The 55,818-nt window shown below is 69.1% G+C and carries 57 protein-coding genes, 1 tRNA gene and 1 riboswitch (2 of these 59 running past the window's edge); of the genes, 29 read left to right on the top strand and 29 right to left on the bottom strand.

Annotated elements, in window-relative coordinates; genetic code table 11:
- The 11 genes from murE to ROY82_03430 all read left to right on the top strand — a co-directional run.
- Positions 1–1,023, top strand: the 3' portion of a protein-coding gene (gene murE / locus ROY82_03480) for a UDP-N-acetylmuramyl-tripeptide synthetase (GenBank protein ID MDT3681529.1). Its footprint begins 546 nt before the window's first position; only the last 1,023 of its 1,569 coding nucleotides appear in the window; its start codon lies beyond the left edge, outside the window; its stop codon occupies positions 1,021–1,023.
- Positions 1,024–1,111: 88 nt separating this feature from the next.
- Positions 1,112–2,413 (top strand): thymidine phosphorylase, encoded by a 1,302-nt coding sequence (locus ROY82_03475; GenBank protein MDT3681528.1) that lies wholly within the window; start codon positions 1,112–1,114, stop codon positions 2,411–2,413.
- A gap of 668 nt (positions 2,414–3,081) precedes the next feature.
- Positions 3,082–3,327, top strand: coding sequence for a hypothetical protein (locus ROY82_03470; protein ID MDT3681527.1), 246 nt, complete (start codon positions 3,082–3,084; stop codon positions 3,325–3,327).
- Positions 3,328–3,480: 153 nt separating this feature from the next.
- Positions 3,481–4,035, top strand: a complete 555-nt coding sequence (locus ROY82_03465) for a pentapeptide repeat-containing protein (protein MDT3681526.1) — start codon at positions 3,481–3,483, stop codon at positions 4,033–4,035.
- Positions 4,032–4,604: a methylated-DNA--[protein]-cysteine S-methyltransferase gene (locus ROY82_03460; GenBank protein MDT3681525.1), complete on the top strand. Its 573-nt coding sequence runs from the start codon at positions 4,032–4,034 to the stop codon at positions 4,602–4,604. Before ROY82_03465 ends, ROY82_03460 begins: the two co-directional genes overlap by 4 nt.
- Before the next feature lie 166 nt (positions 4,605–4,770).
- A complete protein-coding gene (locus ROY82_03455) occupies positions 4,771–5,865 on the top strand; it encodes a DUF2156 domain-containing protein (GenBank protein ID MDT3681524.1) in 1,095 nt (364 codons plus the stop codon).
- Positions 5,866–5,967: 102 nt separating this feature from the next.
- A tRNA-Met gene (locus ROY82_03450) sits at positions 5,968–6,044 on the top strand.
- A gap of 95 nt (positions 6,045–6,139) precedes the next feature.
- Positions 6,140–7,399, top strand: a complete 1,260-nt coding sequence (locus ROY82_03445) for a multidrug effflux MFS transporter (protein ID MDT3681523.1) — start codon at positions 6,140–6,142, stop codon at positions 7,397–7,399.
- 52 nt (positions 7,400–7,451) lie between these two features.
- Positions 7,452–8,399 (top strand): GTPase Era, encoded by a 948-nt coding sequence (gene era, locus ROY82_03440; GenBank protein MDT3681522.1) that lies wholly within the window; start codon positions 7,452–7,454, stop codon positions 8,397–8,399.
- Between the two features lie 14 nt (positions 8,400–8,413).
- Entirely contained in the window at positions 8,414–8,779 is a 366-nt protein-coding gene (locus ROY82_03435) for a GIY-YIG nuclease family protein (GenBank protein MDT3681521.1), read from the top strand.
- A 147-nt stretch (positions 8,780–8,926) separates the two neighbouring features.
- Positions 8,927–9,385, top strand: coding sequence for a hypothetical protein (locus ROY82_03430; GenBank protein MDT3681520.1), 459 nt, complete (start codon positions 8,927–8,929; stop codon positions 9,383–9,385).
- Between the two features lie 129 nt (positions 9,386–9,514).
- On the opposite strand, the gene mfd is transcribed toward ROY82_03430, so the two are convergent.
- Genes mfd through ROY82_03415 form a run of 3 tightly spaced genes read right to left on the bottom strand, consistent with a single transcriptional unit; the run spans position 9,515 to position 13,704 of the window.
- Positions 9,515–12,616 carry a transcription-repair coupling factor gene (gene mfd, locus ROY82_03425; GenBank protein ID MDT3681519.1) on the bottom strand — a complete coding sequence of 1,034 codons (3,102 nt, stop codon included), beginning with the start codon at positions 12,614–12,616 and terminating at the stop codon, positions 9,515–9,517.
- A 45-nt stretch (positions 12,617–12,661) separates the two neighbouring features.
- Positions 12,662–13,507 (bottom strand): 16S rRNA (cytidine(1402)-2'-O)-methyltransferase, encoded by an 846-nt coding sequence (gene rsmI, locus ROY82_03420; protein ID MDT3681518.1) that lies wholly within the window; start codon positions 13,505–13,507, stop codon positions 12,662–12,664.
- Positions 13,504–13,704 (bottom strand): hypothetical protein, encoded by a 201-nt coding sequence (locus tag ROY82_03415; protein ID MDT3681517.1) that lies wholly within the window; start codon positions 13,702–13,704, stop codon positions 13,504–13,506. The genes rsmI and ROY82_03415 overlap by 4 nt, the downstream gene beginning before the upstream one ends.
- 109 nt (positions 13,705–13,813) lie before the next feature.
- On the opposite strand from ROY82_03415, the gene ROY82_03410 reads away from it, so the two are divergent.
- A complete protein-coding gene (locus ROY82_03410) occupies positions 13,814–14,092 on the top strand; it encodes a metal-sensitive transcriptional regulator (GenBank protein MDT3681516.1) in 279 nt (92 codons plus the stop codon).
- Positions 14,093–14,122: 30 nt separating this feature from the next.
- Here the strand turns inward: ROY82_03410 and ROY82_03405 are convergent, their stop codons facing one another.
- A complete protein-coding gene (locus ROY82_03405) occupies positions 14,123–15,262 on the bottom strand; it encodes a SpoIID/LytB domain-containing protein (GenBank protein ID MDT3681515.1) in 1,140 nt (379 codons plus the stop codon).
- 80 nt (positions 15,263–15,342) lie between these two features.
- Between ROY82_03405 and ROY82_03400 the strand changes: the two genes are divergently transcribed.
- Positions 15,343–16,191, top strand: coding sequence for an SDR family oxidoreductase (locus ROY82_03400; GenBank protein MDT3681514.1), 849 nt, complete (start codon positions 15,343–15,345; stop codon positions 16,189–16,191).
- On the opposite strand, the gene ROY82_03395 is transcribed toward ROY82_03400, so the two are convergent.
- Both ROY82_03395 and acnA read right to left on the bottom strand, forming a co-directional pair.
- Positions 16,188–16,607: a hypothetical protein gene (locus ROY82_03395; GenBank protein MDT3681513.1), complete on the bottom strand. Its 420-nt coding sequence runs from the start codon at positions 16,605–16,607 to the stop codon at positions 16,188–16,190. The two genes, ROY82_03400 and ROY82_03395, sit on opposite strands and share 4 nt — an antisense overlap.
- Positions 16,608–16,667: 60 nt before the next feature.
- Positions 16,668–19,397 carry an aconitate hydratase AcnA gene (gene acnA, locus ROY82_03390; GenBank protein MDT3681512.1) on the bottom strand — a complete coding sequence of 910 codons (2,730 nt, stop codon included), beginning with the start codon at positions 19,395–19,397 and terminating at the stop codon, positions 16,668–16,670.
- A gap of 106 nt (positions 19,398–19,503) precedes the next feature.
- Between acnA and ROY82_03385 the strand changes: the two genes are divergently transcribed.
- A complete protein-coding gene (locus ROY82_03385) occupies positions 19,504–20,214 on the top strand; it encodes a hypothetical protein (GenBank protein ID MDT3681511.1) in 711 nt (236 codons plus the stop codon).
- 71 nt (positions 20,215–20,285) lie between these two features.
- Positions 20,286–20,684, top strand: coding sequence for a hypothetical protein (locus tag ROY82_03380; GenBank protein MDT3681510.1), 399 nt, complete (start codon positions 20,286–20,288; stop codon positions 20,682–20,684).
- Between the two features lie 56 nt (positions 20,685–20,740).
- On the opposite strand, the gene trxA is transcribed toward ROY82_03380, so the two are convergent.
- The 3 genes from trxA to ROY82_03365 form a co-directional block, all read right to left on the bottom strand.
- Positions 20,741–21,070, bottom strand: coding sequence for a thioredoxin (gene trxA, locus ROY82_03375; protein ID MDT3681509.1), 330 nt, complete (start codon positions 21,068–21,070; stop codon positions 20,741–20,743).
- A 108-nt stretch (positions 21,071–21,178) separates the two neighbouring features.
- Complete coding sequence (locus ROY82_03370) at positions 21,179–22,414, bottom strand: amidohydrolase family protein (GenBank protein MDT3681508.1); 1,236 nt, start codon at positions 22,412–22,414, stop codon at positions 21,179–21,181.
- Between the two features lie 11 nt (positions 22,415–22,425).
- Positions 22,426–23,607, bottom strand: coding sequence for a CofH family radical SAM protein (locus ROY82_03365; protein MDT3681507.1), 1,182 nt, complete (start codon positions 23,605–23,607; stop codon positions 22,426–22,428).
- A gap of 95 nt (positions 23,608–23,702) precedes the next feature.
- Between ROY82_03365 and ROY82_03360 the strand changes: the two genes are divergently transcribed.
- Genes ROY82_03360 through ROY82_03340 form a run of 5 tightly spaced genes read left to right on the top strand, consistent with a single transcriptional unit; the run spans position 23,703 to position 30,285 of the window.
- The gene (locus tag ROY82_03360) at positions 23,703–26,861 is read left to right on the top strand and encodes a hypothetical protein (protein ID MDT3681506.1); all 3,159 of its coding nucleotides are present in this window, start codon (positions 23,703–23,705) and stop codon (positions 26,859–26,861) included.
- Between the two features lie 43 nt (positions 26,862–26,904).
- A complete protein-coding gene (locus ROY82_03355; GenBank protein MDT3681505.1) occupies positions 26,905–27,504 on the top strand; it encodes a GNAT family N-acetyltransferase in 600 nt (199 codons plus the stop codon).
- Between the two features lie 24 nt (positions 27,505–27,528).
- Positions 27,529–28,182, top strand: a complete 654-nt coding sequence (locus ROY82_03350) for a CBS and ACT domain-containing protein (protein ID MDT3681504.1) — start codon at positions 27,529–27,531, stop codon at positions 28,180–28,182.
- On the top strand, positions 28,155–29,381 hold the full coding sequence (locus ROY82_03345; protein MDT3681503.1) for an acetoin utilization protein AcuC: 1,227 nt from the start codon (positions 28,155–28,157) through the stop codon (positions 29,379–29,381). The genes ROY82_03350 and ROY82_03345 overlap by 28 nt, the downstream gene beginning before the upstream one ends.
- A 16-nt stretch (positions 29,382–29,397) precedes the next feature.
- Complete coding sequence (locus tag ROY82_03340; protein ID MDT3681502.1) at positions 29,398–30,285, top strand: NAD(P)-dependent oxidoreductase; 888 nt, start codon at positions 29,398–29,400, stop codon at positions 30,283–30,285.
- Positions 30,286–30,379: 94 nt separating this feature from the next.
- Here ROY82_03340 and ROY82_03335 read toward each other — a convergent pair whose 3' ends face one another.
- Both ROY82_03335 and ROY82_03330 read right to left on the bottom strand, forming a co-directional pair.
- Positions 30,380–31,144 (bottom strand): methyltransferase domain-containing protein, encoded by a 765-nt coding sequence (locus tag ROY82_03335; protein ID MDT3681501.1) that lies wholly within the window; start codon positions 31,142–31,144, stop codon positions 30,380–30,382.
- Between the two features lie 201 nt (positions 31,145–31,345).
- A complete protein-coding gene (locus ROY82_03330) occupies positions 31,346–32,386 on the bottom strand; it encodes an NAD(P)H-quinone oxidoreductase (protein ID MDT3681500.1) in 1,041 nt (346 codons plus the stop codon).
- Positions 32,387–32,443: 57 nt separating this feature from the next.
- Here ROY82_03330 and ROY82_03325 point away from each other — a divergent pair, with 57 nt between their 5' ends.
- The gene (locus tag ROY82_03325) at positions 32,444–33,451 is read left to right on the top strand and encodes a rod shape-determining protein (protein MDT3681499.1); all 1,008 of its coding nucleotides are present in this window, start codon (positions 32,444–32,446) and stop codon (positions 33,449–33,451) included.
- 19 nt (positions 33,452–33,470) lie between these two features.
- Here ROY82_03325 and ROY82_03320 read toward each other — a convergent pair whose 3' ends face one another.
- Genes ROY82_03320 through ROY82_03310 form a run of 3 tightly spaced genes read right to left on the bottom strand, consistent with a single transcriptional unit; the run spans position 33,471 to position 35,561 of the window.
- The gene (locus ROY82_03320) at positions 33,471–33,974 is read right to left on the bottom strand and encodes a hypothetical protein (protein MDT3681498.1); all 504 of its coding nucleotides are present in this window, start codon (positions 33,972–33,974) and stop codon (positions 33,471–33,473) included.
- A 13-nt stretch (positions 33,975–33,987) separates the two neighbouring features.
- The gene (locus tag ROY82_03315; protein ID MDT3681497.1) at positions 33,988–34,125 is read right to left on the bottom strand and encodes a hypothetical protein; all 138 of its coding nucleotides are present in this window, start codon (positions 34,123–34,125) and stop codon (positions 33,988–33,990) included.
- Between the two features lie 44 nt (positions 34,126–34,169).
- Positions 34,170–35,561, bottom strand: a complete 1,392-nt coding sequence (locus ROY82_03310) for an MATE family efflux transporter (GenBank protein ID MDT3681496.1) — start codon at positions 35,559–35,561, stop codon at positions 34,170–34,172.
- Positions 35,562–35,592: 31 nt separating this feature from the next.
- Here ROY82_03310 and ROY82_03305 point away from each other — a divergent pair, with 31 nt between their 5' ends.
- The gene (locus tag ROY82_03305) at positions 35,593–36,681 is read left to right on the top strand and encodes a peptidoglycan DD-metalloendopeptidase family protein (GenBank protein ID MDT3681495.1); all 1,089 of its coding nucleotides are present in this window, start codon (positions 35,593–35,595) and stop codon (positions 36,679–36,681) included.
- An 11-nt stretch (positions 36,682–36,692) separates the two neighbouring features.
- Here the strand turns inward: ROY82_03305 and ROY82_03300 are convergent, their stop codons facing one another.
- The 3 genes from ROY82_03300 to ROY82_03290 all read right to left on the bottom strand — a co-directional run bounded on the left by ROY82_03300 (position 36,693) and on the right by ROY82_03290 (position 40,421).
- Positions 36,693–37,379: a TIGR00730 family Rossman fold protein gene (locus ROY82_03300; GenBank protein ID MDT3681494.1), complete on the bottom strand. Its 687-nt coding sequence runs from the start codon at positions 37,377–37,379 to the stop codon at positions 36,693–36,695.
- 9 nt (positions 37,380–37,388) lie between these two features.
- Positions 37,389–38,033 carry an HAD family hydrolase gene (locus ROY82_03295; protein ID MDT3681493.1) on the bottom strand — a complete coding sequence of 215 codons (645 nt, stop codon included), beginning with the start codon at positions 38,031–38,033 and terminating at the stop codon, positions 37,389–37,391.
- 72 nt (positions 38,034–38,105) lie between these two features.
- Positions 38,106–40,421 carry an endonuclease MutS2 gene (locus ROY82_03290; protein ID MDT3681492.1) on the bottom strand — a complete coding sequence of 772 codons (2,316 nt, stop codon included), beginning with the start codon at positions 40,419–40,421 and terminating at the stop codon, positions 38,106–38,108.
- A 41-nt stretch (positions 40,422–40,462) separates the two neighbouring features.
- On the opposite strand from ROY82_03290, the gene ROY82_03285 reads away from it, so the two are divergent.
- Positions 40,463–41,425: a hypothetical protein gene (locus ROY82_03285; GenBank protein ID MDT3681491.1), complete on the top strand. Its 963-nt coding sequence runs from the start codon at positions 40,463–40,465 to the stop codon at positions 41,423–41,425.
- On the opposite strand, the gene pta is transcribed toward ROY82_03285, so the two are convergent.
- Positions 41,422–43,593, bottom strand: a complete 2,172-nt coding sequence (pta, locus tag ROY82_03280; protein MDT3681490.1) for a phosphate acetyltransferase — start codon at positions 43,591–43,593, stop codon at positions 41,422–41,424. The genes ROY82_03285 and pta overlap by 4 nt on opposite strands.
- A gap of 209 nt (positions 43,594–43,802) precedes the next feature.
- Here pta and ROY82_03275 point away from each other — a divergent pair, with 209 nt between their 5' ends.
- Positions 43,803–44,381 carry an RDD family protein gene (locus ROY82_03275; protein ID MDT3681489.1) on the top strand — a complete coding sequence of 193 codons (579 nt, stop codon included), beginning with the start codon at positions 43,803–43,805 and terminating at the stop codon, positions 44,379–44,381.
- Here the strand turns inward: ROY82_03275 and ROY82_03270 are convergent.
- From ROY82_03270 to ROY82_03250, 5 genes are all read right to left on the bottom strand, one after another.
- Positions 44,378–44,848 (bottom strand): hypothetical protein, encoded by a 471-nt coding sequence (locus ROY82_03270; protein MDT3681488.1) that lies wholly within the window; start codon positions 44,846–44,848, stop codon positions 44,378–44,380. The genes ROY82_03275 and ROY82_03270 overlap by 4 nt on opposite strands.
- Positions 44,849–44,963: 115 nt before the next feature.
- Positions 44,964–45,188, bottom strand: coding sequence for a DUF2249 domain-containing protein (locus tag ROY82_03265; protein ID MDT3681487.1), 225 nt, complete (start codon positions 45,186–45,188; stop codon positions 44,964–44,966).
- Entirely contained in the window at positions 45,151–45,348 is a 198-nt protein-coding gene (locus ROY82_03260; GenBank protein ID MDT3681486.1) for a ferredoxin, read from the bottom strand. Before ROY82_03260 ends, ROY82_03265 begins: the two co-directional genes overlap by 38 nt.
- A 10-nt stretch (positions 45,349–45,358) precedes the next feature.
- A complete protein-coding gene (locus tag ROY82_03255) occupies positions 45,359–45,685 on the bottom strand; it encodes a cupin domain-containing protein (protein MDT3681485.1) in 327 nt (108 codons plus the stop codon).
- A 1-nt stretch (position 45,686) separates the two neighbouring features.
- A complete protein-coding gene (locus ROY82_03250; GenBank protein ID MDT3681484.1) occupies positions 45,687–46,040 on the bottom strand; it encodes a hypothetical protein in 354 nt (117 codons plus the stop codon).
- Positions 46,041–46,178: 138 nt separating this feature from the next.
- Here ROY82_03250 and ROY82_03245 point away from each other — a divergent pair, with 138 nt between their 5' ends.
- The 3 genes from ROY82_03245 to ROY82_03235 are packed head-to-tail and all read left to right on the top strand — an operon-like array spanning position 46,179 to position 48,046.
- Complete coding sequence (locus tag ROY82_03245; protein ID MDT3681483.1) at positions 46,179–46,400, top strand: DUF2249 domain-containing protein; 222 nt, start codon at positions 46,179–46,181, stop codon at positions 46,398–46,400.
- A 9-nt stretch (positions 46,401–46,409) separates the two neighbouring features.
- Positions 46,410–47,717 (top strand): hypothetical protein, encoded by a 1,308-nt coding sequence (locus ROY82_03240; protein ID MDT3681482.1) that lies wholly within the window; start codon positions 46,410–46,412, stop codon positions 47,715–47,717.
- Positions 47,714–48,046, top strand: a complete 333-nt coding sequence (locus tag ROY82_03235; protein ID MDT3681481.1) for a metal-sulfur cluster assembly factor — start codon at positions 47,714–47,716, stop codon at positions 48,044–48,046. Before ROY82_03240 ends, ROY82_03235 begins: the two co-directional genes overlap by 4 nt.
- 4 nt (positions 48,047–48,050) lie before the next feature.
- Here ROY82_03235 and ROY82_03230 read toward each other — a convergent pair whose 3' ends face one another.
- On the bottom strand, positions 48,051–48,728 hold the full coding sequence (locus ROY82_03230; protein ID MDT3681480.1) for a Crp/Fnr family transcriptional regulator: 678 nt from the start codon (positions 48,726–48,728) through the stop codon (positions 48,051–48,053).
- Positions 48,729–48,871: 143 nt separating this feature from the next.
- Between ROY82_03230 and ROY82_03225 the strand changes: the two genes are divergently transcribed.
- Together ROY82_03225 and ROY82_03220 are read left to right on the top strand one after the other, a co-directional pair.
- The gene (locus tag ROY82_03225; protein MDT3681479.1) at positions 48,872–50,101 is read left to right on the top strand and encodes an MFS transporter; all 1,230 of its coding nucleotides are present in this window, start codon (positions 48,872–48,874) and stop codon (positions 50,099–50,101) included.
- Between the two features lie 71 nt (positions 50,102–50,172).
- Positions 50,173–50,274: riboswitch (TPP riboswitch) on the top strand.
- Between the two features lie 42 nt (positions 50,275–50,316).
- Positions 50,317–51,411 (top strand): thiamine ABC transporter substrate-binding protein, encoded by a 1,095-nt coding sequence (locus ROY82_03220; GenBank protein MDT3681478.1) that lies wholly within the window; start codon positions 50,317–50,319, stop codon positions 51,409–51,411.
- A gap of 20 nt (positions 51,412–51,431) precedes the next feature.
- On the opposite strand, the gene ROY82_03215 is transcribed toward ROY82_03220, so the two are convergent.
- The 5 genes from ROY82_03215 to ROY82_03195 form a co-directional block, all read right to left on the bottom strand.
- The gene (locus tag ROY82_03215; GenBank protein MDT3681477.1) at positions 51,432–52,169 is read right to left on the bottom strand and encodes an ABC transporter ATP-binding protein; all 738 of its coding nucleotides are present in this window, start codon (positions 52,167–52,169) and stop codon (positions 51,432–51,434) included.
- Complete coding sequence (locus tag ROY82_03210; GenBank protein MDT3681476.1) at positions 52,166–52,948, bottom strand: ABC transporter ATP-binding protein; 783 nt, start codon at positions 52,946–52,948, stop codon at positions 52,166–52,168. Before ROY82_03210 ends, ROY82_03215 begins: the two co-directional genes overlap by 4 nt.
- Positions 52,945–53,946 carry a branched-chain amino acid ABC transporter permease gene (locus tag ROY82_03205; GenBank protein MDT3681475.1) on the bottom strand — a complete coding sequence of 334 codons (1,002 nt, stop codon included), beginning with the start codon at positions 53,944–53,946 and terminating at the stop codon, positions 52,945–52,947. Before ROY82_03205 ends, ROY82_03210 begins: the two co-directional genes overlap by 4 nt.
- Entirely contained in the window at positions 53,946–54,806 is an 861-nt protein-coding gene (locus ROY82_03200) for a branched-chain amino acid ABC transporter permease (protein ID MDT3681474.1), read from the bottom strand. The genes ROY82_03205 and ROY82_03200 overlap by 1 nt, the downstream gene beginning before the upstream one ends.
- Before the next feature lie 72 nt (positions 54,807–54,878).
- On the bottom strand, positions 54,879–55,818 hold the 3' portion of the coding sequence (locus ROY82_03195) for an ABC transporter substrate-binding protein (protein MDT3681473.1). 290 nt of this gene lie beyond the right edge of the window; only the last 940 of its 1,230 coding nucleotides appear in the window; the start codon falls outside the window, past its right edge; the stop codon is at positions 54,879–54,881.

Genomic DNA, 55,818 nt, shown 5'->3' with positions numbered 1-55,818 from the left:
CTCGAGGGGCACTTCACGACGCCTGAGGCCACGGAGGTGCAGGCCCTGCTGGGGCGTTTCCTGCGCGGCGGCGCCAGCCACGTGGTGCTCGAGTCGAGCTCGCATGGCTTCTCCCTCAACCGCCTGGACGCCGTCGCCTACGCCACCGGCGTCCTCACCAACCTGACGCCGGAACATCTCGACCACCACGGCAGCCTGGAGGCGTACCGGGAGGCCAAGGCCACCCTCGTGCGACGAGCAGGACGCTCGGTCGTCAACCTCGACGACGAACATCATGCCTACTTCCTGGCCGCGAGCCGCGAGGCGCTCACCTACGGTTCGGCCGCCGAGGCCGACGTGCGCATAGGCGAGGTCAAGCCCCGGCAGGGCGGCCTCGAGTTCGAGCTGAGCTTCGGCAGCGAGCTGGCAACCGTTCGCCTGCCCATGGTCGGAGGCTTCAACGCCTGGAACGCCGCTGCCGCCGTAGCGGCGGCGCACCTGGAAGGCGTTCCCCTGGGGGAGGCCGCGGAGCGCCTCGAGAGCTTCCCGGGCGTGCCTGGGCGCATGCAGGTCGTGCAGGCGGAGCCGGTAACCGTCATCGCCGACTTCGCCCACACCGCGCCGGCCCTGGCGAAGGCGCTGGCGGCGGTGAGGCGCCCCGGCGGCAGGACCATCGTCGTGGTCGGCGCCGCCGGCGAACGAGACCCCGGCAAGCGCCGGCCCATCGGCCGCGAGGCCGCGCTGGGCGCCGACCTGGCCGTGTTCACCGAGGAGGACTCGCGCTCGGAGGACACCGGCCAGATCCTGAGGGCCCTCGCCTCCGGGGCCGCCACCACCGGCGCCCGGGAGGGCGACGGCTTCGCTCTCGTGCCGGACCGGCGCGAAGCGATCCGTTGGGCACTACGGCACGCCCGGCCGGGTGACGTGGTCCTGCTCGCCGGCAAGGGCCACGAGCGCACGCTCGAGAGGGCCGCCGAGACCCTCGCCTGGGACGAGGCTGCCGAGGCGCGCCTCGCCCTGGCCGAGCTCCGCGAGCGCCCCTGACGGGGCAACCTGCACGTACGCGAGGGCCCTCGATTCGCTACAGTCTTCCCATGAACGAACGTCCGCTGGACCCGAGGCGGTGGCCCGCGTGAGCGTCGCGCCCGGGCCCGTCGACATGATCCTCGCCAAACGTGCCGGCAAGGAGCACTCCGCGGCCGATCTCGAGGCGTTCTTGTCGGGCTACGTAGCCGGCAACGTGCCCGACTACCAGGTGTCTGCTTGGTTGATGGCCGTCTGCTGGCGCGGCATGACGGCGCGCGAGACCGCGGCGCTGACGCTCACCATGGCGAACTCCGGCGACGTGCTCGACCTGTCGGCGCTCCCGAACACCGTCGACAAGCACTCGACCGGCGGCGTGGGCGACAAGACCACGCTGGTCCTCGCCCCGCTGCTCGCCGCCATGGGGGGCACGGTCGCCAAGATGAGCGGGCGCGGCCTGGGGCACACGGGCGGCACCGTCGACAAGCTCGAGAGCATCCCCGGCTTCCGCGCGGAGCTCACAGACGACGAGTTCCTCGCCGTGGCGCGCGACGTGGGAGTGGTCGTGACCGGCCAGTCGAAGGACCTCGCCCCCGCCGACGGGCTCCTATACGCGCTGCGCGACGCCACGGGCACCGTCGAGTCGTTGCCCCTCATCGCCAGCAGCGTCATGAGCAAGAAACTGGCCGGCGGCGCCAAGTCGATCGTCCTCGACGTCAAGGTAGGCAGCGGCGCCTTCATGAAGACCGTGCCCGACGCGCGCGCCCTCGGCGAGGCGATGGTGAGCATCGGGCGCCACAACGGGCGCAACATGCGCGCCGTGCTCTCGAGCATGGCGCAGCCGCTCGGGCACATGGTCGGCAACGCCCTCGAGGTCGAGGAGGCCGTGGCCTGCCTCAGGGGCGAGGGCCCCGCCGACCTCGAGGAGCTCTGCCTCGTCCTCGCGCAGGAGGTGCTGGAAGCGGCGGGGCTGCCGGCAACGAGGGCCGCCCTGCACGGCGCCATCGGCAGCGGCCGCGCCATGGAGCGCTTCGAGGCGTGGATCCGCGCTCAGGGCGGTGACGTAAGCGGCCTCGGCAACCTGGAGCGGGCCCCGGACCAGTGGGTGCTCAGGGCACCGCGAACCGGTGTGGTCGCCGCCGTCCAGGCGCTGGCGGTGGGCCGCGCCGCGGGCGTGCTCGGGGGCGGCCGCAGCCGCAAGGGCGACGCCGTCGACGTTGGCGTCGGCGTCGAGCTGCACGCCAAGGTCGGTGACGAGGTGACGGCGAACGACGGGCTTGCAACGCTCTGGCACCGCGGCGGCCGGGGGCTGGAGCCGGCTCGACGCCTTCTCGAGGAAGCCTACGAGATCGCCGACGCGGCAACGCCGGAGCCGCTGATCATCGAGCGAGGCATCGGTTCCAGCGGCTGAGCGTGCGCCGTAGCCGCTGCCGCAGCTGCTGGCGGCGTGACATGCTGCTGCGGCCGGCGCCGTGTCAACTCAAGACTGGTCCGTAGAGAGGCGTGGGCCGCCTCCGCCGCGCTGCTTGCTTGCCGCCGCCGCTTGCTTGCTTGCTTGACAAGCGGGTTCCACTCTGCTAATGTCCCCGCCTGGGAGTCGAGACTCCCAGGCTCGAGGCTCAAGCCCGAGACGTGAGGAGGTGAGCGACATTGAGAACTGAACGAGCAAGCACTTCCGTTCGTTGGGCGGTTCCGGTCGCCATCGGCCTCGCCGCGCGCTGCGCCTGAGTCCGGGCCACGAGCGCCGCCCAACGACGGAACCCTAAAAACCGTAGGCCCGCGCCTCACGTCGCACCGCTATGGTGCGCCTGAGCCGCCTGGCCCCGCAAGTCCCCACCCAAGCCGAGAACCGGACCGGGAAGGAGAGTCATGGCACCGAACACCTATGCGCGTGACGTCATGGAGTTAGGGGCAGTCAACGCTCCGACCACGCACATTCGAAGCGTGGAACCCCTGAATCAACAAACCGCGCACGAGCTAGAACACCGAGAACTACACCACCGGGCGAACCGCTGACGAGGCCAAGCCGAGTCCGAGGTTGCCCACGCAAGGACCACCCCGCCCCGGGAGGGCAACCACATGTTCGATCTGAGTCACACCAAACTCCGCGCAGGCCTGGAGCGCGTAGACGACCTTAGGGCTCGAGCCGCTCACCACTCCGTACTCAAGGCCGTGAGGGCGCATCACCGCGAACGCGCTCGCGAGGCCGCGCTAGAAGCCGTCCGGGCCGAGCTCGCCGAGATGGAAGCGCGCGCGGCCACCGCCTGGAAGGCAGCCCTCGGGAGACCAAGGGTCCACCGGGGCGGGCTCGGCAGGGCGCATTGAAGCTCAGGCGCCGCACCCACGAAAGGGTGCGGCGCCTAGAATGGCAGGTGCACTGCCGTCGCCCCAGGAGGACGAGAATGCCGCACCTTCCAACTCACCGTGACCCGTAGGTCCCGGGCGCACGACTACTCGCATGCAACCCGGCATACCGCTGTGAGGTTCGAGGGCCTGACCGCTGACGACCTGAACCTGGCGGGCGCCATAGTCTCCGGCTGCACCTTCGTCCGCTGCGACCTGACCGGCGCGTCGCTGAAGGACTCCCAGCTTTCCGACTGCCGCTTCGAAGGCTGCGAGCTAGGCATGATCGACCTGACGGACGCGGCCTTCAGCGCCGTACACTTCGACACCTGCCGTCTGAGCGGCGTCCGCTTCGAGTTCCTCAACCAGTTGCCGCTCGTCCCGGACGCCTCCTTCGAGGGCTGCGACCTGAGCTTCTGTTCCTTCCGGAACATGGATCTCACCGCCTGTGCGTTCGTTGCCTGCAGGGCCTGGGAGGCCGAGTTCCTCGGTTGCCAACTCAACGGCGTCGACTTCAGCGCCACCGACTTCGCGCGCTGCACGTTCGCCCGCAACGACCTCTCCGGCGCCGACCTGCGCACGTCGCGCAACTACGTGCTGTCGCCCCTGGACAACAACCTTCGTGGCGCACGGGTCTCGCTGCCCGAGGCGGCCGGGGTTCTCCTCGCCGTCGGGTTGATAATCGAATGACACCGTCTCCGGTTCGCTTCAGCACGGGCGAGTGTTGGCTGGGCAGCTTCCTCGTTGCTACGACCGAACGGGGCATCTGCGCGCTGACCTTGAGCGATGCGCCGGGGCCACTCACCCAAGAGCTCCGCGCCCGTTACCCCGAGGCCGAGCGGGCCGACGCCGGCCAGGTGGACCCTAGCGGCGTCGCGTCCGGCATCGCGTCCGGCATCGCTGCCCGCGTGAGGGCCGTCCTGGAAGATCCCTCGACCGAGCCCGGTTTGCCCCTCGACCTGCAAGGCACTTCGTTCCAACTGCGCGTGTGGCGGGCCCTGCAGCAGGTGGCGCCGGGCGAGCGGGTGACCTACTCGGAACTCGCGCGGCGCATCGGTTCTGGCAGTGCGGTAAGGGCAGTGGCGGCCGCGTGCGGCGCGAACCCGGTGGCGGTCCTCGTGCCGTGCCACCGCGTGATCGGCAAGGACGGCGGCCTCCGGGGGTACCGCTGGGGTGTCGGCCGGAAGCGGGCGCTGCTCGAGCGCGAACGCCTTTCCACCGCCCGCGGCACGGTCCAGGACCCACTGCCGGGCTTCTAGGCACGCATAAGCCCACGCACGGTTCCACGGCTCCGCCGACGGCTCCGACGCAACGCTCGGCCGCGCCGACGACCTTGCCCAGTACGCCCGCCGCGTCACGGGCCCTTGGGCCGAACGGCGTTACCCTTCGCCGGTGCGCCCTCTTTCACGTTCACTTCCCCTCACGATGCTCGACCGACCCCACTGGCGGTCGCTACGGCGCCCCCGAAACCCCCGAACAGCCACAGCCGCCGAAGCGCGGCTGCGTCGCGCAAGGTCACTCGTCCTCGAACACGGCTGGAACTCAACCTCGCACCAGGTGCTCGACCGCGGCATGCGGCACTGGTTCAGCGCCGCCGGGGACGCCGTCGTCGGCTACGCACAGTTCGCCGGCGTGCGCCTGGTAGCGGGTGCGCCGGTCGCGGCCAGCGAGCGCCTCGCGAGCGTGGCGGCGGAGTTCGAAGAGGAGTCGCGCAAACGGCACAAGAGAGTCTGTTACTTCTTGGCCGAGGACCGGCTGAAGGGGTCGGGGAACTACGCTGCCCACGTGGTCGGCAAGCAGCCCACCTGGACCGTCCGGTCATGGAGCCAACGCTTCGACGGCAACTCGTCGTTGAGGGCGCAACGCAACCGCGCCATGAACAAGGGGGTACACGTGCTCGAGGCGCTCGCTTGTACCGAGCTCGCGGCGGGCCTTACTGCCTGCCACCGCGCGTGGCTCGCCTCGAAACGACTGCCCCTACTGGGCTTCCTGGCCCACTCCGACCCTCACGCGGCCGGGCCCGGGGCGCTGAACGACAAGCGGTTGTTCCTCGCCACCGCGGACGCGGCCTTTTCCCAAGCCGGCGGCGGTGCACCGACGAGGGGTCCCGCCCCCACCGTGTTGGGCTACCTCACGGCGGCACCGATCCCCCTTCGCAACGGCTGGCTCATCGACAAGGTGGTGCGCCACCCCCGCGCGCCCAACGGGACGACCGAGTTGCTGCTGGACGCTGCCGTAAGGGCGTTGGGCGAGGACTCCACGCGGATCACGCTGGGCCTGGCGCCTTTGGCTCGCCGCGCCGAGCCGGCCGCCGGCGCCGACGACGCGCCGGCCTGGCTACTCAGGGCCGAGCGCCTCGCCCTTAGGTGGTGCTCACGCTTTTACGACTTCGAGGGGCTGTACGCTTTCAAGGGCAAGTTCCAGCCCGACGGCTGGGAGAGCGTTTACCTCCTGGCGAGTGAAGAGGGCGTGACGGCGAGGGACTGCCTCGCCCTGGCGTCGGCGTTGCTGCTCGGGTGAGGCCCTTCGTTACGGCCCTTGTTGACACGCCCGCGCCTTCACGGGTAGACTTGCTTTTGCGTCGTCGGCGGTCCTCGGGCCGCTTCCAACGGGCAAAATCGGCGCGGGGTGGAGCAGTCTGGTAGCTCGTCGGGCTCATAACCCGAAGGTCACAGGTTCAAATCCTGTCCCCGCAACCAACCGCACGCACAGGGCCACCTAAGCAGTGGTCCTGTGCGTTTTCACGACCTCGGAAGGTGATGGCTACCGACCGAGGACGACCCGGGAAGGCCTCATGAGCAGCGACCAGACCACCGCGTTGGGCACCAGCAAGGCGGCCGGTAAACGCAAGCTGGCCCCACTCACCTTGCTGGTGGTCGTGGGGGCGCTCATGACGGTCAGCGCGCTCGCCACGGACGCCATGTTGCCCGCCTTCCCCGCGATGGCCGCTCACTTCGGCGTGACGGACGCGGCCATCCAGTTAGTAGTAAGCGTTTTCATGCTGGGCTACGCCATACCGCACCTGGTCGTCGGCTCTTTTGCCGACCGCTTCGGGCGCAGGCCGGTGCTGCTGTTCGGGCTCGGGGTCTACCTCGTCGGCGGTCTCATCTCGTGGGCCGCGCCGACGCTTCCGCTGCTCCTGGTCGGCCGCTTCGTTCAGGGCCTGGGCGCCTCCTCCGGGCCCATACTCTCGCGCGCGGTGCTGCGCGACCTGTACCAGGGCCGAGAACTCGGGCGCATGCTGTCGTTCGCGATGATCTTCTTCGCGGCAGCGCCACTACTGGCGCCCGCCGTGGGTGCCCTGCTGCTAAGCATCGGCCAGTGGCGGGCCATCTTCGTCTTCTTGGTGCTGGTGGCCGTGGTGCTCGCGCTGCTCGTGTGGCTCGTGCTCCCCGAGACCGTGCTGGAGCGCGACCGCGACGCCCTCAGGCTCGGAGGGATCTGGCGCAACGCCCGCCTCATCTTCACGGACCCGCGCTCCGGCTGGACGGTGCTCCTCATGGCCCTGGCCTACGCGGGCCTGATGAGCTACCTGCTCTCCGCACCGGCGATCTACATCGGCTACTTCGGCCTGAGCGAGGGCGGTTTCGCGCTGGTGTTCGCCGCGGTGGCGTCCACCACCTTCCTCGCCCAGCCGCTCAACGTGTGGCTCCTGCGGCGCTACGCCCCCGCCCAGATCCTACGCATGGCGGTGCCCGCTTTCATGGTCGCGAGCTTCGCCTTGTTGGCGCAGGTGGTGCTCGGCGTCGTCACGCTCCCATCCTTCGTGATCAACCTGATGGCGTTCTTCGCCGCCTTCTCGCTGACCCTCGGTAACGGGACGACAGTCGCCCTCGACCCGCACCAGGGGCGCGCGGGCATGGCGTCCGGGCTAATGGGGTTCGCACAACTGTCGCTGGGTACCGCGCTCGGCACCATCATCGCCAGCTTCGCGGACAGGGGCCCGCTCCCCCTCGCCCTGGGCCTGGCGGTGCTCGCCGTGCTCTCCTACCCCGCGCACCTGTGGGCCTTGGGGCCTTCCCGGCCCGCGCGCCACTCGCGCGCCAAGCGCTGACGCACTAGCATCTAGACCAGGGGCCGGGACCGGCCACGAGAGGACGACGAGCTTGAACAACGAACCCTTAGACGGCGCCGGCCCGCAGCCTGGCGACGCCCCGCAGACCAGGAGCGGCTTCGTGGTCATCGTCGGCAAGCCGAACGTGGGCAAGTCCACGCTGCTCAACACCATGCTGGGCGTGAAGGTGGCCCCGATAACCCCCAAACCGCAGACCACGCGGCGCGGCGTGCGCGGCATCTACACGGCGGACGACCGCCAGCTCGTGTTCGTCGACACGCCTGGCTTCCACAAGGGCGGTGGCAGCGCCCTCGACCAGGCGATGCGTCGCGAGATTCGCGACGCCCTGGTCGACGTGGACGCCGTGCTGTGGGTCGTGGACCTGCGCCACCCACCCACCGAAGAGGACAAGTCGGTGGCCAGGCTGCTGGGTAGCGCGCTGGACGAGACGCCCCTGATCGTCGTCGGCAACAAGGTCGATGCGGCCAAGTACCCGGAGGAGGCGCTGCAGCTCTACTCCGACCTCGCCCCGCAGGCCCAGCGCGTCGTGGCGCTGTCGGCACTGAACGACCCGCAAGCCGTCTACGCGCTCAGGGACGACCTCATGGAGACCCTTCAGGAGGGCCCCTTCTACTTCCCTACCGACGTCCGCTCGGACCAGTCGCGCGAGCAGTGGGCCGGCGAGCTCATCCGCGAGGCGGCCATGATCCACCTGCGCGAGGAGCTCCCTTACAGCGTTGCCGTGCAGGTCGTGTCGTGGGAGGACGCGGAGGACGGTCGTCCGCTGGTGTTAACGGCGGAGATCTGGGTCGAGAAGACAGGCCACCGCCGCATGGTGATCGGCAAGGGCGGAGCCATGATCAAGGAGATCGGCAAGATGGCCCGAAAGCAGCTGGAGATCTTCTTGCAGGAGAAGATCTACTTGGACCTCGAGGTGGTGGTGCGGCCCTCGTGGCGCGAGGACCGCGAGGCCCTACGCGAGCTCGGCTACGAGCCGTGAGCTAGGGAGACCGAGTGCCCATCGCCGCCCGCTGGCGCTCCCTCGACCGGTTACCGCCGGTCAGGGGGCGGGACGCCATGCCGGGCGTGTACGAGATCGCCGACGAACGGCGCAGTGTGATCTACATCGGCCAGTCGGCCGTCGACGTCCCGAACCGCATCCGGCAGCACCTGGCGAAGGGCGGCTGCGTGGCCACGAACGCGGGCTTCTGGCGTTACGCCTACAGCGCCGTGCCCCAGGCCGAGGAGGCGCGCCTGCTCGACGACTACCGCGCCGCACACAGTGGTGCGCTGCCGCGCTGCAACCGCGCCACGCCCCTCGTTCGGGACGCTCGGCGTAGGGCGAGCGAAAGGTTCGGGGGCGGCAACGGGCAAGAATGAACCGCGGAGGAAGACGCCGCCGAGAAACCCCGATTCCCATCGGATTAGAGTGAAACACCTGACTTGTTGCTTTTACAGAGGCATGATATAACCGGGCAGGCGAGGAGAACACTACTTTCTCTTCTCAGATCGGTTTGGAGGGTTCGCATGCGCAAGTTTCTGGTCACCCTGATCGCTGTAGCCACCCTTGGTGCGGGTGCAGCATTCGCACAGAGTGGTATGTGGGCCGGCGTCAGCGCCGGGTACCCAGGTGCCGCGCTGCACTTCGGTATCGACAACGTGGCGCCCAACCTGGCCGTCCGCCTCAACGCGGGCTACAACTACATCGGCACGGGTGGCTTCGCCATCGGCGCCGACGTCCTCTACGACCTCGCGGTCGACATGGGTGACGCGCCCATTCAGGTGTACGTCGGCGGGGGCGTTGGCCTCGGCCTCGGCTCCGGAGTGGCAGTCGGCATCAACACCTTCGTCGGTGGCGAGTTCAGCCTTGCCAGCGCCGGCCTGCCGGAAGGCGGCGTGTTCCTCGAAGTAGGTCCGTCCATCGCCGTCGTCCCGACCTTCAACTTCGGCGTCACCGGCCGCCTCGGCTTCAACTACCACTTCTAAGCGCTAGACCCTAAGAACTAGTGGCGCCCCGCAGCTTCGGCCGCGGGGCGCCACTTCGTATCCGCGGCTTCGGTCGTGAGCCCGGGGCGTCGTAGGCGGGCCCCCTCGATTCGGCCCCGGAACGCAGGCTCAGCCGACGAGGTAGAGCAGCTCCATGAGCGCTCCCGGCACCTCCACGTCCTTGAGCCCCTTCTTCTTGACGCTGAAGCCGGGCGGGTAACGCGTCGGTTCCGCCTTGAACGCCAGCGCCCGCAGGCGCTTGGCGTCGTAGTCGAGCGTCTCCAGCGCACCGTTCATCGACACCTGCACGTCCGTCATGTGCTCCTTGATGCTCGCGACGCCCTTGGCGCCGGCGAGCAAGCGTAGGCGGGTCAGCTCCACGAACGCCTTCACCTCCGGCGGGAACGGCCCGAACGCCTCGCGCATCTCGCGGGCGATGCGGTTGACCTCGGCCAAGCCGGTGGTGGAGGCGAGGCGGCCGTAATAGTTGATCCTGACTGCATCGTCTTGGACGTAGGTGGGGCTCAAGCGCGCGTCCAAGTTGAGGTCCACCGTCACCTGCGGGACCTCGGCCGCTCGCAGCTCGCCCTTGAGCTTGGCGACCTCCTCGGCCAGCATCTCCGTGTAGACCTCGAGCGAGACGGCGCTGATGTGCCCGTGCTGCTCGCCGCCCAGCAGGTTGCCCACCCCGCGGATCTCCATGTCCTTCTCGGCCAGCAGGTGGCCCGAGCCCAGGTCGTTGAGCTCCGCGATGGCGTACAGGCGCCGTTGGGCCTGCTCCGTCAGGCGGCCCGGATAGAGCATGTACGCCCACGCCTCGGTCTCGCGCCGCCCCACGCGCCCCCGCAACTGGTAGAGCTGCGCCAGGCCCAGGCGGTCGGCCCGTTCGATGACCAGCGTGTTGGCGCCCACGATGTCGAGACCCGACTCGACGATGGTGGTCGAGAGGAGCACGTCGTAGGCGCCCTCCTCGAACCCGAGCATGATCTCCTCGAGCTCCGCCTCCCCCATCTGGCCGTGCGCCACGCCGATGCGCGCCTCGGGCACGAGCCGGCCCAGGGTGCGGGCGCGCATCCCGATGGACCCGATGCGGTCGTGGATGTAGAAGACCTTGCCGCCGCGCTCCAACTCGAAGAGCACGCCCTCGCGCACGAGCATGGGGTCGTACGGCTGCAACACGGTCCGGATGGGCTTGCGGCCCTCTGGGGGCGTCATGATCTGCGACACGTCGCGCAGGCCGACGAGGCTCATGTAGAGGGTGCGCGGGATGGGCGTGGCCGAGAGCGACAGCACGTCGAGGTTGGCCTTGAGGCCCTTGAGCCGCTCCTTCTGCCCCACGCCGAAGCGGTGCTCCTCGTCGACCACGAGCAACCCGAGGTTCTTGTAGACGATGGCCTCGTTGAGCAGGCGATGGGTGCCCACCACGATGTCCACGCTGCCGTCCTCGAGGCCCTGCAGGGTGGTCCTGGCGCGCGCGTCGCTCGTGAAGCGGGAGAGCATCTCGACCGTCACGGGCAGGCCGCGGAAGCGCTCCTGCAGCGTCTCGAAGTGTTGTCGCGCCAGCACCGTGGTCGGCACCAGCACCGCCACTTGGGCCGAGTTGCCGACGGCGCGGTGCGCCGCGCGGATGGCCACCTCCGTCTTGCCGTAGCCCACGTCGCCCGAGATGAGGCGCTCCATGGGCACGTCGCGCTCCATGTCGCGCAAGACGGCCTCGACGGCGTCCTGTTGGTCGGGCGTCAGCGTGAACGGGCAGTTCTGCTCTATGAGCACGTCCCACTCGGGCACCGGTGGGAAGCTGGTGCCCCTGCTCACCTGGCGCTTGGCGTAGGTCTTGATGAGTTCGGCGGCCAGCAGTTCGGCGCTGGCTCGCGCCTTCTCGCGGGCCCGCGCCCACTCGTTCGTGCCGAGCGTGGAGAGGCGCGGGGGATCGTCGGTGGTGCCCGGATGCCGCCTGAGGAGCGGCAGCAGCTCGACGGGCAGGTAGAGCTTGCCCTCGCCGGCGTACTGGAGCTGGAGGTAGTCGCGAACCACGCCGACCACCTGCCTGGGCTCGAGCGCGACGAAGCGCCCGATACCGTGGTCTGGGTGGATGAGGTAGTCACCGACCGTCAGCTGGGCCGCGTCGTGAATCCGCTTGCCGGTGAGCCTGGTTGCCTTCCTGCCGCCCTCGTAGCCGTAGAGGAGCTCCTCGGTGAGGACGACCTCCCTGCGCTCGTCGTACTTGTAGCCGCCCTCGACTCCGGGGGCGAGCGAGAGCGTTATCTGCCCCGGGTGGTGTTCCACGGTGTTGCGCCAGTGCGACTCGTAGGCGTCTATCACGCGTTCCCTCAAGTAGCGGCCGGAGCGCTCGAACTTCAGCAGGAGCTGCACGGAGTAGCCGTCTCTCAGCCACATGTGCAGGTCGCTCGTGAAGTCGCTCAACTTGCCCCTGTAGTAGGGCAACGCCCCCACGCCCGCCTGGCGTTCCTCGAGAGTCAGCGGGTCGCGGCCGAACGACACCACGTCGCGCGTTGCCAGGTGCTCCCACAGCCAGTCGGCCGCCTCTTCGCTCAGGTCGCCCGCGTAGAGCTCGGGGGCGTCCAGGAACACGGGGCCGGGAAGGGTCGCCAGTAACCGCGCCGTGAACGCCGTCCGGGTGGCCTCGCTCACGCTGCGCGGCGCCAGCACCGCGCGCTCTACGGCCTCGCCGGCGCTCGACAGCGCGTCCAGCTCGTCGCCGAAGAACTCGAGGCGCAGGCTGCCCGGAGGAGCCTCGGGAAGCTCGGCTTCGTCGTCCTCGTCGCCACTCCCCTCGGCGAGGCTCTCGCGGTAGACGGTGACGCTGTCGCCGCGCACCGTGAATCCCGGCGCGGCGTCGCGCGCGTAGCCGTAAGCGATGAGCCGGTCGAGCAGCTCCTCGCGGGGGTAACGCCCCCCTTTGATCAGCTCCAGTGCGAAGTCCTCGGGCCGCGCGGGGAACGGGGCCAGGGCGTGGCCGAGGGTGAGGATCACCTTCTCGCGCTTCTCGTGCCAGTCGGTGAGTCCGGGGTCTACGCTGCGCAAGGCGCCGAAGACGTGTGTTTCGTCGAACAGCGCCTTGCGCCCCGGCGTCGTGATGAGGACGGCCGGGCCGACGTGGCGGGCGAAGGTCATGAGCCGCGCCGCGGCGGGGAGGCCCAAGTAGCGGCCTCCCACGGCCACCGGGGCCTCGGTGCCGGCAGCGGCGGTGAGTGGGGCTGAAGTGCTCAAGCTTCGACCTTCCGGTTGGGCGGCACGCACGAACGCCCGCGAGCGTCACTCCTCCGTGAGGGGGCGCTCCGGGTGTTCCAGGGCCAGACGGTACGCCTCGTTCCTGGGCACGTCCAGGGCGATCAGCGCATCGCGCAACAGCCTACCGCGAACTCCGGCGCCCGCCAGTGCCTCGGCCGTTCGCCTGGGTCCGGCGCCGTCACCCGCCGCGGCCTCGGGAGCGGGCGCCACCACGATCACGATCTCGCCCCTAACGTCGCGGGCACGGAAGTGGGCCTCCAACTCGGCAAGGTTGCCCCTGATGGTCTCCTCGTGAAGCTTGCTGAGCTCACGGCTCACGCTGGCCCCGCGGTCGCCCCCGCAGGCCCGGACGAGATCGGCAAGCGTGGCGCTCAGGCGCCCTGGCGCCTCGTAGAGCGCCGAAGTGGCGCTCGACGCGGCCACCCCATGGAGCCGCCGGTCGCGGTCGCCGCCCTTGCGGGGCAGGAACCCTTCGAAGGTGAACCTGGCCGTCGGCAACCCCGAGAGCACGACGGCGGGTATCACGGCGGTGGGGCCCGGGAGCGCCTCGACGCGCAGCCCCAACTGGATGGCGAGGCGCACCAGCTCCGCCCCTGGGTCGGAGATGCCGGGGCTGCCGGCGTCGGTCACGTATGCCACGTTGGCGTGACGTTCCAGCAGGCCGGGGCCGCGGGCGGCGATGGTGTGCACGTCCAGCCGCGTCAGGGGCGTGCCGATGCCGTAATGCTCCAAGAGCGCCCGGCTATGCCGCGTGTCCTCGGCGGCAACGACGTCGGCCGCCTTCAGGGCCTCCACGGCGCGGAAGGTAATGTCGCCCAGGTTGCCGATGGGCGTGGGTACGAGCGTGAGGTGCGCTGCGGCCCTGCTCACGGGTCCTGGCTGCCCGGGCGTTTGCGCGCTGCCGCCCTGGCGCGCACGAACCAGCCCAAGGCTACCGCCAAGGCGATGGCCAGGCTCACCCCCACACCGGCACTGCGGTGCAGGCCCAGCGACTCGGCCAAGCGCGCGAGGAGCGGCAGCGTGAACGTGACCGCAGCCAGAAGCCCAAGGAGGGCGGCGTAGTTCACCGGGTCCCGCCAAGCATCCTTAGAGGCTACCAGTTGTGAGGAGCTGTCCGGCGGACGGCGCCCCCGGCTCCGGGGCGGTACGATACTCCCCGGGGGTAAAGGAGGAGCGGTGCCGACGTCGATAGAACCCAACGCACTCGAGGCGCGTCGCAAGATCGTGAATCGCCTCAAGCGCCTGGAGGGCCAGGTGCGTGGCTTACAGCGCATGATCGAGGAGGAGCGACCTTGCCGCGAGGTGCTGACGCTGGTGGCGGGCACGCGCAAGGCCCTCGACGCTGCCGGGGACGAGATACTCGCGAACTACCTGACCGAGTGCCGGTCGGCGCTGGCGCAGGGCGAGCAGGACGTAGAAGAGTTGCTCACCGTCATCAAGCTGGCGCGCGGCTGAGAGCGTAGCGCCCCGGATCGAGCCCGACCCTTACGGCGCGCCGGCAACGAAGCGCGTGAGAGACGTTCTCGGGTAGTAGTAGCCTAGGATCCGACCGTAGTCGTAGCCGGCGAGCGCCAGTGCCCTGGCGCCGTACTGGCTCATGCCCACCCCGTGGCCCCAGCCGTCTCCACGCACCGTCAGACCGCCCTGCACGGAGAAGCGCATGGACTTGAGGCCCCAGCCGCGCGCGAGCGAGTTCAGTTGCCGGCCCCGCAGGACGCGCGACCCGGCGCTGCCCGAGACCTCCAGTTCGGCGACTCGCCCCGACTCGCTGATCGCGACCACGCGCAACGAGCCGACCGTGCCCACGCCGAGGCCGGCGGCGTCGAGGCTGGCCGTGAGGGTACCCGCATCGAGCCTCGTCGTCCACGCCCGGTGGGGAGTGGACGACGGCACGTCCTGCAGGGCTACCAGGTACGGGATGCTCGAGCCCCAGACCTCGCGGCTGGACGCCACGGTTCCCCCCGAGTCGGAGTGGTAGTAGGTGCGCGCGGTCAGGCCGCCGTAGGTGACGACGACGCCGGCAGTCGCCGCGATGGCGGCGTCGCTGCGCGGCTGTTCGGCCTCCACCCCGCGGTATACCTGGCAGTCCACCGTGGCGCAGAGGTCGTAACGAGCGGACGCGTCAAGCGACACCAGGGTGTACGAGCGCGCGGCCACCGCCTGCGCCTTGAGGGCCTCCATGGGCCACGACGCCGCCATCTCCGAGGGCACGACGCCCCTCAGGTACGACTCCAGGTCGAGCACGTTGACGACCTCCACCTGCTCGCCCACGGCGCTCAGGCGGATGGCGCCGCGGTAGTGCCGTCCCAGGACCCCCAGCGTGCCGGCGTCGGCCGCGATGGTCAGCGTCTCGGCCAACTCGTGACCGTCCACGTACAGCATGCCCTCACTGGCAGTAACGGGCCAGCTGAGGCCGGTCCGGGTGGAGAAGCGCTGGTTGCCGACCGCGCCGTGGTGGGCGCCCGTGGCCTCCACGTCGACGAAGGGCACCACCGCGAGCAGGACCCGCACCGGGGTGGGCGCGGCGAAGTACGTCTGAGCGGCTGCCGACTGCAGCGAGCTGACGAGGGTTATCAGTGCTACCAAGAGGGCCACGCGGTTCGCGGGTGGAAGGCGGAAACACATCGCTGGTCAAGTATGACCTTGGAGTAGCCGGGCTCGCCAGAAGTACTCCACAGCGTGCGCGGCCCATGCGACTATGGGTCATGTTCAGAACCGATCTGTTGCTAGACAAGGTCGTCTTCGTCACCGGGGGCGGGAGCGGCCTGGGGCTCTCCATGACGCGCAGGTTCCTGGAGCTGGGAGCCAACGCCGTCATCGCGAGCAGGCGCTTCGAACTCCTCCAGGAGCAGGCCGCGGCGCTCGAGGCCGAAACGGGTCGCCAGGTGTTGCCGGTCGCCCTCGACGTGCGCGACCCGGAAGCCGTGACGGCGGCCCTGGACCAGGCGTACGCGCGCTTCGGCAAGGTCGACGCGCTCGTGAACAACGCGGCGGGCAACTTCATCTCGCCCACCGAGAGGCTGTCGCATCGGGCGTTCGACGCCGTACTCAACATCGTCTTGCACGGCACCGTCTACGCCACCCTGGAGTTGGGCAAGCGCTGGATCGCCGAGGGCACCAAGGGCGTCGTGCTCTCGATCGCCGCCACCTACGCCGAACACGGCTCCGGCTACGTGGCGCCTTCGGCGGTGGCCAAGGCCGGCGTCGTTTCCCTCACGCGCTCCCTCGCCGGCGAGTGGGGCAAGTACGGCATCAGGCTCAACGCCGTAGCCCCGGGCCCCTTCCCTACGCCGGGCGCCTGGAGCCGCCTGCTACCCACCAAGGAGATCGAGCGGCTCTTCGAGAGCCGCGTGCCGCTGGGCCGCGTGGGTGATCACCTGGAGCTGGCGAACCTGGCCAGTTACCTGCTGTCGGACGAGGCGGGGTTCATCAGCGGCGACCTCATCTACATCGACGGCGGTGAGAGCGCCTTCAACGCCGGCGAGTTCAACCTGCTGGACGCGGTGACCCCCGAGCAGTGGGACGCCCTGGAAGCCGCCAGGAAGCGCGGCTAGAGGTCCGGGCCCCCCGGGAGTTTCAGGTTGAAGATGCCGGTGGCGTCTTGGTACGTGACCTTCACCGTGTAGACGCCTCCGCCGTTCTCGAAGATCCGGTCGAGGGCTACCCGCTGGCCCTTGACGTACGTGCCCTCGAAGATCCTGGAGTCCTGGCCGGCAGGGGTGTTCGTCTGGAAGCTGCTCGGCCGCTGGTAATGCACCTCGACCTTGACGGTGCCGTTGCGCACGTCGCCCGTGAAGCGTACCGGCATGTCGGTCCGTTGCATGGTCCTGCGGGTGGTGGTCGACGTGAAGTCCTTCTTGTAGACCAATATGGGTGTCTGGCCTGGGATGCCCAAGTACCAGCCGCGCGTCTCGCCCACGGCGAAGAACACGATGGCGACTATTACCAAGAACCCGATGAAACCGCGCATGCCAGGAGTATAACGGGCATGCGCGGATGGGTAGGCGAGGAGGCCAGTGGGGCCCCTGGGTCAGGCCTCGGCCCCTGCCGTGGCCTTATGCAGGTTGCGCAACACCGTGTGGAGGATGCCGCCGTTGCGGTAGTACTCCAACTCGACGGGGGTGTCGAGGCGGCAGGCCACCTCGAACTGGACCCGGCTACCGTCCCCCTTCGTGGCCGTGACTGCCAGGCGCTGGCGGGGCGTCACGTTCTCGTCGACCTGGATGTCGAAGGTCTCGGTGCCGTCGAGCCCGAGGCTGGTGGGGTCGTCCTTGGCGAGGAACTGCAGCGGCAACACGCCCATGCCCACCAGGTTCGAACGGTGGATGCGCTCGTAGCTCTTGGCGATCACTGCCTTGACGCCGAGGAGGTACGTGCCCTTGGCCGCCCAGTCGCGGCTCGATCCCATGCCGTAGTCGTTCCCGGCCATCACGATGGTGGGCACCTCCTTGGCGGCGTAGTTGAGACCCGCCTCGTAGATGCTGGTGACCTCGCCGCTAGTGAAGTCGGTGGTGTAACCGCCTTCGGTACCGGGCGCGAGCTGGTTCTTCAGCCTGATGTTGGCGAAGGTGCCGCGCGTCATGACGCGGTCGTTGCCACGGCGCGAGCCGTAGGAGTTGAAGTCGGCCTTGGCCACGCCGCTGTCGATGAGGAACTGGCCCGCGGGGCTGTTGAGCGCGATGGAACCGGCCGGTGAGATGTGATCGGTGGTGACCGAGTCGCCGACCATGACGAGCGCGCGCGCCCCCTCGATCGGGGCTATCGCGGCCGGCTCTTCCGGCATGTCGATGAAGAAGGGCGGTTCCTGGATGTAGGTGGAGGCGTCGTCCCAGTCGAAGAGCTGGCCGCCCTTCACGGGGATGGCGTTCCACGCCTCGTTGGACCGCTCGATGCCGTCGTACATGCGCTTGAACGTCTCCGGGTTCATGGCGGCCTCGAGCAGCTCCGTCACGTCTTCGTAGGTTGGCCACAGGTCGCGGAGGTAGACGGGGTTGCCGTCCTGGTCCTCACCCAACGGCTCGTTGACGATGTCGTGGTCAACGCTGCCGACCAACGAGTAGGCGACCACCAGCGGTGGGCTGGCCAGGTAGTTGGCCTTCACGTCGGGGTTGATGCGGCCCTCGAAGTTGCGGTTCCCGCTGAGCACCGACACGGCGACGATGTCGCCCTCGTTGACGGCCTTGGAGACCGCGGGGGGCAGGGGCCCGGAGTTGCCGATACAAGTGGTGCAGCCGTAGCCCACGACGTAGAAGCCGACCTGCTCGAGGTACGGCAGGAGGCCGGTGTCGCGTAGGTACTCGGTCACGACCTTGGAACCGGGTGCCAGGCTCGTCTTCACCCATGGCTTGGCGCGCATGCCGCGCTCGGCGGCCTTCTTGGCCACCAGGCCGGCGGCCAGCATCACCGACGGGTTGCTCGTGTTGGTGCACGACGTTATGGCCGCGATGACGATGTCGCCGTGGGTGAGGTCCTTCTCCACGCCCCGGAACGAGAGGTGGCCGGTCCGCGCGAGGTCCTCGTCCGAAAGCGCGAACCCCCGCTTCTCGATGGGGCGGCGCAGGTTCTCCCTGAACTCCGGCTGCATGTCCGTGAGCGCGATGCGGTCCTGCGGGCGCTTCGGCCCTGCCACGCTGGGGACGACGGTGCCGAGGTCGAGCTCCAACACCTCGCTGAACTCCGGCTCCGTCAAGCCGGCCTCGTGGAACATCCCGTTCGCCCGGCAATAGCGCTCCAGGGCCTCGACCTCGTCGGGCAGCCGCCCGGTCTGGCGCATGTAGCGCAGCGTTTCGGCGTCGACCGGGAAGAAGCCCACCGTGGCGCCGTACTCGGGCGCCATGTTGCCGAGGGTGGCGCGGTCGGGAACGGTCATGGTGGCCATGCCCGGGCCGAAGAACTCGACGAACTTGCCGACGACGCCGTGCTTTCGCAGTTGCTCGGTGACCACGAGCACGAGGTCGGTGGCCGTGGCGCCCTCGGGCAACTTGCCCTTGAGCCTGAAGCCGACGACCTGTGGGATGACCATGTAGTAGGGCTGGCCGAGCATGACCGCCTCGGCCTCGATGCCACCGACGCCCCAGCCGAGGACGCCGAGGCCGTTGATCATGGTCGTGTGGCTGTCGGTGCCGACGAGCGAGTCGGGGAACACGACTTCCTTGTCGCCGTGGGGTTTGTGCTGCACGCCCCGAGCCAGGTACTCGAGGTTCACCTGGTGGACGATGCCGGATGCGGGCGGCACGACGTTGAAGTTGTCGAAGGCCGACTGGCCCCAGCGCAGGAACTCGTAGCGTTCGCGGTTGCGTTCGAACTCGATCTTGGAGTTCTTCAGCAGCGCGAGCGGGTTGTCGTACTCGTCGACCTGCACGGAGTGATCGATCACCAGGTCGACGGGCACCTGCGGGTTGATCTTCTCCGGGTCGCCGCCCAGGCGGTGCATGGCGCTGCGCAGGGCCGCTAGGTCGACGACGGCGGGCACGCCGGTGAAGTCCTGCAGGATCACCCGTGACGGCATGAACGGGATCTCGTCTTCGTACCGCTTCTTCGGATCGTAGCCGGCCAGTCGCTCGATGTCCGCGCGCGTCACGAGGAAGCCGTCCTCGTTCCTCAGCAGCGATTCGAGCAGGACCTTGATCGAGAAAGGCATCTTGTCCACGCTGCCCAGGCCCTGCTCCTGCAGGGCGGCGAGGCGGTAGTAGTAGGCTTCGCCGGAGCCCGTGTCGAGCGTCGACTTGGCGCCGAACGAGTTGGCCTGATTGCTGGTCATGGTCACTTGCTCCTTGTCTAAGATCCGGAACGGAACGTTCGAGACGCCGTCCAACGCCGGCGTCCAGCGCCTATACCCCTTCCAGTTTGCGACTAATCTAGGTGATATGACAGGCTCACAATCACATAGGAACCCGGCGGAGCCGGTGGCGGAAGAAACCAGAACGTCACCGGCGCAGGCGCGAACCCTCATAATCACGGACCAGCGCGCCGCCGATGCGCTGACGAACAGCGCGAGCCTACGGCACCTGATGCCGTTCCTCGGGCGCACCCGAAGCGTGTCGGAAGCCGCTCGCGAGACGGGCGAGAAGCCCAACACGACCCTCAAGCGGGCCCAGCGGTTCGTTGCCCTGGGACTCCTCGAGGTGGTGGGCACCCGGCCCCGTGCCGGTCGCGGCATCAAGCTCTACCGCTCCACCGCCGACGTGTTCTTCGTACCCTTCGAGGTCACTCACTCGGAGTCGTTGGAAGTGGCATTGGCCGAGCGCGACGCGTACTGGGAACGCCTGCTGAGGCGCAACGTCGTTAGGGGCAGGCGCGAGGCCCTGGGCGAGTGGGGCACGCGCTTCTACCGTGACGCGCGGGGGCGCTTGCAGGTGCAGACGGCCGTTACGCCCGACGCCAACGCCTCCACGCTCGACGCCGACGCTCCGGCCACGCTCTCCTTGTGGCGCGACCAGCTCATGCTCGACTTCGCAGACGCCAAGGAACTGCAGCGCGAGATGTTCGCGCTCGTCCAGCGTTACCAGCGCCGCACGGGAGCCCAACGCTACGTGATCCGCATGGGCCTGGCGCCGATCCTGGAGGACGTCGGGTGAGGGCGCCGTTGCCGGCTCGCCGGCGGCGGAGCTGGTCACGCTGCTCACGCGGTCGGCGGTTAGCATTGGGCATGGTCAACCCTACTCACCTCGCGCGTCCCGGCAACGTGGCGCGGGGCCGCAAGGCCTCACTGCGCCCGACCATCCTCGCCCCGGCACTCCTGGTCCTGCTACTGGCGGCCTGCGCGCCGGGCGCTTTCGGCCCTGCGGCCTCGGCCGACCCGGTGGCCGCCGAGTTGGAACGCACCGCCCAGGTGCTCTACCACCGCATGGAGTTGGGCTACCTGGAGACGGGCGTGTACACGACGAACGCGCTCATCGACGTGAAGCTGCCCGAGGGCGCGCGCTGGACGCTACAGGAGTTCGCTTCGGACGGCTCCAGCTACTTGCTGGTGCTCACGTCCTCGCGGCTGCCCGAGAGGGCGTGGCGCGTTTCTCCCCGCGGCGTGACGTCCTTCAACCCCGGCTGATCCAGCCCGGACCGATCGGGAACCCGGGCCGCCTCGCCTGAGGAGTGCTTTACCGCTCAGGCGTCGACGGGAACGTGCTTGTTCAGCCTTGCCTGGTAAGCGGACTTGGGCTGCGCCCCGATCATGACCTCGACGGCCTGGCCGTCCTTGAACAACATGACGGTCGGGATGCTCATCACGCGGAACTCCTGCGCCACGCGCATGTTGTCGTCGACGTTAAGCTTGCCGACCTTGACCTTGCCGGCGTAGTCGGACGCGAGTTCCTCGAGCACGGGGCTCACCATGCGGCACGGGCCGCACCAAGGCGCCCAGAAGTCGACGAGCACGAGGCCCGAACCGATCTCGGAAGCGAAGTTGGCGTCGGTCAACTCTGTGGTCTTGCTCATAAGTGGGTCTCCTCATCGTGGCGCCGAAGCGCCGCTCGTCCTGCTGCCCTCAGGATACGGGGCACGCCGAACCCGGCAATGTAGTTGGTTAGACACCCGCGTAGTTGGTTAGACACCCGTCGCCTCGACACCCTCAGGCAGTTCGTCCGCGCCCGTTGGGGCCCAAGCCACCAACGACCGCGCCGGTGCGCCCCTCACGACCCGCGGGGGGACCATGGACAGCGCCTTGTAGCCACCCTTGACGGCGGCCCTTACGCCCGCGCGCGCGTTGAGCCGCGCGCCCTGCGCAGCCAGTGCGGCCGCCACTTCGTTGGTCACGTCGAGGTCGGGGCTCGACCCACGGGAGTCCGTGCCGAACGCCAGCTCCACGCCGTGGCGGGCGTAGAGCAACCACGGGAACTCGCCACAGGCAAGGGCGGCGTTCGACCGGGGGCAATGAACCACCACCGACCCCGCCCGCGCCACTAGTCGGACGTCCTCCTCATCGACCTGCACCATGTGTATGAGCGTGGGGGCCCCGTCCAGCACGCCGAGGTCGTACAGGTAACGGACGGGTGACACGCCCTTGGCCGCGAAGGGGAAGCCGGCGGCGGCCAGCGAGCGGGCCAGCTCCCCGGTGCCCTTCACGTGCAACTCGCGCTCGGCCGGGCTCTCGGCCAAGTGGATGGCGATCGGCAGGCCCTCGGCGCGGGCGTAAGCCGCGAGCCTCACCAGCAGGGGGGCGCTCACGGTGTGCGGCGCATGCGGCGAGATCCCGACCCGCATCCCGCCCGGCCGTTCCAGCGCGCGGAAGCGTTCGACGTCCCTGATCGCGGCCTCGAACGCGGGCTCGGCGTCTTCTAGCCTGGGGGCGAACACCTCCCAGTAGGCCACGCCCGCCAGCGAGTCCTGCCGCAGCAGGAGCCGCATGGTGCCTTCGCTCGCCACGATGTCGCCTACCACGCTCGTGCCGTTCGCCACCAGCTCGGCCAGGCCCCGCTCGGCCGCTTCGGGCCCCCGACCCCCGGAGCGGCCGTGCGCGATCACGGCGCCGATGAAGCCGACGTACCCGCCGGGCGTGAACGGCATGTCGGAGAGGTCCAGGTGCGTGTGGGCGTTGACCACCGGCGGCGATACCGCGAACCCGCAGTCGATCTCCTGGGCGTCCGGGTAGGCGGTGCGGGCGTCGGCCGCGCCAGCGACGCGAACCACGCTCGAGACACCCGGCGCGCGCTGAACGACGATCGCGGCGTCGGCTCGGGGCAGGCCCAGGCCGTCGTACACGACGCTCGCCGTGGCCATCACGCGGCCCAGTTCGGCGTTGCCTTCCCCGGCGACGACCCTGTCGAGGGGGCGCGTCGACACTGGCTGGTCGCCTAACCCGCGGAGGCGTCCGTGGCCGCCTGAGCGGCCTGACCCGTCAGCTGCCCGGAGGGCACGCCGGCCGACCGGGGTAGCTGGAACTCGCGGGGGTCGACCCGGCGCAAGATGCCGTAGAGCGAGTCGCGCTGCGCCGGGAGGTAGCCGGCGTCCACGATCTGGCGCACTATCTCGCTCTCGGGCGTGTTGCTGTGCTTGGCGCCCGCCTGCGACACGACGTTCTCCTCGAGCATGGTCGACCCGAAGTCGTTGCAACCGAAGTACAAGGCGGTCTGCGCCACCTTGTAGCCCATCGTCGGCCACGACGCCTGGAAGTTGACGACGTTGTCGAGCAGGACGCGGCTCACGGCCACGTTCTGGAGGTACTCGTGGGCTCCGGCACCGGGTGCCTTGCCCGCTATGCGCACCCCTTGCGTCTGCAACGTCCAGGAGATGAACGCCGAGAAACCGTTGCCGTGGGTGGCCAGTGCCCGGTCCTGTTGGTCGCGCACGCGCAGCAGGCTCTCGACGCGCTGGGCGGGCGTCTCCCCGAAGCCGATGACCATGGTGGCCGTCGTGTAGAGGCCCAACTCCTGCGCCTCGCCCATGACCCTGATCCAGTCATCCGCCGAGATCCTGCCGGGAGAGACGTGACGAGCGAGCCGCACCTCGTCGACGAGGATCTCGCCGCCGCCGCCAGGCAGGCCGTCGAGACCGGCTGCTTGCAGTTCAATCAGCACCTCGCGCGTGGTCATCCCCGTGAGCCCAGCCATGCCCTTGACCTCCTCGGGGCTGAAGGCCTCCACCCTGATGTCCGGGTGGTGCGCCTTGAGGTGGCGCATGAGGTCGAGGTACCACTCGAAGGGGAGGTAACGGTTCACGCCGCCCTGCATGAGGATGCGGCTCCCGCCGACGTTCTCCAGTTCGACGATCTTCTGCGAGATCTGCTCGTAGCTGAGGGTGTAGGAATCGTCCTGGCGCCGCGTGCGGTAGAAGCCGCAGAAGGAGCAGCCGACGGAGCAGACGTTCGAGTAGTTGATGTTCCGATCGATCAGGTACGTGACGGTGGTCGGATCCGTGCGCAGGTTGCGCACCGAGTCGGCGGCCGCGGCCACGTCGAACAGCGGCACGTCGAAGAGCTGCAGGGCTTCGTCTGGTGTGAGGCGCGTGCCGGACGCCGCCTTGCCGGTCAGGCTCATGGCGGAAGCATAGCACCGGCCCCGAGGCGCGCCGGGTAGCCACGGGGCCGAGCGGCACCTGTGTACTCGGTGGCCGATCGCAGGTAAACTAGGGCATGTCCAGCAAGGTGCCGCAAGACGCGGCTAGTCCCTGGCGCCCGCTGTTCGAGAGCGTGCGCCAGGCAATCGGCCAGCGGCGCGACGAACTGGGTGTCGTCGGCAGCATCAACTGGTTGCGTGGCACCATGGAGGCCCGCGGCGCCAACCCCAACGTCGTGCGCAACATCATCTACCGCGACAAGGGGCGTATACCCGACAAGCGCGCGCTGTTCTCCATCCTCGATACGCTGTGGCGCGAAGCCGGCAACCCACCCCTCGACATGCCCGACCTGCAGGCCATCCTCTCGCCGACGGCCAGCGCCGAACAGGAGGTCTTGCAGCTCCTGGGGCGCGACAAGCGCAAGGCGTACCGCGCCCTGGTCGGCGGGCTGCGCGACGGAGAGATGCCCAAGGTGCTGGTCACCGGCCGCCCCGGCTCCGGCAAGACGCTCCTCACCGACTACGTGCGCCAGGGCGTCGAGTTGATCGATGGCCTGGACCTCGACATCGTCAGGCTCGAGTTCGGTAGCACGGACCTCGCAACGGCGCTAACGCGACTGGCGACTCTGCTTGGGGTGCCGAGCGAGGTCATGGAATCGCGGCTCGTCCGCATCGCCACCGCGAGCGCATACGCCGTACAGGCCGATGCCCAGGCCGAGGTGGCGCGCCTGATCCTCGACGCCCTGCGAAGCCGCGAGTCGAGGGTGTTGCTCATGCTGCACGTTTCACAGTCGTTCACCAACCAAGACGCCCTGGGCCTGGTGCCGCTGCGCCTCAACACCCCCGAGGTGCCCCGCGTAAGCGCGAGTGAATGGCTGTGGGTGACGCTGTTCGAACCCTTCGCCCGGCAGCCGCATGCGGCACTCTTCGTGACCATGACCGATCTGCCGGCACGGGCCATGCAGCGGCTTGGCAGCTTCACCGCTCCCTTCAGGTTGACCCCGCCGACGGCCTCCGAGGCGCGGCGCTTCGTCAAGGCCAGGGTGCCGCACCTGGGCGCCGCCCAACAGGAGGAGATCGTTAGGCGTGCCGGCAGGTCCTTCGAGGAACTGCGCACCCTCACCCTCCTCGCCCAGGCCAGGGCCCCTCAGGAGGCGGGCGAGCAGCCCGACGAGCAGTACATCGAGCAGCTCTCGCGCCTCGTGGTCGCCGGCGACGCCGAGCTGCGCCAGTTCCTGGCCGCCCTGGCGGTGCTGTCGCCGCCCGAGTTCATGGTGTTCGGGGCGGACGTCATGCAGCGAGTTAGGGACGTCGGCCGCGAGCTCGGGACCTTCGAGCTCTCCTTCTTGGACGCCGTCCCGGGGCAGCCCGGGCAGTACCGCCCGTTCTCCCGGCAACTCGCCCGGGCCCTGCAGGCGCGGCTGATGGCGGCCGAGCCGGAGGTCTACCGGCGCACGCAACACGCGGCCGCTTGCGCCTACGAGGCCGAGGCCAACGCCGACCCCACCGGCGAAGCGGCCGCTCGCTACTTCCACCACCTCTTCGAGTCGCGTGAATGGCTGGCGCTGACGTGCTGGCTGGCCACGCACTCGGTCTCACACGCGCAGGTGCGCCAGGTGTGGCACGCCGCCGTCGCCGAGCTCGGCAAGGGCCCGGCCTTCGACGCCGTGGCCAAGGAAGTCGCGGCGCATTACGTCAAGTTGGGCGCATACGAACATCCGGAGGCAGTCCGGGCGTTCGAGGCCGCCGCCGCTTCGAGCGACCAGGCCTTGCGAGCGTGGACCCTCATAAAGCGGGCGGAGGGCGAGGCCCTCGCCGGCCGCTTCGACCGCGCCGAGGTGCTCCTCGACACCGCACCGAGCCCCGACTCTCCCCTCCTGCGCGCCGAATACCTGCTGGCACGGGCGAGCATCGCGCGCTGGCGCGGAGACCTGACGGAGGCCGCTCGGCTCGTCACGGGCCCGGTACGTAAGGAACTCGGCCGCTTCAGTGGCCATGCCAACGAGTCGCGGCTCGTGTTCACCAAGGCCAAGGTATGGGAAGGACTGATCGCCAAGGACAGGGGTGACCTCGAGGAGGCGCTCCGACTCTTCGACGAAGCCGACGCAGACGACGACCTGGTCCGTGCGCGCATCGACTTCCAGCGCGGCGACATCGCCATGCGCTTGGGGCTGCTCGACGCGGCGCTAGGGGCGCTCGACAGCGCCGTTCAGTTGTCGCAACGCTCCGAAGCCCTGCCCCAGGAGCGAACGCGTTACCTCGCGCGCCGCGGCAGCCTGTTGCGGCTGCGCGGCGACCTGGCCGGTTCCGTGGACGACTTCACGGCGGCGCGAGAGCAGCTGGGGGCCGACGGGGTCGTTGGCGACGAGGCGGAGTTCTGGCGCGCGAAGATCGACGACGAGTCCTCCCTCACGGCGCTTGCCATGGGCGACTACGAGGAGGCAACGTACGCGATCACGCAGTCACTGGCGAGCTTCCGGAAACACGCACGGTCCGAGAACGCCGGCTCCGATTACCGCGTACTGCGCGGCACTCTTCGCCTTGCGGTGGCCTACGCCTGCCGCGGCCTCGCCCTGCCCTACCGCCGGCCCTTTCCGGCGTTGCGCGACAACCTGAACTCCCCCGACCTACGCCACGCCCGGCAACGCATCGACGAGGTCCTTGCGGCCGTAGACACCCTGGGGCCGCAAAGCGCCTCCCTGCGCCTCCAAGCGCTCCTGCTCGCGAGCCAGTTCGCCGTCGACGGAGCGTCGGCCCACGAGTACGCCCAAGCCGCACTGGACGAGGCGGGTTTCGACTATCAGCGAGCTCTGGCGCGCGGCGCGCGCGCCGCCGCGAACATGCGTCTGGCGCGGCCGGCGGAGGCCCTCGCAGACCTCGAGGGGGCGGAAAGGCTCTTGGGCGAGTTCGGCCCGGAGGAGCGCGGCGACACGGGCCTACGCGCCCAACTCAAGGCCCTGGCCATCGAGGTCCACTTCCTGCTCGACGGCGCCAGGGAAGCGGCCGAGACGTTGGCGGATGCCTTGGAGGACGAAGCACTGTTCCCGTACCACGAGGGGCTGCTACGCGCGTTCGGGGAGTCCGCCGACGAGCGGCAGGTGGGCGACGCCTGGAAGTCGCACCGGCGCCTCAGGTCGCTCCTCGGAGTCGACGGCACGGGGCCCTCGACCCCCGCCCGCCTGCCCGACGCCCTGGTCGCCTCCTGGCGCACGCGCATCCGCATGGCCGTGGCATAGGCGGGCGCGGCGTGGCGCCTGACAGCGCCCCGGGCGAGAGCTGATGGCAGCGGCGATCATCACCGCATGCGCTGACCCGAGCGTCCTCGCGGCCCTGGCACCCCATGAGCGCCTGGCCCTTTTCCGTCCGCCCGCCGAGCAGCTGGCGGCGCTGGTGGACATCGCCTCTGACGCGCGGGGCTGCGTCGTGAGCGCCACGGACGGCGGCACGCTGGTCGGCTACGTCGCGTTCCATCCGCCCACCGAGGTGGAGTCGTGGGGCGCCGACGCCACCGGGGAACTCATCGAGCTGGGCGCCATCGAGGTGGCCCCCGAGTACCGCAGCCAGAACCTCGCCAGGCGGCTGCTCCAGGCGAGCTTCGAAGGTGGGCGCTTCGATCACACCGTCGTGTTCGCCACGCTCTACGTCTGGCATTACGACCTGGTCCGCAGCGGCCTCACGGACCTGGCGTACCGGCGCATGCTCGAGCGGCTTTACCACTCCGCGGGCATGGACTCGTTCCCCACCAGCGACGAAGAGATCCGCAGTAGCGCGGCCAACGCTCTCATGGCGCGGATCGGGCCGCTGGCCCCACCACGCGTCGTCGAGGAGTTCCACCGCCTGAGGAGGGCGCAGCCGGTGACCGCCGCGGGGGCCTGGTAGCATCGGACCACAGAGGAGAACCGCATGTTGGTGAAGGAGATCATGACCCGCAACGTCGTTGCCATCGGCCCTGACACGCCGATCCGGGACGTGCAAGCGCTGATGGAGCAACGCAACATCCGCCACTTCCCGATCCTCGAGGGGCGTAGTGGCGGCGCCGGTTCGGACCACCTCCTGGGGATCGTCTCCGACCGCGACCTACGGCTGGTCGGCGCCGATCACCCCAAGGCCCCGAAGGGAGTGACCGCTTCTCACCCCGTGAGGGACGTCATGGTGCCGGAAGTCCTGGTGGCGCACCCCGAGGACCCCGTCGAGGAGACGGCCAAGGTGCTGCGCGACAACAAGATCGGCGCCATGCCCGTGATGGACGACGGCCGGTTGGTCGGGATCGTGACCGGCATCGACATGCTGGACGCGCTCGTCCGGATGTCGGGCGTGAAGGGCGCGTCCAGCCGTCTAGAGGTCGAGCTGGTGGACCGGCCCGGGGCGCTGGCCGGGCTGCTGGACCGCGTGGCCAGCCGCAACATCAACGTCTCCAGCGTGCTGACCGCCCGCGCGGACGAGGCCAGCGTGACGTTCGTGTTGCGCGTCGGGACGCTCGACGGGCACGGCCTCGCGGCACACCTGCGAGGTCTCGGTTACAACGTCTTGTGGCCGCCGGAGACGACGGAAGCGTGAGCGAGGGCGCGCAGCGGGTCGTGTTCGTCTACGACCCGCGCATGGCGCGGTTCGAGCTTCACCCGGACCACCCGTTCAAGCCCCTACGCGTGGAGCTCACGCGCTCCCTGTTGACCAGCGCCGGACTGCTGGCCGACCCGGAGGTCGTGCCCCCTACCCCCCTCACCGACGACGACCTGCTTGCCGTGCATGACCGGGCCTACGTGGAGGCCGTCAAGGCCCTCTCCGCCGGGGGCCCCACCACGGGCGCGGCCCGGTGGGGCCTTGGCACCGCGGACAACCCGATCTTCGCCGGCATGCACGAGCTGGTCAGACTGGTCTGCGCCGGCACGGTGACGGCGCTGGACGCCGTTGCCTCCGGAGCCGCTACGAGGGCCCTCAACCTTGGCGGCGGGCTACACCACGCGCTGCAAGACCGCGCCTCCGGCTTCTGCGTCTACAACGACCTCGCCCTGGCCATACGCCGCGCCGTGGACCGCTACGGGCTCCGCGTCGCCTACGTCGACCTCGACGCGCACCACGGGGACGGCGTGCAGTGGCTCTTCTACGAGGACCCGAACGTCATGACGATCAGTCTCCATGAATCTGGTGAGTACCTCTTCCCCGGGACGGGTCATGTCTACGAGACCGGCAAGGGTCCCGGGCGAGGGCTGAGCGTGAACGTCCCCCTGGAGCCCTACACCGATGACGAGTCGTACCTGGCGGCGTTCGACGCCGTGGCGCCCAGGGCGCTGCGCGCCTTCGCTCCCGACGTCATCGTGCTGCAAGCGGGCGCCGACTCGCACCACTTCGACCCGCTCGCCGACCTGTCTCAGACGCTCGAGGGGATGCGCCAGGCGTACCTACGCGTCGTGGCGCTGGCCGACGAACTGACGGGCGGCCGGCTGGTCGCCACCGGCGGCGGCGGCTACGACCCGTACCGCACGGTGCCGCGCGCATGGGCCCACCTGTGGGCCGCCATGACGGGCCGCGAGCTTCCCGCGGAGCTGCCGCCGGCGTGGGCCGAGACGTGGCGGGGCCGGCTACCCGCGGGCACGACCCTGCCCGACCGCGCCCTCGACGGGCCTTCCGACTTCGCACCCAGCCGCAACCGCGAGCAGGTCGCCCGCCGCAACGCGGTGGTCGTCGCGCGCGTGGTCGCCGCTCTGGACGAGATATGGCAGGACACCGGACTAGGCCGCGGGGTAACCTCTCGCTGAGTCTGGAGGGTCTGGCATGCGCATCGGGTTCATAGGCCTTGGCACCATGGGCGCCCCCATGGCCGGACGGCTGCTCGCCGCCGGCTTCGAGGTGACGGTCCACAACCGAACGCGCGAGCGGGAGGAACCGCTCGCCGCCCTGGGAGCGGCGCGGGCCGCCAGCCCGCTAGCCTGCGCCGAGGGTCAGGACGCCGTCTTCACCATGGTGTCCGACACTCCCGACGTCCAGGCCATCGTGCTGGGCGATCAAGGGGCCGCCTTGGGCATGAAGCCGGGCGGCATCCTCGTGGACATGAGCACCATCAGCCCCGCCACCACCCGCCGCATAGCGGCCGCGCTCGCGGATCACGACGTGACCATGCTCGACGCACCCGTGTCGGGCGGCAGCGAAGGCGCCAAGAGCGGCACGCTCTCGATCATGGTGGGCGGCGACTCGGTCGCGCTGGCGCGGATGCGCCCCGTACTGCAGCATCTGGGCAAGACCATCACGCACGTGGGCCCGGTCGGGAGCGGCCAGGTCGCCAAGGCCGTGAACCAGGTGGTCATCGCGGGCACCTACGCAGCAGTGGCCGAGGGCATGACGTTGGCCATGGCGGCGGGCATCGACGTCGACGCCGCGCTCACTGCCCTCGAGGGCGGCGCCGCGGGCTCATGGGTGCTGGCCAACCGGGCCCGCAACATGATCGAGGACCAGTACCCGCTCGGCTTCCGCACGCGGTTGCACCGCAAGGACCTGGGCATCGCCCTGAACGCCGCGCGCGAGCTCGGGGTGAGCATGCCCGTGTCGGCCTACGTGGAGCAGCTGGAGACGAGCCTCGTGTCGCGCGGCCTGGGCGACGAGGACGTGTCGAACATCGCGAGAGTCGTGCGCGAGCAGGCCGGGCTGAAGGGCCGCAACGACTGATCCGAGCGGCGCCGATGATCCGAGCAGGTCCGATGATCCGAGCAAGGCCGATTATCCGCGCTGGGCCGCGCCGCGCGCCACGCTATCCGCGTTGTCACTGGGGCTTACGCGCCACCACCCAGATCCGCTCGGCGCCCGGCGGCGGCGGTCCGGCCTCTGGGAAGGCGAGCGCCGCCACCCCCTCGAATCCCGCGGCCTCCAGCAAGCGGCGCACGTGGGGCTCGTCGTAACCCCGTTCGCGGTGCACCTCCGTGAACGCGGCGCCCTCCGTCTCGCAGAAGGCCGACACCGTGGCCAGCCCGGTCGTCTCGTCGTAGGCGTGGTTCCAGCGGTAGTAGACGTCGTCCGCCCAGCCCTCGGCAACGCCACCGTGCCACAGCTCCCTCAGCCCGGTGGGGGTGTTCACGTCGAAGACGAACACGCCCCCGGGGGTCAGGTGCTCATGCACGCGCCGCAAGCAGGCCGCGAAGGCCTCGTCGCTGAGGAGGTTGTTGAGGGCGTCGAAAACCGAGTACACGAGACCGAAGCGCCTCGTCAGCTCGAACGTTTCGAAGGTACCGAGGGTGAACCCGACTCCGGGCAGCTTGCGCCGCGCCACCCTCAGCATGGCCGCGCTGGCATCGAGGCCCTCCACCTCGTGACCGCGTTCCCACATCGGTAGCGTGGCGTTGCCTGTGCCGCAGCCGAGGTCCAGCAGCGGCCCGCCACGGAACCCTCGCTCCTCGGCGACTCTCAGGATGAACTCCGCCCACTCGTCGTACTCGACCTCGGCCATGATGACGTCGTAGACGTCGGCAAGCGCCGTGTAGGGCGCCACCCGCGGGGCCTCGAGCGTGTCCATGTGTGGCTCCTCGCTCACGACCGCTCGATGATACCGCCGGCCTAGACCGGCTCGCGTATAGCTTAGGTCCCCTCCCCGCCGGTCGCCCGGCCCGCGTAAGGTGCGTCTGTCGCGCCGGTAGTCGACCAACCCGCCCCCGCAAGCGGCAGCCGGCGCGGCCCACTCACTGGGCCCCGAGTACCGCGGCCCACTCGCACGCGCTAGAACTCCGCGGCCAACTCACGCGACCTCGAGCACCAGCTTGCCGATGTTCAGGTTCTCCGACATCTTAGCGTGCAGGCGGGAAACGTCCGTCCACGGCGCGGTGCTGTCGATCACCGGCTTCAGCTCACCGGCGGCAAGGCGGGAGCCGAAGCGGCCGAAGAGGGCGCGTTTTATGTCGACCTTCTCCGGCACCGGCCTCGCCCGCAGCGTCGAGCCTATCAAGCGCAAGCGTTTCGCCATCAGCCGCCGCAGGTCGAGTTCGACGCTCCCGCCACTCAGGGTCGAGATCACGACCAGGCGCCCACCCGGCCTCAGGCTGTCGATGTTCGAGTCGAAGTATGCGCGGCCCACCACGTCCAGCACGACGTCCACCCCGTCCACCCCGTGCTCGGCCAGTGCCGCGGCGAACTCCTGGTCGTAACGGTCGAACGCCAGGTCGGCGCCTTGTGCGAGGCAGGCCCCGACCTTGGCCGGGCCGCCCGCGGTGGCGTAGACGGCGGCCCCGGCGGCCTTCGCCATCGCAATCGCCATCGTGCCCACGCCGCTCGCACCCGCATGCACCAGGAGCCGCTCCCCCGGCCGCAGGCGCGCCTCCAGGAACAGGTTGAGGAACGCCGTGAAGGCGACCTCGGGCCAGGCCGCCGCCTCGAGCATCGTCCAGCCCGGCTGCACCGGCATGAGCATCGCCGCCGGCACGCTCACGTACTCCGCGTAACCGCCGCCTGGGAGCAGCGCGCAGACGGGCGTCCCCACGTCCAACCCGAGCCGCGCGTACGGGCCCGCCTCGGGGTCCGCCTCGTCGGCCTCGGAGAGCCCCGGTCCGAAGCCCGCTACCTCCCCAGCCACCTCGAGGCCGAGCACGTCGGAAGCGCCCGGCGGCGGCGGGTAGAGCCCGGCCAGCTGAGCAAGGTCGGCACGGTTGATGCCGGCCGCCCGCACGCGCACGAGCACCTCGTGCTCACCCGGAACCGGACGTGCGACGCTTGCCGGCTTCAACGCCCCGCTCGCGTTCGGGATGAGCGCCGTCATCTGCTTGGAGTCCGCGACTTCTGCCATGGGATCATGCTACGAGTTCCCACCCAACGCGAGCGGTCCAACTGGTAGCGTGGTGCCATGATCGGCGTAGACCTAGGCACGACGAACGTCAGGATCCACGTGAAGGGCAAGGGCGTTCTGCTGCGCGAGCCGGCAGTCATCGCGGTGCTCAAGGGCACGACCGAGATAAAGGCGGTCGGGCAGGAGGCCTACCGCATGCTCGGCCGCACGCCCGGGACCATCACTGCCGTGAGGCCCATGGCCGATGGCGTCATCGCCGATTACACCCTGACGGAGAGGATGCTGAAGGCCTTCATCCGCAAGGTGCTCACGGGGCCCTCGCGCTTCATCCGCCCCAACATCATGGTCTGCATCCCCTCAGGCATCACCGACGTCGAGCGCCGCGCGGTGGTGCAGGCCGTCCACGAGGTCGGGGCGCGCAGGGCGTACCTGATCGAGGAACCGGTGGCGGGCGCCATCGGTGCCGGTATCAACATCGCCGAGCCGATCGGCTCGATGGTCATCGATATCGGTGGCGGCACCACCGACCTGGCCATCATCAGCATGGGGGGCATCGTGGTCTCCCACAGCCTCCGCATCGCCGGCAACACCTTCGATCGCGACATCATGGCCTTCGTCAAGGCCAAGCACAACCTGCTCATCGGCGACCGCACGGCCGAGGAGATCAAGCGCGAGATAGGGGCCGCGAAGATCATGTCGGAGGCGGACCGGCAGAGCATGGAAGTGCGGGGCCGCGACCTGATCGACGGCATGCCCAAGAGCGTGACCATCACTACGGAGGACGTGGTCCAGGCGCTGCGGTCCTCGCTCGAGAGGATCGCCGAGGGCATGCGCAAGGTACTCGAGCAGGGTCCACCCGAGCTCGTGTCCGACGTCATCGAGCGCGGCATCGTCCTCACCGGCGGCGGCGCGCTGCTAAGGCACCTCGACACGTATCTCTCGACCATCACGGCCATCCCCGTGGGCGTCGCCGCGAACCCGGCCGACTGTGTCGTCCTCGGCACGGCCCAGGCGCTCGACCTGGTGCACGTCCTCAAGGACGCACATTTCGAACGGGCCCGCTGAACGCCGTCTGGGTCCGCTCCTAGGCCGCTTCCGACGCTGGAGGTACCCGCTCGGCCGCCGCCGCCTTGGCCAGCCGGCCAACGGCGAGGAAACCCAGCGCGTAGCCCGTGGCCAGCAGCAGTAGCAACACGTAAAGTGCGACGCCGCGCTGTTCCGTTGCCAGGGCCAGCGCCATGAACCAGGCTACCGAGCCGTACAAGGTGGCCACCAATAGCGTGGTCGAGAGGGCCGCGCGCCTGCCCTTGACGACCCCGAGGCGGTTGCCGAGCACCCCGGCCACGATCATCTCGAGGACGGCGAAGGCCACCAACGTCCACGTCAGGACTGCGTTCGGCCTGAGAGTCTGGCCCGCAGCCAGCAGCCGCACGACGATCGCGACCAAGACTGCGATGACGACCTGCGCCATGAACGCGGTGGCGTACGCGGCCCGGAGAACCGCGGCCGCGGCGTGCTCATCGAGCCGTGGCGCAGCGAGGTAGCGCTTCAGCGGCTCGCGGATCAGCGCCCGGAACCCCGGGTTCACCGGAACCCCGGGTTCAGTAGCCGGCTTCGTGCTCGGGTTCGACGGTGTTACGCGCGAGCCACAGCGTGATCAGGACGAAGAACGACGCGAACGCAGACAGCGAGAGGACTATGATCGCCGCGTTCCTACCGATGGCGAGGAACTCTTCCACGTGAACCTCCGGCGGCGATTCTACCCCACCCGCCGATCGGCGCCCTAGCTTGGCCGCGTCGTCGGACTGCCGAGCACCACGGGCGCGACCTGCCTCGAGCGCCGCGCGAAGCGGACGGTCATGAGCACCGCGGACGTCGCCAGCCCGGCGACCATCCCGAACCACAGCCCACGCGGGCCGAAACCGAGCTTGAACGCCAGCAGCAGCCCTACGGGCACCCCGACGAGCCAGTACGAGAAGATGGTGTAAAGCATGGGCATGCGCGTGTCCCTGAGCCCGCGGAGCGCCCCGATGGCAGTGACCTGCACCCCGTCGAAGAGCTGAAAGATGGCGGCGATGCCCAAGAAGCCCGCCGCGGTCGCGATCATGCTCGCGTTCGTCGGATCGTCGAGGCTCGCGTAGATCCCGATCACGTACCGTGGGGCGAAGGCGAAGAGACAGGCCGTGAGGGTCATGAAACCGATGGCAGCGAGGATCCCCATGAATCCCATGCGTCTGACCGCCGCATCGTCGCCCCTGCCTGCCGCCTGTCCCACCAGCACGCCGGTCGCGATCGACATGCCGAGCGGGACCATGAAAGTCATCGAGACGGACTGCATGGCTACCTGGTGGCCGGCCAGAATGTCCTCGCCGAAGCGCCCCATCAGCAGGGCCGAGAGGGTGAACAGGCCGACCTCGGCGCCCGTCGTGAAGCCAATCGGCCAGCCGACTCGCACGAGCTCGCGCATGACCTGGAACTCCAGGTGCCGCATGCCTCTCAGTACGGCCTGCTTCGGGTAGCGCCAGGTGACCAGTGCCGCCACCAGCACGAACATGACGAGGTAAACGGTCGCGGTGGCGTAACCCGTGCCCACCACGCCTAACGCCGGCAACCCGAAGTGCCCGAAGATCAGGGCCTCGCATAGAAGAACGTTCAGGGCGACCCCGAAGAAGGCTATGTACATTATCGGGCGGGCGTCACCGTTGCCCTCGAGGAAGCCGCGCAGGGCCTGGAACCCCAGGAAGAACGGGAAGCCCAGCGAGATGGCCCGGAGGTAGCCCGCCGCCAGCGCGGCCGTTTCGGGCTCCAACCCGAAAAGGTAGAGGAGCGGCCCGATGCTGTGGAAGATCACTATGCCGGGGACGGCGAACACCACGGCGAGCCAGAGTGCCTGCGAGGCGACGTGACCCGCCTCGTCACGGCGGCCGGCTCCGATCGCTTGAGCCACCACCGGCCCCACGGCGAAGAGCACGGACGAGGTGACTATCGAGGTCGTGAAGAAGGTGGTGGCTCCCAGGGCCATAGCCGCTAGCGCGCCCGGGCCCAAGCGCCCCACCATGAAGGTATCCACGAAGCTCATGCCGTTCTGGGCGAGCTGTGCCAGAACCAGTGGTCCGGCCAGCCGCAACAGCCTCAGGAACTCGCTCTTGCGCGGCGCGAACACGGCTGTAAACATAACCGAACGAGTGTAGCGGTAGCATTGAGGCATGCGGATAGTGGCAGCAGTGCTCGCGTCGGTGGTGGTGGCCGGGGTGGCCCTCTGGGCTCTCGGGCTCCCGCCCTTCGGCGGTACGCCGGAACCTGCCAAGCCCAGCCTGTTCAGCGCCTTGGAGTCGGCGGACGTCGAGGCGGTAACTGCGGCTCTGGGGGGCGGCGCCGACGTGAACGCTCGTGACATGGACGGTTACACGGTCCTCATGGCCGCCGTCCGGAACCACGCCCCGGTCTCGGTGATGGACGCCCTGTTGGCCGCGCGTGCCGGGATCGACGAGGTCACCGCCAACGGCTCCACCGCCCTGATGCTGGCCGCCGCTGCGGGCACGCCCTCGGAGGTCCTCTACCTCATGAACGCCGGGGCCAATCCGACCCTGAAGGACGCCGCCGGCAAGAACGCGGCCGACCGCGCTCAAGAGAACCCGGCCGTGCGCACCTCCGGAGTCCTCCCCCGCCTTCGGGAGGCGGCGGAACGACCCTTCGTGAAGGGCTGGCCGACCGGGTACATAGTGCCGGTGGAGGGGGCCACCATCAGCTCACGCCGCAGCCACCTACCCGGTGCCCGGCGCGCCTACCGCAACGGCTACCACGAGGGCTTCGACTTCTACGACGGCACGGTCAGCGTGGATATCGGCTACGGCACGCCGATCGTCGCCGTGGCCGACGGCGTCGTCATCCGCGCCGATCGCGACTACGTCGAGAACGACCTGAAGGCGTACGACGAACTGGTGGCCGAGGCCTCGAGCATGCTGGACACGCCACCCGAGATCCTCGACCGCCTCAGGGGCCGCCAGGTCTGGATCCGGCACGCTGGCGGTTTCGTCACGCGTTACGCGCACCTCTCCGCAGTGGCGGAGGGCATCCGCGAGGGCGTCTTCGTGAGACAGGGCGAGATCATCGGCTCGACCGGCAACTCAGGCACCATCGAGGCGGCCCAGGGCACCCACGACGGCCCTCACCCGCACGTGGAGGTCTGGCAGCCGAACGGCGAGTACCTGGGTGCCGGCATGGAACCGGAGCAGATCTGGAGCCTGGCGGCCCAGGTGTTCGGCGTGGCGGCATTGCCGCCGTATCACGACTGACGCCCGACAAGTCACCAGGGCAGGTTGAAGCCCGCCATGTTCGAGTTGCGGTAATAGGCCTCTATCTCGTCCGGGATGGTGCTGATGTCGTCCACGACCTTGAACAGGTGGAGGTCGCCCTCCGAGATGGTGCCCAGGCGCAGCAGCGTGCCCTGCAGCCACTGCAGCAGCCCGCGCCAGAACTCGACGCCCACCAGGTAGACGGGGAACGGCTTGATCTTGTGCGTCTGGATGAGCGTCAGCGCCTCGAACAACTCGTCGATGGTCCCGAAACCGCCGGGAAAGACGACGAAGGCGGTCGAGTACTTGACCAGCATCACCTTGCGGACGAAGAAGTACTTGAACTTGAGCGTGTCCGTCTGGTACGGGTTCGGCGACTGCTCGTGCGGGAGGTCGATGTTGAGGCCCATGCTGCGGCCGCCGGCCTCCATGGCGCCCCGGTTCGCCCCCTCCATGATCCCAGGGCCACCGCCAGTGAGCATGGTGTAGCCCTCCTTGGTCATGTCGGCCCCCAGGCGCCTGGCCTTCTCGTACAGGTCACTGCCGGGCTGCAGGCGCGCGGAGCCGAACACAGTAACGGCCTTCCCGACGTCGGCCATCTCCTCGAACCCCTGGACGAACTCCCCCATGATCCGGAACATGCGCCATGAGTCCTCGGCGAGGGCGTCGATGACGTACTGTTTCTCGATGCCGTTCATGCGATCAGCCTAACCGTCCGTGACGTCCAGCAGGTGCAGGAGGGGCGTGAGGGTGGCCTCGAGCGCGTCGGGGCCCACACTCGCCAACGCTTCAGCGTCGTGCGTTCCCCACGTGACCGCGTAGGTCTTCAGCCCCGCTGCTCGGCCGGCCTCGATGTCCGATACGGTGTCGCCAACCATCCACTCGCCCGCGCCCCCGACCGCCGCCAAGCCCCTCAGGATGACGTCGGGCGCCGGCTTGTGAGGGAAGCCCTCCGTGCCCTGCACGTGGTCGAGTAGTCCAGCCAGCCCGACGGCCTCGACCAGCGCGCGGGCGGCGTCGGGTCGCTTGGTCGTCGCCACCACGCGCGAGTAGCCCCGTTCCCCTAGTTGCCCGAGGAGGTCGAGCACCCCGGGGAACGGCCGCGTCCTTGTCACGAAGTGGCGAGGATAATGTTCGCGGTAAGCGGACTCGAGAGGGGCCAGCGCCTCCGCCGGGGCGAACGGGGAGTACATCTCCCCCAGCGGCCTGCCCACCAGGGCGCGTGCGGCCGCTCGCTCGGGTCTGGGCAAGCCCACGGCGTCGAAGGCGGCGAGGAAGCTGTCGAGGATGTCGTCGAGGGAATCGACGAGGGTCCCGTCCAGGTCGAACACTATGGCGCTGCGGCGGGTCATGGTCCGAGTATCGCAGATGGGGTGCAGATGGCGGAGGGTCAGCGGCGCCTCCGGGTTGGCCACAAGGCTGGTTCAGCGGCGCAGGTACGCCACGGTAACGCCATGGCCGCCCTCGTACGGCACGGCGTCCTCGAAGCGCTCGACGTTCTTGTCACTCTTCAGGTAGTGGCGCACGGCGTCGCGCAGGGCGCCCGTGCCCTTGCCGTGCACGATGCGCACGGATTCGAGCTTCAGCGCGTGGGCCTCGAGGAGGAAGTCGCGCAGCTGTTCGAGGCCCGCCTCGACGCGCTCCCCGCGCAGGTTCAGCTCCCTTGGCGCAACGGCCTGAGTCATCGCCAACGGCGCCGCCCCGGTGCGCTTCTTCTCGGGCGCCTTCACGGGGCGGCAGTCGCTCAACGGCACCTCGACCTTGATGAGCCCCAGTTGAACGACGACTTGATCGCCCCGCCGCTCGAGCACGGGACCCTCCGCGCCGTAACTCTCGACCCGCACGCGCGCGCCCACCGCGAAGGGGTCGGCTCTACCCTCTTCATCCGAGGTTGTCGGCCGGCGCGCACCACCGGCCATCACCTTCGCCTGGCGTTTCAGCTTGCCGATCTCCTCCAGGGCCCTGGAGCGCGACTCGGGCTCCTCACGGGCGCTGCGCTTGAGCCTCGCTGCCTGTTGGAGCGTGTCCTGGAGGACCGCCTCAGCTCTCTGAGCCGCGGCCGCCATCAGCTCGTCCTCGCGGCCTCGCAGCCTCGCGATCTGCTCCCTCAACAGCTCGGCCTCCCGCGCCGCCTGCTCGCTCGCGGTCCGGGCCTCGTCCAACCTCGCTCGCAACTCGTCGCGTTGCGCCTCGAGCGTGAGGAGGAGGCTCTCCAAGCGCTCGCCCTCGGGGCCGAGGAGTTCGGAGGCCCGTTCCAGCAAGTCGTGAGCCAGGCCGAGGCGCTCCGCTATGGCGAGGGCGTAGCTGCGTCCCGGTTGGCCCACCACCAGCTGGTAGGTGGGTCTGAGGGCGTCCACGTCGAAGCGCATGGCGGCGTTCGTAACGCCAGGGGTGTCGCTGGCGAAGACCTTGAGCGGTGCTAGGTGTGTGGTGACCAGGCCCCTGGCGCTCGACCTCACGACCGCCTCGAGGATGGCCTGCGAGATCGCCGCGCCCTCGTCGGGGTCGGTTCCCGAGCCCAGTTCGTCGATCAGCACCAGCGTTTGCTCGTCGGCCTTCTCGGCAATGGCGCGAAGGTTGCGAAGGTGGCCCGCGTAGGTGCTGAGGCTCGCTTCGATGCTCTGCTCGTCGCCGATGTCGGTCAGTAGCTCCCGCGTGCGCGGCAGGAGCGGCTGCTTGGCCGCAGCGGCGGCCACGAAGAGCCCGGCGTAGGCCATGACCGCGGCCAGGCCCACCGTCTTCAGGAGTACCGTCTTGCCGCCGGCGTTGGGTCCGGTGACGATCAGGAGGCGCTGCTTGGCGTCTAGCATTACGTCGTTGGGTACGCAATCGGGCACGAGGGGGTGACGCGCGCCGATGAGCCTGACGCGCCCGGCAGGGTCGAAGGCGGGCCGCGCGAGCCGCCACTCGTTGGCCAGCCTCGCGCTGGCATTGACCAGGTCGAGGCGGGCCACCACGTCCATGCTTTCGTCGAGGCGGGGCTCGTCGGCTAGCCGCCTTCCGAGGGCCAACAGGATGCGCCGGACCTCGTCGCGCTCCTCCATCTCCAGGATCGCGAGCTCGTTGTTGAGGTCCACCACGCCCGCGGGCTCCATGAAAACGGTCGCCCCCGAGTCGGAGCGGTCGAGGGCCAGTCCGGGCACGCGCGCCTGGTGATTGGCCTTGATGGGGATGACGTAGCGGTCACGCCTGAGCGTGATGATCGGGTCCTGGACGTACTCGGAGTACTGCTGCAGCAGCCGCGTGAGCCGCTCGCGGATGCGGCCCCGGATCGGGTTGAGGCGCCTGCGGATGTCGTGGAGCTTGGGCGTGGCATCGTCACGCACGTTGCCGTCGGGGTCGAGCTGCTCGCGCACGAGCCGCAGCACCCCGTCGAACGTGCCGATCTCCATGGCCAACTCGCTCAGGGCCGCACGCTGGGAGGTGAGGATCGCGCGCCGCAACGTGGCCGCCCCGTCCATGCTGTAAGCGATCGAGAGGATCTCCGTGCCGTCTAACAGCTGGCCGTCGCGCACGCGCTGCAAGGCGCCACGGATGTCCTCTATGCCGCCGAGCGTCAGGTAACCCCCGTCGACGACCTCGGCCACGCGGTCCAGGGCGCGCTCCGCCTCCGCCTCCTCGAGGTGAGGCGCGAGGGCGCGCGCCAGTTCGGCGCCCATGAAGGTCCCTGCCCGCTCGGCGAGGGCCGACCTCACGCGATCGAACGAGAGTTTCTCGAGGGATGAGTTCGTGACCAACAAGGCGCCCAAGTATACGGGCCGCTCCCGGTTAGGCTGCCCGGGTGCGAACCAGCGAGCCCACAAGTAGCAGCGGCGCCTCGAGCTCTCACCTGACGCTGACGGCGACACCCCCCTTCAACTGGCGCCATACGCTCCTGGCGCTGCGGGGCTGGGCCGGCGCCGGCGACGCAGGCCGACCCGCGAGCGACGGTGCTGGTTGGTTCCTGGCCCTGGAGCTGCCGGCCGCCGGCCCCGTAGCCGTCGAGGTGCGGCCTGCGTCCGGTGGCCCGGCCACGCTGAGCGCCACGGTCCACGCCCCTAAGCCGCTCTCGGGAACGGACGCCTTGCACGCGGCCCGCGAGTTGTCGTGGCGCTTCGCCCTCGACCTCGACACCACTCCCTTGCTGACGGCCGCGGACCCGCCGTTCGAGCCGGTCGTGGAGCGCCTGGCGGGCTTCCACCCGCCCCTGTTCAGCTCGGCCTTCGCGGCGGCCTGTTGGACGGTGATCAGGCAGCGCACGCCGGCGGCCTTCGCGCGGGCCAGCGCGGAGCGCTTGGTGGAGTACCTGGGAACCCAGGTTGCCTCGCCCGACGGGGCCGGCACGCTTGGCGCGTTCCCCACCCCACTGGCCCTGGACGACGGCTCACGGCCGGCCCTGCTCGCGGCCACCAACAACCTGCGCAAGGTCGACCGCCTCAGGGGCCTCGCCGAGGCGTTCGAGGAGATGGACGAGCAGTGGCTGCGAACGGCCGCCTACGACGACCTGTTCAAGTGGCTGAGCGGCCTGCCGGGCTTGGGGCCCTGGTCGGCGGAGCAGGTGGCGTGGCGCGGCCTCGGGCGCTACGAGCGCGTCCCCTGGCGCGACACCGGTGCCCTCGACGCCATCGGCGCCGTCTACACCGGCGGACTGACCCCGGCGAAGGGCACGGCCCGGGAGCTGGCGGAGCGGTACGGCTGGCTCCAGGGGCTATGGCTCAGGTACTTGAAGGCCTACCCACGCGTGCGTGACCTGCCGGTCGGCTAGGCGCTCGGCGAGGCAGCGGGCTCACTGCTTCCCGGCGTGGCCGTTGCCTGGATGGCCGTTAGCGCGATGGTGTAGACGATGTCGTCCACTAGGGCCCCGCGCGACAGGTCGTTGACGGGCCGTCTCAGCCCCTGCAGCATGGGACCGACGGAAACGACGCCGGCCGAACGCTGAACCGCCTTGTAGGTGGCGTTGCCGCTGTTGAGGTCCGGGAAGATGAGCACCGTCGCCCTGCCTGCCACCGGGCTGTCCGGTGCCTTGCTGACGGCGACGCTGGGAACGGTCGCGGCGTCGTACTGGAGGGGACCGTCCAGCACGAGGTCGGGGCGGCGCTCCCTGGCGATGCGCGTGGCCTCGCGCACCTTGTCGACGTCGGCCCCCTCACCCGAGGTGCCGGTCGAGTAGCTGAGGAGCGCCACGCGCGGCTCGATCCCGAAGGCCGCCGCCGAGTCGGCCGACTGGATGGCGATGTCGGCCAGTTCTTCGGCGTCGGGGTCGGGGTTCACGGCGCAGTCGCCGTATACGAGCACCTGATCCGGGAGGCACATGAAGAAGACCGACGAGACGAGCTTGGCTTCTTCGTGGGTCTTGATCAGTTGCAGGGCGGGGCGCACCGTGTTCGCCGTCGTATGCGTGGCGCCCGACACGAGGCCGTCGACCTCGCCGAGAGCCAGCATCATGGTGCCCAGCACCACGTTGTCGCGCAGCTGGTTGCGCGCGCCGTCTTGGGTGAGGCCCTTGTGCTTGCGGAGCTCGACCATGGCCGCCACGTACCGTTCCCGCAGGTCGTCGGTGGGTTCTATCACTTCCACGCCCTTGCCTAACGCGACCCCTTGTGCCTCGGCCACACGGTGGACCTCGGCCGGATCGCCGAGCAGGACGCAGGTGGCTATGCCACGCTCGCCGCACTCGACGGCCGCCAACACTGTCCGTGGCTCATCGCCCTCTGGAAGCACGATGCGTTTGTCGGCCGCGCGTGAGAGCTCCACCAGGCGGTACAAGAAGGCGGGTGGCGAGAGGCGCAGCTCGCGGCTGATGCGCAAGCGCGCCTTCAGCGGACCGATGTCGAGGTTCTCCGCGACCTCGTTCATGGCGCGCTCCATGCGCTCGACGTCGTCGATGGGCACCTCGAGGTTCATGGCGGCGGCGCGGGCCGCCGTGACGTAAGAGTCGGTCTTCACCGCCAGCACGGGGAGCCCGGTGGCGATGGCCTTCTCACACAGCTTCATGACGTTCGGATTGGGGGCGATGTCGCCCGTCAACACGAGGCCGGCCAGGGGCACGCCGTTGAGCGCCGCCATGCAGGCGGCGAGGATGATGTCGTCACGGTCCGCCGGCGTGATGAGGAGGGCGCCCGGCCTGAGGCGGTGGGTCATGTGCGCCACCGAGCGCGCCACCAACGAGACATCGACTACGCGGCGCGTCGCCAGTTCACCCGCGCTGATGGACTCGGCCCCCAAGTGCTTGGCCACGTCGAGAGTTCGCGGCGAGACCATGGCTGCGCTCCACGGTATGGCCCCCAACAGCGAGAACCCGGCGTGGCGGAAGACTCCGAGCGTCGTCCTCAGGGCCTCGGCGTCCAGCCGTACGTCCGGCAGGCGGATGCCCGTGCGAGTGGCGCCTACGACGGCCATGCTCGGGGCGTTGAGTTGGTTGACGACGACGCCGAGGACGCGGGCGCTACCGGCGCCCCCGAACAACTGGGCGGCCAGCTCCAGGCGATCGTCGAGGGCCTTCAGGTCCGGCTGGGGTGTCGCCACGAAGATGGACTGGCAGTCGAGCGCGCGCGCCAGCGCGGCGTTCAAGCCGTCCAGGTTCGGGTGGTCGGCCGTGGCCGCGAGCCCCTCGACGATGATCACGTCGGCGCCGGCGGCGGCCTTCTCGTAGCGCCCTACCAGGGCCTGCAAGAGCTCGGACTGCCGCCCGGCCGCGAGGTGCGCCTCGGCCTCGGCGTACCGCATGGGCTCGCCAGGCTCGATCGTCGTGCTCCGGCGCACGAACTCGGTGGAGCGCTCCACGCCCTCGTCATCGCCTGGTTGCCTGATCGGCTTGATGAACCCCACCCGCAGGCCCTCACGCTCGAGCGCCCGGACCAGGCCGAGGCAGACCGAGGTGAGGCCCACTCCAGGGCCGGTCGGTACCACGAAGAAACCGTGCGCAGATGCCATGTATGGTCGCCGAGGGGCGCCTCCCCGACTACCTTACGACTAGTGTGGCCGCCCGGCGCGAGGAGAGACGCACTCCCAGAGAACGTCCTCCGGCAGACTGTGAGCGACGGCACGTGCCCGATGTGCCACAACACCCGAGGCCCGCTTGCCCTACACTGGCGCACAGGACGTCACGCAACGACCCCAGGACGCCCCGGAAGGAGCGGTTCATGTCGGACCAAGCGCCTTCAGACCGCAATCCAGAGTCTGACGACCACAAAGAGACCCCACCCGTTCCACCCATCCCTCCCGTGCCACCCGTGCCGCCCGTAGCGCCTCCCGAAGGCGCCGCCCCCGCCGGACCCGAGGCCCAGTCGAAGCCGGACGTGGGCAAGCGCGCCATCGCGTACATCATCGACGCGGTCATCGCCGGGGTGCTGAGCGCCCTTCCTGTGATCGGCAGCCTGCTCGGCTTCGCGTACATCCTCACCCGTGACGGTTTCGATTTCGACTTCATGGACGGGCGTTCGCTGGGCAAGAAGCTGATGAAGCTGCGGGTGGTGCGCGAAGACGGCGGCAAGATGGACCTCACCACCTCCATCAAGCGCAACTGGACGCTCGCGCTGGGCTCGCTCGGCTACTTGGTCGTCTACGCCCCGTTCCTCGGCATCATCGCCCTGACGCTGCTGCTCTCCCTGGTCGGCGCGATCGTCGGTCTCATCGAGATCTACCTGGTCCTCACCGCTCCGGACGGGCGCCGCTACGGCGACCGCTTCGCGGGCACGCACGTCATCGAATCCGACTCCTAGTCCTTCTCACCCGACTCGCCTTCCTGGGGCGCCGCAGCTCGGCGGCGCCCCAGGCCTTTCTCGCGGATGGTCGCCAGCGTCACGACGCGCTTGCTCATGGCAAGCAGGAACACGACCATGGCGGCAAGCAGCAGCAGGCCGCTGACGACGAACGCCACCTGAACGTTGCGGTCGCCGGTCATGCGCCACCACGGCTCGACGACCACGCGCAGCACGAGCCCCGCCTGCAACAGCACGAAGCTGGCGGCCTCCCAGCTCGTCTGCTTGATGCCGCCAGGGCGCGGGAGCATCCAGAAGGCCACTCCCATGACCATGCCGAGGAAGAAGCCGAGCACGCCCATGTGCGCGTGGGTGGGGCGGAACGGTCCGGCCAGCGCGGGCCAGATGCTCACCACCACGCCCAAGACGCCCGTGGCCACCAGCCAACCCAGCGCGGCGCGGAGGAACGCGACCTGCCACTTGCTCACGGGGTCAAACTAACCGATTGCCGCCACGGCTAGGGCCACCACTGCGAGATCCACCACCGCGAGGGCCGCCGCGACCTGGGGTGCGCGGCGGCCCACTCACGCACGGCGGTCTCTGTCAGTCGACCTTGCCGACGCGGATGCGCCAGGTTTCGGGTCCTTGCTCGAGATATTCCCACTCGACCGTGCCGCTGCGCTCCACCTGGAACTGATAGTAGAGCGGCTTGGGGTCGTGGTCGTTGATCAGTTCGAACGCCTGACCCGCTTCCAGGTCGTCGAACGCCTGGAACAGCAGCGGGTGTCGCTCACGCGGCGGGATGGTGCGCACGTCTATCGTCTTCATCGGTTCCTCCTTCGGCCCACTTGATGGCTCCAGTGGGGCAGTTAGCCATAGCTTCGATGGTCAGGCTGGTGACTGGCACGTGCTCGGTGCAGTCGCGGATGCCCGGCGCTATCTCCTCACAGATGCCGCACTCGATGCAGGCTTCCATGTCGACGAACATCTCGCTCGGTCTAAGCGCCATGCTTGCCCCCCAACTGCCGGACGCCCACGACGGTGAAGGTCCCCTCTCCCGCCTCGAGCGACTTCTGCGAGCCCGGCTTCACGTGAACGATGTCACCCGCGGCCACCTCGTAGACCCGGTCATCCTCTGTGATGGTGCCGCTGCCTTCCAGGACGGTGAAGATGGTCTCGGCCCCGTCCGATTCGGGCGCCACGATCTGCTGGTGCTTCTGTAGGCAGAGCAGCATGACGGCCATGTGCTCGCCCACGTTCAACGGCCTGGGCACCGGGCCGCGTTCCGAGAACCGAGCCACCTCCGACGTCTTGAAGAGCGGCATCTCAGTCCTCGCTTCCGTTCGGCCCCAGCCCGCTGACGCCCCGTTCGAGGCGGTCGGGTACACCCAGGGCCGCGAGGGCGTCGAGCAACCGATCCTGCTCCGCCGGGGCCAGGCCCCTGAGCCTAAACGCCTGGCCGAGGTTCACGGTGTGCGCCATGGCCCACCTGAGCGGCGCCTGCGCCAGGAGGGTGAACCCCCCGGCGATCAGGGTCGAGAGGGCGTCCTCGTGGGCATCGATGATGGTTGAGACACGTGCCGCCAGTAGCACACGGCGCTCCTCGGCCCCGGAGGTGGCACCCCGTGCCGCCGGGACCGCTGGGGACGCCCCGCCCGCCGGCGAGGCGGGCTCTTCCACGGCCGAAACCTTAGCCGGTTGCACTTGCGCTTGTTGCCGTTCCTCGTGCGCCACGAGCGTAGAGTCGCAAGGAGGCACGGGCCGGCACCATGACGTAGGTCATTGGCCGGAACGGCCTTCGAGGCAGAAGCTAGGAGCATGGCCGACAAGTTCCTCGACAACCGGGGTCTCGAACCCCCCAACCCGATGATCAGGACCCTCGAGGCCTTGGACGAGATGGCGCCCGGCGAAGTACTTACCATCCACAACGACCGCGTGCCCGTCTATCTCCTGCCGCAACTCGCCGATGCCGGCGCCGAGTACGAGGTCTTGGAACAGGACGACGGCAGCGCGCAGGTTCGGATCACCAAAGGGGCCTGAGCCCAAGTGATGCCCCGTTTGGGGGCCGACGGCGCGCCGCCGGTCCTCCCCATCGCTTCCTTGCTTGTGGGCGCGGCCGCGTTGGTGTTTGCCGGGGTCCTCGTCCTGCTCGCTCCGGGGGCCTTCACCGCCTACCTGGGAACTCCGCGGGTGGTGGCGCTCAACCACGTCTACACGCTGCTGTTCGTGGGTCTGGTGTTCGTGGGCACGCTGCAACAGCTGCCGGCCGTGATGTTCGTGACGCGCCTCGCCTGGCCGCGCCTAGGCTGGGCGACCCTGCCGCTCTTCTTCGCGGGCGGCGTGGCCGTGGTCGTCGGCTTCTTCCGCACGTTCGACCCAGCTTGGCTCGCGCCGGGCGCAGCCGCCGTGAGCCTCGCCATGCTGGCCATGCTCGTGCAGCTCGTCAGGACGGCGGCGCAACGGTGGCCGAAGGACCCGGGCAGCCACGCGCTGCTGCTCTCGGCGGCGTTCCTCACACTGGCCGTGCTGCTGGGGTTCACCCTTGCCAGTGCCCGGACGACGCCGGCGTTGGCCGCACGGGTCGGCTATCCCGTGCAGCTACACTTGACGGTCGGCCTGTTCGGGGCCTTCTTGTTGGGCATAGTCGGTTCGGGACAGAAGCTGCTTTCCATGTTCGCGCTCTCGAAGGGTGGGCCGCAGTGGCGCGTTCGCTGCGCCACTTACGCCGTCTCGGCCGCCGTTCTGTTGGAGGCCCTGACGGCCTTCACCCGCCTAAGGGACCCCGGCGTCGCCCTGGCCCTCCTGGCCGTCGGTTGCTTCTTCCAGGCCTGGGAGGTGCTCGGCATCCTCAAGCGCAGGCTGCGCAAGAAGCTGGAGGCACCGATAGAGCGTTACGTCCTGGCCCACGCGTTCCTGCCGCTGGCCGGCTTGGCACTGCTGTTCGGCCAAGGAGGCGCCGCCGCCATCCTCTTCCTGGTCGGTTTCGTGGGCCTGGCAGTGAGTGGCATGCTCGTCAAGATCCTCTCGTTCCTCACCTGGACGTGGCAGTTCGCCGGGGCAGCCACGGGCGGCGTGTCGGGTGGCGCGCCGCTGCTACGCGACCTGGTGAGGAACGAACTCGAACCGCTCATCACCTGGGGGTTGGCGGTGGCGGCCCTCGCGCTGGCGGGTGCCACGATCTGGCGCCTTAGCGTCCTGGCATCGGTATCCGGGGCGGCCACGCTGCTGGGGGGCGCCGCGCTCCTACTACAGGCCGGCCACGTGGTCGGCGTTACCGTACGTGCCAAGAGGCGCCTGGCAGCCGCAGCCGCCGGCAAGATGGCCAAGGCCGCCGGCGTGGAGGACGCACACGCATGACCGAAACGGAGTTCACGGAGATCAACCCGGCCGTCCCAGCGCGCAACGTGCTCGAGGCCCTGCACGCGGTGATCGATCCCGAGCTGGGGCTCGACATCGTCAGCTTGGGGATGGTGTACACGGTGGCCGTGGTGGACTCGCAAGTGGCGATCGAGATGACGCTCACCACGCCGGGGTGTCCGCTGCACGGGAGCATAGAGGCCGACGTGCGCCACTGCCTGGGTCAGGTGCCGGGGGTCGGCGACATCAGCGTCGACCTGGTATGGGACCCGCCCTGGACGCCAGACGCCATGAGCGACCAGGCGAAGCGCTCCCTCGGCTTCTACTGAGGACCTAGCGCCCCGCCGACCGCGCCATCTCCTCCAACTGGGCGAAGTCCAGGCCGGTGACCTTGCGTCCCTGCAGTTCGACTATGCCCCCGGCGTGAAGCCGCGAGAGGTTGCGGCTGACCAGTTCGGGCACCGTCCCCAGCTGCGCGGCAATGACGCCGTTCGTGTCCAGCACGAAGGGAACCCCGCTCTGGGCGACCTCCAGCAGGTAGCGGGCCAAGCGTTGGATTACCTCCTGGAACGAGATCTGTTCCACGAGCGCCACCAGCCGCCGCAAGCGCCTGCCGAGCATGCCCATCAGGTGAAGCGCCACCTGAGGCCGCTCCCTGAGCACACGCTGGAAACCCGACTGCTCGAGCCATAGCACCTCGCTGGCCTCGGCCGCCTCGGCGCTGGCCGGGTAGGGGCCGCCGTCCAAGGACACCAACTCGGCCACCGCGTTGAACGGGTGCTCCATGGTCAGCACGACCTCGCGCCCGCTGGCGGGCGAGATCACGTAGACCTTCACGCGGCCGCTCACCACGACCGCCAGCCCCTTGGCCCGCTCCCCGGCCATGAAGAGCGACTCGCCGGACTCGAGGTTGCGCCGCCTGGCAACGAGTGCGAGCGCCTGCACGTCCTCGTCCGCGAGCTCCGCGAACAGGGGGCAGCGGGCGAGGATCTCGGCTTCGGTCAGCGGCATTCGCCTACGCTAACCGTTGCCGGACCCGGCCGCGAGCTTTCCGTGACGGGGTTACCATGACCGGCGCCCGCGGGAACCCGTGACCGCCGTCCGTCCAGCGTCATGGAGGCCCCTCGCGGTGCTGCGCGTCACGGAGGCGACCGGTGCCGAAAACCAGCTGGCAACGCATCCTCTTCGTCATGTTCTTCGCGCAGCTGCTTGCCTCCATCGGTTTCTCGACCATCTTCCCTTTCCTGCCCAGCTACGTCGAGTTCCTCGGCGTGAAAGGGTCGGGCTCGATCATCTTCTGGGTCGCGGCCGTTTTCAGCGTGCAGGCGATAGCGATGATGGTCGCTGCGCCCATCTGGGGCGCCATCGCCGACCGCCATGGGCGCAAGCTCATGGTCGAGCGGGCGTTGGTGGGCGGCGCCGTCGTCATCTTCCTCATGGCCTTCGTACGCAGCGCGGAGGAACTGACCTTCCTCAGGCTCGTGCAGGGCCTCACGACGGGAGTAGCGAGCGCAGGCAACTCGATGGTGGCGGCGGCCGCGCCCCGCAACCGGCTCGGGTACGCCATGGGGATGATGCAGACGGCGTCCTGGGCCGGGGCGTCGATAGGCCCCATGATCGGCGGCGCGCTCGAGTACTTCTTCGGCTACCGCCTCTCGTTCGTGGTCACGGCCGGGTTGCTCCTCGTGGGCGGCCTGCTCGTCCTCTTCGGCGTGAAGGAGGACTTCCAGCGGCCCGCGGACGACGAACACGGCGTGAGTGGCATGCTCCACGCGTGGCGCGCGGTGATCAAGACGACGGGCGTGCCCCTCGCCTACTTCCTCCGTTTCAGCGCCTGGCTCGGGCGCACCATGCTGGTGCCCTTCCTGCCACTGTTCATAGCCACGATCACCGTCGACAAGGAGCTGGCCGGCATGTACACGGGCCTGGCCATCGGCCTCGCCGCCTTGTCTTCCACGCTGAGCGGCGTGGTCTTGGGGCGCCTCTCCGATAGGGTCGGCTACAAGCCGATCCTGGTGGTGTCGGCGTTCGCGTGCGCGGTCTTCTACGTGCCCATGGCGTACGTCACCGACGTCTTCCAACTGATCGCCGTCAACGTTCTCATCGGCCTGGCCATCGGCGGCGTCCTGCCCTCCATCAGCGCCATGCTCGCCCGCCTCACCCCGAGGGGGGTGGCAGGCTCCGTGTACGGCATCGACACCTCCGTGGCGGCCGCCTCGCGGGCCGTGGCGCCCATCGTCGCCGGTGTGATCGTCACCCTTACGAGCCTGCCCGGCGACACCAACTACCGGACCATCTTCTTGGTGACTGCGGCGCTCTTCTTGGTGACGGCCCTGGTCGCCGCGTGGCGGCTCCCGAGCCGGGCGGTGGAGCCGGGCGACTGAGGCGCGGCAGGACAGGACCATGCCACTCGCTCCTGGCCGCTTGACGCGCTCACCGGCCGGCGGTACCTTCGAAGCGTCATCAGGGGTGTCCGGGGCATGCGTCCCGGGCTGAGATCACACCCTAGAACCTGACCCCGGTCATGCGGGCGGAGGGAGAGTGACGCTGCGCCGCGAAACGCGCCGCGCGTCCGGTGGTGATGGAAGGACGTGCCGCCATGCGGAAACTCGTTAAGACTACGGTGTCGATCATCCTCGCAACGCTGCTTGGCGCCTGCGCGGCCGAGCGCATCACGGTGCTCACCCACGACTCGTTCGCCCTGCCCGCCGAACTCGTGTCCGACTTCACGAAGAGCACAGGCATCGAAGTCTCGTTCCTGAAGGCCGGTGACGCCGGCGAGGTAGTGAACCGCGCGGTGCTCACCAAGTCGCGACCTCTTGCCGACGTGCTGTTCGGAGTCGACGAGAGCCTCCTCGAGCGGGTGCGGTCCGAGGGCATCTTCGAGCCCTACCTGAGTCCCCGGCTCGCCGACGTCCGCGCCGACTTCATCTTCGACCCGACGGGCCTCATAACCCCCGTCGACGTAGGCTACGTGCTGCCTAACGTGGACGTGGCGTGGTTCTCCAAGCAGGGCCTAGAACTCCCGACCGGACTGGCTGACCTGGCGGCGCCCGCCTACCGCGGCGTGAGCGTCGTCGAGAACCCCGCGACCTCCAGCCCGGGCCTGGCGTTCTTGCTGGCCACCGTGGTGCGCTTCGGCGACGACGAGGCGGGCGTGATGGGCGCCGACGCCAAGTACGCTGATTGGCTCGACTTCTGGGCCGCGCTGGCGGCCAACGACCTCGAGGTGGCGGACGGCTGGTCCGACGCCTACTACACCCTCTTCACGCGCTACGGCGGCGACCGGCCACTGGTCGTGAGCTACGCGACGAGCCCCGCGGCGGAGGTCATCTTCGCGGACGAACCGTTGACCGAGTCGCCCACCGCCAACCTGCAGTGCCCCGGCTGCGCCTACCGCCAGGTCGAGGGGGTCGGGATCCTGAGGGGCACGAAGCATCGCGCCGCCGCCGAGGCGTTCGTGGACTTCATGCTGAGCCCCGCGGTCCAGGCGGCCATACCCGCCGCCATGTTCGTGAACCCGGTGGTCGTGGGTACCGAGCTGCCGCGCGAGTTCGACCTCTACGCCCAGGTAGGCGAGGACGTGGTGGCCGAACCGCTGCCCGCGGCCACCGTGCAGGCCAACCAGGCGCGCTGGCTGCGGCAGTGGACGGCGGTGGTGTTGCAGGGGCGTGACCCGGCAAGCGTTCGCTGACGCAGCTCGGGCTCGGTCGCTCAGTGCCGGTCTTTCGCCACGCCCAAGTAGAGCGCCGCTATGTCATCGCGTGAGCGGAGGTCGAGTGCGGTGCCGGTAGCGCGGACGGTGCCGTTCTCCAGCACCACGCCGCGGTCGACGAACTCGAGTGCCTGGCGGGCGTTCTGCTCCACCATGAGCACCGCCGTGCCGCTGCGGCTGATGGTGCGTGCGGTCTCGAAGATGCTCGTTACCAGCAGCGGAGCCAACCCGGCCGTGGGTTCGTCGAGCAGCAGCAAGGCGGGTTCGGGCATCAGGGCGCGCGCCATGGCGAGGAGCTGACGCTGGCCGCCCGAGAGCGTGTTGGCGGGCTGGCGTCGGCGTTCACCGAGGAGCGGGAAGCGCTCCTCCAGCGCCCTTACCCGGCGCGCCGCCGCACGCGGGCTGAGCGTAGCGCCGCCCATCTCGAGGTTCTCGTACACGGTCATCGACCCGAAGACGTTGTTGATCTGGGGCACGTAGCCGACTCCGCGCCTCACGATGGCTTCGGTGGCGAGCCCCGCGATGTCGCGTTCCCTGAAGCGCAGCCGCCCCGCGGTCGGCCTCACCAACCCGAGCAGCGCCTTCATGAGGGTGCTCTTCCCCGCGCCGTTGGGCCCGAACACGAGTACTTGCTCATCGGCGCCGACCTCGAGGCTGACGCCGAACAGGATCTGCAGCGGGCCGTACCCGGCGTCCAGCTGCTCGACACGCAAGAGCGGCTCAGGAGGCCGGCTCATACGGCGCCTCCCAGGTAGGCTTCGATCACCCTTGGATCGCTCTGAACGCTGCCCGGTGCTCCCTGCGCCAGTACGCTGCCCTGATGCATGACCACCACGTGGTCGCATAGCTCCATGACGAGGTCCATGTCGTGCTCCACCACCAGCACCGTCACCCCCCGCGCGCGCAGGTCGGCTATCCGGGCCATGAGCGTGCGCCTGAGGGTCTGGTTCACCCCGGCGGCGGGTTCGTCCAGTAGCAGCACTTCTGGCGCCGCCATCAAGGCTCGGCCCAGCGTCAGCAACTTGCGTTGCCCGCCAGAGAGGTCCTGAGCGCTGCCGCCCGCAAGGTGCTCGAGTCCGAGGAAGCGCAACAACTCGCGCGCCCGGCCGCGAAGCAGAGCCTCTCGCTCACGCGACCCTCTGCCGGGAAACAGGCCACCGATCAGAGTTTCACCCGGGTGAGCGTTGCCGCCGGCCATGAGGTTCTCCCACACCGACATCGCCGCGAAGATGCGTGGCGTCTGGAAGGTGCGGCCCAACCCGGCCCTGGCGATTACGTCGGCCGGCTTGCCGACCAGCTCCAGTCCGTCTAGTTCGACCCGACCACCGTCCGGCCGGATCACGCCGGTGATGAGGTTGAAGAGTGTCGACTTGCCGGCACCGTTGGGGCCGATCAGTCCGGTGACGCTGCCGCGCGCCACGTCGAACGTGGCGTGATTGACGGCTTGAAGGCCCCCGAACGCCTTGCTGACGTCCGCTACGCGCAAGGCTACGTCGTTATCTGGCGGCGAGGTCATGGCTGGCGACCGGGGGCCGGCTCGTCGGCTGGGGGTCGGCGCAACCTTTCAGGCAGCAGGCCACGCGGGAAGTAGCGCACCACTAGGATGAGCAGCAGGCCGACGACGACGAAGCGCAGGGACGGAACGAAGCTGGGGTTTCGCCGCGTCAGCGGCTCCAGGAACGGGATGTTGCCGAGGAACCGCGTGCTCTCGGTTATGGCCATCAACACCAGGGCGCCGACCACCGCGCCGATCGGGTTGCCGCGGCCGCCCAGCAGCAGCGCGAGCCAGACCTGGAACGTGATGATCGGCACGAACTGGCCAACGTGAACGATGCCCAGGGAATGCGTCCACAAGCTTCCCGCGAAGCCCGCCAGCACACCGCCGAGGGCGAAGGCGCGCAGCTTGAGTCCGGGCGCCGGCTTCCCGAGAGCCCTCGCGGCAGTCTCGTCCTCTCTCACGGCACGCAGCGCGCGGCCGAAGGGGGACGAGGTCAAGCGCACCGACACGGCCAACAGCAGCGCCACCACTACTACCGTCGCAGCCAGGTAGGCGAACGGATAGAGCTCTGCTGGGATGGGGTTGGACCGTAGCGGCTGCGGCACACCGCTTATCCCGAACTGGCCGCGGGTGAGCCAGGTCTCGTTGGTCAGCACGCTGCGTAGGATCTCGGCCATGGCGAATGTGGCGACCGCGAGGTAATGCGATCCGAGCCGCACGCTGGTAGAGCCGATCAGCAGCGCCACCAAGCCGCCGGCCAGACCGGCCGCAAGGAACGCCAGGGGCACCGGCAAGCCGTAACCGAGCTGGTACTGCCCGCCGGCCGCCAAATAGGCCTCGCTGCCCTTGGGTGGCAACGACAGCAAGGCGCTCGTGAAGGCCCCGACCGCGAAGAACGCCACATGCCCGAAGTTGAGCATGCCCGCCAGGCCGAACTGGACATGCAACCCGAGCGTGAGAACGCCGTAGATCAACGCCAGAGTAAGCAGCCCGACGAAGAAGGTCGCCAATGCCATCAGAAACTCCCTCGCAGTAGTCCCTTGGGCCTCAGGAGCAGGACGAGCACGAGGAGCAAGAAGGCGAAGGCGTGGCCGTAGTCCGGCGCCAGGTAGGCGGCGCCGAACTCGATGCCGAGCCCGACGATGAGGGCTCCGAGCATGGCCCCGTAAGGGTTGCCGATGCCCCCTAACAGCACGGCGGCGAACACGACGAGCAAGAAGCCCCAACCCATCACCGGTTGCAACGCGATCTGGGTCATGCCCAGCAGGACGCCGCCCAAGGCGGCGATGGCGGCGCTCAAGAACCAGGTGGTCGCCAACACCCGACCGGTGACTATGCCGGACGCCTTGGCGAGCGCCGCATCGTCGCTGGTGGCGCGCATCATCTTGCCCATGCGCGTGTAGCGAAGCAGTAGGTGGACGCACGCCATGGCCAGCGCGGCGATGACGATGACGAGAACGGGGACCTTCGGGACTATGAGCGCGCCGATCCGCCAAGGCCGCAGGGGTGGTAGCGGGAAGCGCGTCGGGCTGGACCCGAATATCATGCGCACGGCGTTCTGCAGCACGAAAGCGAGGCCCACGCTCGTCACCAGGAGCGACAGGAAGCCGCGGTGCAAGATGGGGTCGAAGAGCAGCCGGGCCAGCACCACTCCTATGAGTCCGACCACGACCATGGCCAGCAGGCTGGCTACGGGTAACGACAAACCCAGCGACACGGCCACGAAGGCCAGGTAGGCGCCGAGCGTGAGCAGCTCCCCGTACGAGAAATTGATGAACCTGGTGACGCCGTAAGACAACGACAGGCCCACGGCGCCGACGCTGATGACAGCGCCCGTACCGAGGCCGAAGATCAACGTCTGCAGGAACGCGGTCACGGTGTACGAGGGTCAAGCGTGGGCGTGCGGTGGCTCGCCGCCACCGCTGCCCCCACGCCCTCTACCCCTCGGCTACTCCAGCGCGGCGGCCGGAACGATCGCCACGGTCTGCCAGGCGCCGTCAACCACCCGCTTGATCGCGAACGGAGCGGTGATGTTGCCGAACGCGTCGAAGTCTATCGGTCCGACCAGGCCCTGGTAGTCGATCTCCTTGCCCGCAAGAAGCGCGGCCTTTCCTGCCATGTATTCGTGTACCACTACCTTGCCCTCACCGGCGTCGGTGACCGGCCTTATGTTGGCAGCGACGCTGGCGCGCGTTATCTCGCCGCCGTCGCGCGCCGCTCGCACCATGGCCAACAAGACGACGTTCATGGCGTCGTAGGTGTTCGTGCCGAAGATCTGCGGCTCCTTCCCGTCAAAGGCCTTCAGCTGGGCCGCGAAAGCGTCGTACAGGCCGGCGCTCTCGGGCGCCGCGACCTCTTCGAGTCCATAGATCCCGTCGACCAGTTGTGGCGTGGCGAGGGCGATGTAATCGCTCGTGGTCTGGTCTTGGGTGACGAACCAGGTACCCTCGTAGCCGGCTTGGAAGGCTGCTTGCATCACGCGCGCGGAATCCTCGGGTGTGGCGACCAGCACGATCAGGTCTGGGTCGAGCGCCAGCGCCTGTTGGACCTCGGTGCGGTAACTGGGCTTATCGGGCGTGAACTGGAAGCTGTCGAGCAGAGGCGTGCCGAAGTCGGTCATGGACTTCTCGATGGGCGCCTGGAACGAAACCATGGCCGGAGCGTTCGCGACCATCAGGACCACCTTCTTGAACGCCGAATCGCGGCCCAGGAATTGGGCGTCGGTTGCCGCCCGGGCCACCGCCCGGCCGCCCAAGGAGTCCGATGGAACGGTGCGGAAGACGTACTGGGTGTTGAAGGAATCGAGCGCGGTCGTGCCGGCGGTCGGCGAGACCATCGGCACCTTGGCATCGACGATCAACTGCTGGGAACCGGCCAAGGACAGCGAG

Source organism: Truepera sp., from assembly GCA_032027045.1.
Taxonomy (GTDB): Bacteria; Deinococcota; Deinococci; order Deinococcales; family Trueperaceae; genus JAAYYF01.
This window is presented reverse-complemented; position numbering and strand designations above follow the sequence as displayed.

Excerpts from the sequence above, each read along its gene's own strand:
- ROY82_03470 (MDT3681527.1), top strand. The coding sequence starts at position 3,082 with ATGTTCGATCTGAGTCACACCAAACTCCGCGCAGGCCTGGAGCGCGTA.
- ROY82_03460 (MDT3681525.1), top strand. The coding sequence starts at position 4,032 with ATGACACCGTCTCCGGTTCGCTTCAGCACGGGCGAGTGTTGGCTGGGC.
- ROY82_03455 (MDT3681524.1), top strand. The coding sequence starts at position 4,771 with ATGCTCGACCGACCCCACTGGCGGTCGCTACGGCGCCCCCGAAACCCC.
- ROY82_03445 (MDT3681523.1), top strand. The coding sequence starts at position 6,140 with ATGAGCAGCGACCAGACCACCGCGTTGGGCACCAGCAAGGCGGCCGGT.
- ROY82_03430 (MDT3681520.1), top strand. The coding sequence starts at position 8,927 with ATGCGCAAGTTTCTGGTCACCCTGATCGCTGTAGCCACCCTTGGTGCG.
- ROY82_03405 (MDT3681515.1), bottom strand. The coding sequence starts at position 15,262 with ATGTGTTTCCGCCTTCCACCCGCGAACCGCGTGGCCCTCTTGGTAGCA.
- ROY82_03400 (MDT3681514.1), top strand. The coding sequence starts at position 15,343 with ATGTTCAGAACCGATCTGTTGCTAGACAAGGTCGTCTTCGTCACCGGG.
- ROY82_03395 (MDT3681513.1), bottom strand. The coding sequence starts at position 16,607 with ATGCGCGGTTTCATCGGGTTCTTGGTAATAGTCGCCATCGTGTTCTTC.
- acnA (MDT3681512.1), bottom strand. The coding sequence starts at position 19,397 with ATGACCAGCAATCAGGCCAACTCGTTCGGCGCCAAGTCGACGCTCGAC.
- ROY82_03385 (MDT3681511.1), top strand. The coding sequence starts at position 19,504 with ATGACAGGCTCACAATCACATAGGAACCCGGCGGAGCCGGTGGCGGAA.
- ROY82_03380 (MDT3681510.1), top strand. The coding sequence starts at position 20,286 with ATGGTCAACCCTACTCACCTCGCGCGTCCCGGCAACGTGGCGCGGGGC.
- trxA (MDT3681509.1), bottom strand. The coding sequence starts at position 21,070 with ATGAGCAAGACCACAGAGTTGACCGACGCCAACTTCGCTTCCGAGATC.
- ROY82_03365 (MDT3681507.1), bottom strand. The coding sequence starts at position 23,607 with ATGAGCCTGACCGGCAAGGCGGCGTCCGGCACGCGCCTCACACCAGAC.
- ROY82_03360 (MDT3681506.1), top strand. The coding sequence starts at position 23,703 with ATGTCCAGCAAGGTGCCGCAAGACGCGGCTAGTCCCTGGCGCCCGCTG.
- ROY82_03355 (MDT3681505.1), top strand. The coding sequence starts at position 26,905 with ATGGCAGCGGCGATCATCACCGCATGCGCTGACCCGAGCGTCCTCGCG.
- ROY82_03350 (MDT3681504.1), top strand. The coding sequence starts at position 27,529 with ATGTTGGTGAAGGAGATCATGACCCGCAACGTCGTTGCCATCGGCCCT.
- ROY82_03340 (MDT3681502.1), top strand. The coding sequence starts at position 29,398 with ATGCGCATCGGGTTCATAGGCCTTGGCACCATGGGCGCCCCCATGGCC.
- ROY82_03330 (MDT3681500.1), bottom strand. The coding sequence starts at position 32,386 with ATGGCAGAAGTCGCGGACTCCAAGCAGATGACGGCGCTCATCCCGAAC.
- ROY82_03325 (MDT3681499.1), top strand. The coding sequence starts at position 32,444 with ATGATCGGCGTAGACCTAGGCACGACGAACGTCAGGATCCACGTGAAG.
- ROY82_03310 (MDT3681496.1), bottom strand. The coding sequence starts at position 35,561 with ATGTTTACAGCCGTGTTCGCGCCGCGCAAGAGCGAGTTCCTGAGGCTG.
- ROY82_03305 (MDT3681495.1), top strand. The coding sequence starts at position 35,593 with ATGCGGATAGTGGCAGCAGTGCTCGCGTCGGTGGTGGTGGCCGGGGTG.
- ROY82_03300 (MDT3681494.1), bottom strand. The coding sequence starts at position 37,379 with ATGAACGGCATCGAGAAACAGTACGTCATCGACGCCCTCGCCGAGGAC.
- ROY82_03295 (MDT3681493.1), bottom strand. The coding sequence starts at position 38,033 with ATGACCCGCCGCAGCGCCATAGTGTTCGACCTGGACGGGACCCTCGTC.
- pta (MDT3681490.1), bottom strand. The coding sequence starts at position 43,593 with ATGGCATCTGCGCACGGTTTCTTCGTGGTACCGACCGGCCCTGGAGTG.
- ROY82_03275 (MDT3681489.1), top strand. The coding sequence starts at position 43,803 with ATGTCGGACCAAGCGCCTTCAGACCGCAATCCAGAGTCTGACGACCAC.
- ROY82_03265 (MDT3681487.1), bottom strand. The coding sequence starts at position 45,188 with ATGAAGACGATAGACGTGCGCACCATCCCGCCGCGTGAGCGACACCCG.
- ROY82_03260 (MDT3681486.1), bottom strand. The coding sequence starts at position 45,348 with ATGTTCGTCGACATGGAAGCCTGCATCGAGTGCGGCATCTGTGAGGAG.
- ROY82_03255 (MDT3681485.1), bottom strand. The coding sequence starts at position 45,685 with ATGCCGCTCTTCAAGACGTCGGAGGTGGCTCGGTTCTCGGAACGCGGC.
- ROY82_03245 (MDT3681483.1), top strand. The coding sequence starts at position 46,179 with ATGGCCGACAAGTTCCTCGACAACCGGGGTCTCGAACCCCCCAACCCG.
- ROY82_03240 (MDT3681482.1), top strand. The coding sequence starts at position 46,410 with ATGCCCCGTTTGGGGGCCGACGGCGCGCCGCCGGTCCTCCCCATCGCT.
- ROY82_03235 (MDT3681481.1), top strand. The coding sequence starts at position 47,714 with ATGACCGAAACGGAGTTCACGGAGATCAACCCGGCCGTCCCAGCGCGC.
- ROY82_03230 (MDT3681480.1), bottom strand. The coding sequence starts at position 48,728 with ATGCCGCTGACCGAAGCCGAGATCCTCGCCCGCTGCCCCCTGTTCGCG.
- ROY82_03220 (MDT3681478.1), top strand. The coding sequence starts at position 50,317 with ATGCGGAAACTCGTTAAGACTACGGTGTCGATCATCCTCGCAACGCTG.
- ROY82_03215 (MDT3681477.1), bottom strand. The coding sequence starts at position 52,169 with ATGAGCCGGCCTCCTGAGCCGCTCTTGCGTGTCGAGCAGCTGGACGCC.
- ROY82_03210 (MDT3681476.1), bottom strand. The coding sequence starts at position 52,948 with ATGACCTCGCCGCCAGATAACGACGTAGCCTTGCGCGTAGCGGACGTC.
- ROY82_03205 (MDT3681475.1), bottom strand. The coding sequence starts at position 53,946 with ATGGCATTGGCGACCTTCTTCGTCGGGCTGCTTACTCTGGCGTTGATC.